This window comes from Kiloniella sp., from assembly GCF_965205715.1.
GTDB lineage: Bacteria > Pseudomonadota > Alphaproteobacteria > Kiloniellales > Kiloniellaceae > Kiloniella.
Window position 1 is genome coordinate 288358 of the sequence record NZ_CBDBHW010000013.1, and the last position, 57430, is coordinate 345787.

The 57430-nt window shown below is 46.9% G+C and carries 56 protein-coding genes, 1 tRNA gene and 1 pseudogene (2 of these 58 running past the window's edge); 20 read left to right on the forward strand and 38 right to left on the reverse strand.

Annotation, left to right across the window (positions count from 1 at the left end; translation table 11 throughout):
• The 8 genes from pyrF to ACOGW3_RS12580 all read right to left on the reverse strand — a co-directional run.
• Window positions 1-351: the 5' end (the start) of an orotidine-5'-phosphate decarboxylase gene (gene pyrF / locus ACOGW3_RS12545; RefSeq protein WP_419903283.1), read on the reverse strand. 360 nt of this gene lie to the left of the window's left edge; only the first 351 of its 711 coding nucleotides appear in the window; its start codon is at window positions 349-351; its stop codon lies off the left edge, out of view.
• Window positions 352-511: 160 nt separating this feature from the next.
• Window positions 512-1456: an ornithine cyclodeaminase family protein gene (locus tag ACOGW3_RS12550; RefSeq protein WP_419903284.1), complete on the reverse strand. Its 945-nt coding sequence runs from the start codon at window positions 1454-1456 to the stop codon at window positions 512-514.
• A gap of 152 nt (window positions 1457-1608) precedes the next feature.
• Window positions 1609-1941 (reverse strand): LapA family protein, encoded by a 333-nt coding sequence (locus tag ACOGW3_RS12555; protein WP_419903285.1) that lies wholly within the window; start codon window positions 1939-1941, stop codon window positions 1609-1611.
• Window positions 1942-1971: 30 nt separating this feature from the next.
• On the reverse strand, window positions 1972-2265 hold the full coding sequence (ihfB, locus tag ACOGW3_RS12560; protein ID WP_419903286.1) for an integration host factor subunit beta: 294 nt from the start codon (window positions 2263-2265) through the stop codon (window positions 1972-1974).
• 262 nt (window positions 2266-2527) lie between these two features.
• On the reverse strand, window positions 2528-4219 hold the full coding sequence (rpsA, locus tag ACOGW3_RS12565; RefSeq protein ID WP_419903287.1) for a 30S ribosomal protein S1: 1692 nt from the start codon (window positions 4217-4219) through the stop codon (window positions 2528-2530).
• 139 nt (window positions 4220-4358) lie between these two features.
• Window positions 4359-5000 (reverse strand): (d)CMP kinase, encoded by a 642-nt coding sequence (cmk, locus tag ACOGW3_RS12570; RefSeq protein WP_419903288.1) that lies wholly within the window; start codon window positions 4998-5000, stop codon window positions 4359-4361.
• Window positions 5001-5035: 35 nt separating this feature from the next.
• Window positions 5036-6361: a 3-phosphoshikimate 1-carboxyvinyltransferase gene (gene aroA / locus ACOGW3_RS12575; protein ID WP_419903289.1), complete on the reverse strand. Its 1326-nt coding sequence runs from the start codon at window positions 6359-6361 to the stop codon at window positions 5036-5038.
• A gap of 195 nt (window positions 6362-6556) precedes the next feature.
• Window positions 6557-6694 carry a hypothetical protein gene (locus tag ACOGW3_RS12580; protein WP_419903290.1) on the reverse strand — a complete coding sequence of 46 codons (138 nt, stop codon included), beginning with the start codon at window positions 6692-6694 and terminating at the stop codon, window positions 6557-6559.
• Between ACOGW3_RS12580 and ACOGW3_RS12585 the strand changes: the two genes are divergently transcribed.
• The 4 genes from ACOGW3_RS12585 to ACOGW3_RS12600 all read left to right on the forward strand — a co-directional run bounded on the left by ACOGW3_RS12585 (window position 6681) and on the right by ACOGW3_RS12600 (window position 9078).
• Window positions 6681-7913: an ISL3 family transposase gene (locus tag ACOGW3_RS12585; protein WP_419901077.1), complete on the forward strand. Its 1233-nt coding sequence runs from the start codon at window positions 6681-6683 to the stop codon at window positions 7911-7913. The two genes, ACOGW3_RS12580 and ACOGW3_RS12585, sit on opposite strands and share 14 nt — an antisense overlap.
• Window positions 7914-8065: 152 nt before the next feature.
• Window positions 8066-8395 (forward strand): TIGR02300 family protein, encoded by a 330-nt coding sequence (locus ACOGW3_RS12590; protein WP_419903291.1) that lies wholly within the window; start codon window positions 8066-8068, stop codon window positions 8393-8395.
• A gap of 114 nt (window positions 8396-8509) precedes the next feature.
• Window positions 8510-8585: transfer RNA gene (locus tag ACOGW3_RS12595), tRNA-Ala, on the forward strand.
• A 187-nt stretch (window positions 8586-8772) separates the two neighbouring features.
• On the forward strand, window positions 8773-9078 hold the full coding sequence (locus tag ACOGW3_RS12600) for a YnfA family protein (RefSeq protein WP_419904051.1): 306 nt from the start codon (window positions 8773-8775) through the stop codon (window positions 9076-9078).
• A gap of 38 nt (window positions 9079-9116) precedes the next feature.
• On the opposite strand, the gene ACOGW3_RS12605 is transcribed toward ACOGW3_RS12600, so the two are convergent.
• Window positions 9117-10082 (reverse strand): LysR substrate-binding domain-containing protein, encoded by a 966-nt coding sequence (locus ACOGW3_RS12605; RefSeq protein ID WP_419903292.1) that lies wholly within the window; start codon window positions 10080-10082, stop codon window positions 9117-9119.
• Window positions 10083-10226: 144 nt separating this feature from the next.
• On the opposite strand from ACOGW3_RS12605, the gene ACOGW3_RS12610 reads away from it, so the two are divergent.
• Window positions 10227-11219, forward strand: coding sequence for an MBL fold metallo-hydrolase (locus ACOGW3_RS12610; protein ID WP_419903293.1), 993 nt, complete (start codon window positions 10227-10229; stop codon window positions 11217-11219).
• Between the two features lie 68 nt (window positions 11220-11287).
• Here the strand turns inward: ACOGW3_RS12610 and hutG are convergent, their stop codons facing one another.
• Complete coding sequence (hutG, locus tag ACOGW3_RS12615) at window positions 11288-12109, reverse strand: N-formylglutamate deformylase (RefSeq protein ID WP_419903294.1); 822 nt, start codon at window positions 12107-12109, stop codon at window positions 11288-11290.
• Window positions 12110-12203: 94 nt separating this feature from the next.
• Here hutG and ACOGW3_RS12620 point away from each other — a divergent pair, with 94 nt between their 5' ends.
• Together ACOGW3_RS12620 and ACOGW3_RS12625 are read left to right on the forward strand one after the other, a co-directional pair.
• Window positions 12204-13568: a formimidoylglutamate deiminase gene (locus ACOGW3_RS12620; protein WP_419903295.1), complete on the forward strand. Its 1365-nt coding sequence runs from the start codon at window positions 12204-12206 to the stop codon at window positions 13566-13568.
• Window positions 13565-14269 carry a GntR family transcriptional regulator gene (locus ACOGW3_RS12625; RefSeq protein WP_419903296.1) on the forward strand — a complete coding sequence of 235 codons (705 nt, stop codon included), beginning with the start codon at window positions 13565-13567 and terminating at the stop codon, window positions 14267-14269. Before ACOGW3_RS12620 ends, ACOGW3_RS12625 begins: the two co-directional genes overlap by 4 nt.
• A gap of 3 nt (window positions 14270-14272) precedes the next feature.
• Here the strand turns inward: ACOGW3_RS12625 and ACOGW3_RS12630 are convergent, their stop codons facing one another.
• The 5 genes from ACOGW3_RS12630 to ACOGW3_RS12650 form a co-directional block, all read right to left on the reverse strand.
• Complete coding sequence (locus ACOGW3_RS12630; protein WP_419903297.1) at window positions 14273-15394, reverse strand: extracellular solute-binding protein; 1122 nt, start codon at window positions 15392-15394, stop codon at window positions 14273-14275.
• A 142-nt stretch (window positions 15395-15536) separates the two neighbouring features.
• Window positions 15537-16076, reverse strand: coding sequence for a helix-turn-helix transcriptional regulator (locus tag ACOGW3_RS12635; protein ID WP_419903298.1), 540 nt, complete (start codon window positions 16074-16076; stop codon window positions 15537-15539).
• Between the two features lie 26 nt (window positions 16077-16102).
• Window positions 16103-16627, reverse strand: coding sequence for a cytochrome b/b6 domain-containing protein (locus ACOGW3_RS12640; protein ID WP_419903299.1), 525 nt, complete (start codon window positions 16625-16627; stop codon window positions 16103-16105).
• Window positions 16628-16807: 180 nt separating this feature from the next.
• Window positions 16808-17077: a PepSY domain-containing protein gene (locus ACOGW3_RS12645; protein WP_419903300.1), complete on the reverse strand. Its 270-nt coding sequence runs from the start codon at window positions 17075-17077 to the stop codon at window positions 16808-16810.
• A gap of 266 nt (window positions 17078-17343) precedes the next feature.
• Complete coding sequence (locus tag ACOGW3_RS12650) at window positions 17344-18570, reverse strand: aminotransferase class V-fold PLP-dependent enzyme (RefSeq protein WP_419903301.1); 1227 nt, start codon at window positions 18568-18570, stop codon at window positions 17344-17346.
• A 247-nt stretch (window positions 18571-18817) separates the two neighbouring features.
• On the opposite strand from ACOGW3_RS12650, the gene ACOGW3_RS12655 reads away from it, so the two are divergent.
• A complete protein-coding gene (locus ACOGW3_RS12655) occupies window positions 18818-20515 on the forward strand; it encodes a PAS-domain containing protein (RefSeq protein ID WP_419903302.1) in 1698 nt (565 codons plus the stop codon).
• Between the two features lie 8 nt (window positions 20516-20523).
• On the opposite strand, the gene ACOGW3_RS12660 is transcribed toward ACOGW3_RS12655, so the two are convergent.
• The gene (locus ACOGW3_RS12660) at window positions 20524-21486 is read right to left on the reverse strand and encodes a carbon-nitrogen hydrolase family protein (RefSeq protein WP_419903303.1); all 963 of its coding nucleotides are present in this window, start codon (window positions 21484-21486) and stop codon (window positions 20524-20526) included.
• Window positions 21487-21905: 419 nt separating this feature from the next.
• Complete coding sequence (locus tag ACOGW3_RS12665) at window positions 21906-23138, reverse strand: ISL3 family transposase (protein WP_419901077.1); 1233 nt, start codon at window positions 23136-23138, stop codon at window positions 21906-21908.
• On the opposite strand from ACOGW3_RS12665, the gene ACOGW3_RS12670 reads away from it, so the two are divergent.
• A complete protein-coding gene (locus ACOGW3_RS12670; protein WP_419903304.1) occupies window positions 23125-23322 on the forward strand; it encodes a hypothetical protein in 198 nt (65 codons plus the stop codon). The two genes, ACOGW3_RS12665 and ACOGW3_RS12670, sit on opposite strands and share 14 nt — an antisense overlap.
• On the opposite strand, the pseudogene ACOGW3_RS12675 reads toward ACOGW3_RS12670, so the two are convergent.
• A pseudogene (locus ACOGW3_RS12675) lies at window positions 23233-24183 on the reverse strand (ISL3 family transposase); the annotation flags it as partial. The gene ACOGW3_RS12670 and the pseudogene ACOGW3_RS12675 sit on opposite strands and share 90 nt — an antisense overlap.
• 26 nt (window positions 24184-24209) lie before the next feature.
• A complete protein-coding gene (locus tag ACOGW3_RS12680; protein WP_419901077.1) occupies window positions 24210-25442 on the reverse strand; it encodes an ISL3 family transposase in 1233 nt (410 codons plus the stop codon).
• Here ACOGW3_RS12680 and ACOGW3_RS12685 point away from each other — a divergent pair.
• A complete protein-coding gene (locus tag ACOGW3_RS12685) occupies window positions 25429-25569 on the forward strand; it encodes a hypothetical protein (protein WP_419903305.1) in 141 nt (46 codons plus the stop codon). The two genes, ACOGW3_RS12680 and ACOGW3_RS12685, sit on opposite strands and share 14 nt — an antisense overlap.
• Here ACOGW3_RS12685 and ACOGW3_RS12690 read toward each other — a convergent pair.
• Together ACOGW3_RS12690 and ACOGW3_RS12695 are read right to left on the reverse strand one after the other, a co-directional pair.
• Window positions 25517-25723 (reverse strand): hypothetical protein, encoded by a 207-nt coding sequence (locus ACOGW3_RS12690; protein WP_419903306.1) that lies wholly within the window; start codon window positions 25721-25723, stop codon window positions 25517-25519. The genes ACOGW3_RS12685 and ACOGW3_RS12690 overlap by 53 nt on opposite strands.
• 9 nt (window positions 25724-25732) lie before the next feature.
• On the reverse strand, window positions 25733-26800 hold the full coding sequence (locus ACOGW3_RS12695) for a putative transporter (RefSeq protein WP_419903307.1): 1068 nt from the start codon (window positions 26798-26800) through the stop codon (window positions 25733-25735).
• A 147-nt stretch (window positions 26801-26947) separates the two neighbouring features.
• Between ACOGW3_RS12695 and ACOGW3_RS12700 the strand changes: the two genes are divergently transcribed.
• Window positions 26948-27748: a GNAT family N-acetyltransferase gene (locus ACOGW3_RS12700; protein WP_419903308.1), complete on the forward strand. Its 801-nt coding sequence runs from the start codon at window positions 26948-26950 to the stop codon at window positions 27746-27748.
• 59 nt (window positions 27749-27807) lie between these two features.
• Here the strand turns inward: ACOGW3_RS12700 and ACOGW3_RS12705 are convergent, their stop codons facing one another.
• From ACOGW3_RS12705 to ACOGW3_RS12765, 13 genes are all read right to left on the reverse strand, one after another.
• Window positions 27808-28731 carry an NAD(P)-dependent oxidoreductase gene (locus ACOGW3_RS12705; RefSeq protein WP_419904052.1) on the reverse strand — a complete coding sequence of 308 codons (924 nt, stop codon included), beginning with the start codon at window positions 28729-28731 and terminating at the stop codon, window positions 27808-27810.
• 186 nt (window positions 28732-28917) lie between these two features.
• A complete protein-coding gene (locus tag ACOGW3_RS12710; RefSeq protein ID WP_419903309.1) occupies window positions 28918-31329 on the reverse strand; it encodes an ATP-binding protein in 2412 nt (803 codons plus the stop codon).
• 101 nt (window positions 31330-31430) lie between these two features.
• Entirely contained in the window at window positions 31431-31850 is a 420-nt protein-coding gene (locus ACOGW3_RS12715) for an iron-sulfur cluster assembly scaffold protein (protein ID WP_419903310.1), read from the reverse strand.
• Complete coding sequence (locus ACOGW3_RS12720; RefSeq protein ID WP_419903311.1) at window positions 31840-33459, reverse strand: NTP transferase domain-containing protein; 1620 nt, start codon at window positions 33457-33459, stop codon at window positions 31840-31842. The genes ACOGW3_RS12715 and ACOGW3_RS12720 overlap by 11 nt, the downstream gene beginning before the upstream one ends.
• Complete coding sequence (locus ACOGW3_RS12725) at window positions 33456-34133, reverse strand: XdhC family protein (protein WP_419903312.1); 678 nt, start codon at window positions 34131-34133, stop codon at window positions 33456-33458. Before ACOGW3_RS12725 ends, ACOGW3_RS12720 begins: the two co-directional genes overlap by 4 nt.
• Window positions 34130-34477 (reverse strand): XdhC family protein, encoded by a 348-nt coding sequence (locus ACOGW3_RS12730; RefSeq protein ID WP_419903313.1) that lies wholly within the window; start codon window positions 34475-34477, stop codon window positions 34130-34132. Before ACOGW3_RS12730 ends, ACOGW3_RS12725 begins: the two co-directional genes overlap by 4 nt.
• Before the next feature lie 36 nt (window positions 34478-34513).
• The gene (locus ACOGW3_RS12735; protein ID WP_419903314.1) at window positions 34514-35740 is read right to left on the reverse strand and encodes a vWA domain-containing protein; all 1227 of its coding nucleotides are present in this window, start codon (window positions 35738-35740) and stop codon (window positions 34514-34516) included.
• Between the two features lie 4 nt (window positions 35741-35744).
• Complete coding sequence (locus ACOGW3_RS12740) at window positions 35745-36674, reverse strand: AAA family ATPase (RefSeq protein ID WP_419903315.1); 930 nt, start codon at window positions 36672-36674, stop codon at window positions 35745-35747.
• A gap of 68 nt (window positions 36675-36742) precedes the next feature.
• Window positions 36743-37522, reverse strand: coding sequence for an FAD binding domain-containing protein (locus ACOGW3_RS12745; RefSeq protein ID WP_419903316.1), 780 nt, complete (start codon window positions 37520-37522; stop codon window positions 36743-36745).
• A gap of 14 nt (window positions 37523-37536) precedes the next feature.
• Complete coding sequence (locus ACOGW3_RS12750; RefSeq protein WP_419903317.1) at window positions 37537-39888, reverse strand: xanthine dehydrogenase family protein molybdopterin-binding subunit; 2352 nt, start codon at window positions 39886-39888, stop codon at window positions 37537-37539.
• 2 nt (window positions 39889-39890) lie between these two features.
• A complete protein-coding gene (locus ACOGW3_RS12755; RefSeq protein ID WP_419903318.1) occupies window positions 39891-40358 on the reverse strand; it encodes a (2Fe-2S)-binding protein in 468 nt (155 codons plus the stop codon).
• 255 nt (window positions 40359-40613) lie between these two features.
• On the reverse strand, window positions 40614-41216 hold the full coding sequence (locus ACOGW3_RS12760; protein ID WP_419903319.1) for an SRPBCC family protein: 603 nt from the start codon (window positions 41214-41216) through the stop codon (window positions 40614-40616).
• 763 nt (window positions 41217-41979) lie between these two features.
• A complete protein-coding gene (locus ACOGW3_RS12765; RefSeq protein ID WP_419903320.1) occupies window positions 41980-42171 on the reverse strand; it encodes a hypothetical protein in 192 nt (63 codons plus the stop codon).
• A gap of 125 nt (window positions 42172-42296) precedes the next feature.
• Between ACOGW3_RS12765 and ACOGW3_RS12770 the strand changes: the two genes are divergently transcribed.
• A complete protein-coding gene (locus tag ACOGW3_RS12770; RefSeq protein ID WP_419903321.1) occupies window positions 42297-43205 on the forward strand; it encodes a LysR family transcriptional regulator in 909 nt (302 codons plus the stop codon).
• A gap of 8 nt (window positions 43206-43213) precedes the next feature.
• On the opposite strand, the gene ACOGW3_RS12775 is transcribed toward ACOGW3_RS12770, so the two are convergent.
• A complete protein-coding gene (locus ACOGW3_RS12775; protein WP_419903322.1) occupies window positions 43214-44308 on the reverse strand; it encodes a PQQ-dependent sugar dehydrogenase in 1095 nt (364 codons plus the stop codon).
• A gap of 310 nt (window positions 44309-44618) precedes the next feature.
• Here ACOGW3_RS12775 and ACOGW3_RS12780 point away from each other — a divergent pair, with 310 nt between their 5' ends.
• The 4 genes from ACOGW3_RS12780 to ACOGW3_RS12795 all read left to right on the forward strand — a co-directional run bounded on the left by ACOGW3_RS12780 (window position 44619) and on the right by ACOGW3_RS12795 (window position 48423).
• The gene (locus ACOGW3_RS12780; protein ID WP_419903323.1) at window positions 44619-45926 is read left to right on the forward strand and encodes an aspartate aminotransferase family protein; all 1308 of its coding nucleotides are present in this window, start codon (window positions 44619-44621) and stop codon (window positions 45924-45926) included.
• 308 nt (window positions 45927-46234) lie between these two features.
• The gene (locus ACOGW3_RS12785) at window positions 46235-46453 is read left to right on the forward strand and encodes a hypothetical protein (protein WP_419903324.1); all 219 of its coding nucleotides are present in this window, start codon (window positions 46235-46237) and stop codon (window positions 46451-46453) included.
• 282 nt (window positions 46454-46735) lie between these two features.
• Window positions 46736-47029, forward strand: a complete 294-nt coding sequence (locus ACOGW3_RS12790) for a hypothetical protein (RefSeq protein ID WP_419903325.1) — start codon at window positions 46736-46738, stop codon at window positions 47027-47029.
• A gap of 200 nt (window positions 47030-47229) precedes the next feature.
• Entirely contained in the window at window positions 47230-48423 is a 1194-nt protein-coding gene (locus ACOGW3_RS12795) for a glycosyltransferase family 87 protein (RefSeq protein WP_419903326.1), read from the forward strand.
• A gap of 28 nt (window positions 48424-48451) precedes the next feature.
• Here the strand turns inward: ACOGW3_RS12795 and ACOGW3_RS12800 are convergent, their stop codons facing one another.
• From ACOGW3_RS12800 to ACOGW3_RS12810, 3 genes are all read right to left on the reverse strand, one after another.
• A complete protein-coding gene (locus ACOGW3_RS12800; protein ID WP_419903327.1) occupies window positions 48452-49639 on the reverse strand; it encodes an NnrS family protein in 1188 nt (395 codons plus the stop codon).
• A gap of 152 nt (window positions 49640-49791) precedes the next feature.
• Entirely contained in the window at window positions 49792-51141 is a 1350-nt protein-coding gene (gene hemN / locus ACOGW3_RS12805; RefSeq protein ID WP_419903328.1) for an oxygen-independent coproporphyrinogen III oxidase, read from the reverse strand.
• 78 nt (window positions 51142-51219) lie between these two features.
• On the reverse strand, window positions 51220-51744 hold the full coding sequence (locus tag ACOGW3_RS12810) for a c-type cytochrome (RefSeq protein ID WP_419903329.1): 525 nt from the start codon (window positions 51742-51744) through the stop codon (window positions 51220-51222).
• A 244-nt stretch (window positions 51745-51988) separates the two neighbouring features.
• On the opposite strand from ACOGW3_RS12810, the gene acnA reads away from it, so the two are divergent.
• The 4 genes from acnA to ACOGW3_RS12830 all read left to right on the forward strand — a co-directional run.
• Window positions 51989-54718, forward strand: a complete 2730-nt coding sequence (gene acnA / locus ACOGW3_RS12815) for an aconitate hydratase AcnA (RefSeq protein WP_419903330.1) — start codon at window positions 51989-51991, stop codon at window positions 54716-54718.
• A 157-nt stretch (window positions 54719-54875) separates the two neighbouring features.
• Window positions 54876-56126, forward strand: coding sequence for an RNA polymerase sigma factor (locus tag ACOGW3_RS12820; protein WP_419903331.1), 1251 nt, complete (start codon window positions 54876-54878; stop codon window positions 56124-56126).
• Between the two features lie 112 nt (window positions 56127-56238).
• Complete coding sequence (locus tag ACOGW3_RS12825; RefSeq protein ID WP_419903332.1) at window positions 56239-56595, forward strand: YciI family protein; 357 nt, start codon at window positions 56239-56241, stop codon at window positions 56593-56595.
• A 95-nt stretch (window positions 56596-56690) separates the two neighbouring features.
• Window positions 56691-57430: the 5' portion of a DUF1223 domain-containing protein gene (locus ACOGW3_RS12830; RefSeq protein WP_419903333.1), read on the forward strand. Its footprint extends 103 nt past the window's final position; the window shows 740 of its 843 coding nt (coding positions 1-740); its start codon is at window positions 56691-56693; the stop codon falls past the right edge of the window.

The following is a 57430-nucleotide window of genomic DNA, read 5'->3' on the forward strand; positions in this document are numbered from 1 at the left end:
AACGATAGGGCGAGGAATGCCAAGATCCTCTGAAGTTTCCCGTGCCGCCTCAACTGCTGCTTGCATCATGGCCTTACCGCCAGAGGCGTGAACATTGACCATAAAGGGGCGCATGTGAAGGGATGAACGAATAGCACCAGCAACGGTGTTGGGGATATCATGAAACTTGAGGTCGACAAAGAGAGGTTCCCCACCAACGGCACCCCTGACGGCATGAGGACCTTGAGCTGTGAAAAGTTCTTTGCCGATTTTAATCCCGCCAACTTCGCCGGATAATAACTGAGCAAGTTCTGTTGCTCGATTAATGTCTGGGGTGTCGATAGGGACAAAAATGCGTTCTTTGGGGGTCATGGTGCCGATCTCCTAGTCAGAGTTGTATCGGAGCCCATTCCTAACAGAGGTGATCGCATTGGTCACCCCTGTTTGTTGAGTTTAATTGTAAACGAGCGAATTAATTATTCAGCTTATCAGAATAGCTGGATTGCTGGTGCTTTTAAACATCCGCAGCAGGTTATCCATTAACCCGCTGATCGACGAGCTGTGCTGCTGCGAGATCCTCGAGGGCGTGACCCACTGATTTAAAATAGGTGATTTCTTCTTCACTGGATCGCCCGATATGTTGTCCACTGGTCAAGTCAAACAAGTCGGCCTTGATATCAGCAAGATCCAGTACGCCTGTGGACAAGGGGATAACAATATCACCGCCTTCTTTGGTCGCGCCGGGACGAGTGTCGACGAATACACTGGAGTACCGGATTGCGTCATCGTCTGCTTCGCGCATATCCGGACGGTAGGCCCCGACAAGATCGAGGTGTTGTCCCGGCTGTAGCCATGCGCCTTTCACAAGGGGTTGTTGGCTCAGGGTTGCGCAGGAAATTATATCGGCCGATATAACAGCGGCTTCCAAGTTTTCTGTGGCTTGCGCAGGGGTGCCGGAAGCGGTGATCTCTTGAGCCAGGGCAATGGCTTTATCCAGGTCACGGCCCCAGATTGTGACTTCCTTTATGGGGCGAACGGCTGAGTGCGCTTGAATAAGGCTGGGAGCGAGGACACCCGTACCAACCATTGTTAGTTTTTGACTGTTGGATCTTGCCAGGTAGGAGGCCGCGAGAGCTGATGCCGCAGCTGTGCGGCGTGCCGTAAGGGCTTTTGCCTCTATAAAGGCTTTGGGTGTCCCGGTTTCACCGTCGAACAAGATATAGATGCCCTGGATTGCGGGGAGGTTCTTCTCACCATTTTCCGGACTCACAGTGACAAGTTTTACACCAACAGCTTTTCCTGATTCCCATGCCGGCATTAAAAGCAGGGTGGACTCTCGACGGCCTCCTGGCTGTTCCATGTCGTGATGGTGTCGCATGGGCACTGTGATGTTGCTTTTAAAGGCTTCTCTCAAAGCATCGACAAGAGAAGGGTAATCTAAAGCTTGAGCCACTTGCTCTGCGGTAATGTTTTGCACGTGAGAATCCTAAGATGAAAACTAAATTTGGATATTGTATACAATAGTAATCTTCAAAAGATGGGCTTGGCAAAAGAATTAATTATTTTGTTAGAATTGGGTTAATTTGATCCGTGGAATAGAAGTAATGCTTGTTATCTTCATTTGCCTGGTTATGCAGAAGTAACGTTTTGCCCACGGGATTGGCTCTTTTCCCGTTCCTTTTGGTTCTCTCCCCGCTCCCAGGCGAGTTCTCGTTGCAGATCGAGAGCCTGCCATTCCGCTTGTCGAGCCTTTTTACGGGTCTTCCCACTTGAGAGCCAGGCAATGAGAGCGCCAATAAAAACGCCCACACCAATAGAAATCAGGATAATAAGATAGAGTGGGTAGTCTAACTGGATACCAAATGGCCATACTTCCAACGTCACGTCATGACGGTTATTAACTGCCAAAACGAGTATGGCCAGCGTTATTGGTGCTGTAAGTACCCAGCTAAAACGTTTCAATTACTCAAACCATCTTTAGTTAAATCGGTGTTATTCAGTATCTACGCCGTTATTTAGGCGTTCCCGGAGCTGTTTACCAGTCTTGAAGAACGGAATGTGTTTCGAATCAACTTCTACAGATTCGCCGGTACGAGGGTTTCTGCCAACTCGGGCATCACGGTGCTTGACGGAAAAAGCTCCAAAGCCACGGAGTTCAACCCGATTGCCCTCTGCCAGCGCATTGGAGATTTCATCAAAGATCGTCGTAACGATTCTTTCGACATCTCGGTGATAGAGGTGTGGGTTTTGCTCTGCGATATGCTGTATGAGCTCTGACTTGGTCATGCCTTACGTCTCCCTGTAGCTGTTTTCCGAGATAATGAAATACCCCTTCAGTTCTCTCGGTGTCCCCGGCTTGTATTTGTAACTTTTTAGGTTTTGTTGCCGTAATTTAAGTCCTGTTCCCCTAAAGGGTGCCAGAGCCCGAAAAATCCGTCAAGTCTAACCCATTAAGAATAAAGCATTTCCGTGTGAAAAGTCGAATATAAAACAAAAAAAGGCCCGGGGAATGAACCCCGGGCCTTCTTTATTAACCGAAAAGATCGGTTTATTTTTTGTCTTCAGCAGCTTTGGAAAGAGCTTCGCCGAGAATATCGCCGAGGCTAGCACCGGAGTCTGTTGAACCGTAATCAGCCATCGCCTGTTTCTCTTCAGCAGCTTCATGCTGTTTAACAGAAAGAGTGATTCTGCGGGATTTTGCATCGATGTTCGTGATACGAGCATCGATTTTTTCGCCCACAGCGAAACGATCAGTACGCTGTTCACTGCGCTCACGAGAAAGCTCAGTTTTACGGATTGTGCCAGTAGCACCATCAGCGATCTGAACTTCAAGAGCGTTATCTGTAACAGAAGTAATAGTACAAGTTACAACAACACCTTTTTTCAGACCTTCAACAGAACCAGCGAATGGATCTGCGCTAAGCTGTTTGATGCCGAGGCTAATGCGTTCTTTATCAACGTCAACGTCGAGAACTTTAACCTTAACCATGTCACCTTTAGTGTATTCTTTAACAGCTTCGTCACCGGAAAGTTCCCAGTTCAGATCTGAAAGGTGAACCATGCCGTCGATTTCGCCTGGAAGACCAACAAACAGACCGAATTCGGTGATGTTTTTGATTTCGCCATCAAGCTCGGATTCGGCAGGGTGGTTAGCCTGGAATGACTCCCAAGGGTTGGAAGAACACTGTTTCAGGCCAAGGCTGATACGACGTTTGGATTCGTCAACATCCAGAACCATAACGGCAACTTCCTGGCTCGTAGAAACGATTTTGCCAGGGTGGATGTTTTTCTTAGTCCAAGACATTTCAGAAACGTGAACCAGACCTTCAATACCAGCTTCGAGCTCAACAAAGGCACCGTAGTCAGTGATATTGGTAACGCGGCCTTCAAGCTTGGCACCAACTGGGTATTTAGCAGCAACGCCATCCCATGGATCGGTTTCAAGCTGTTTCATGCCGAGGCTGATACGCTGTGTTTCTGCGTTGAAGCGGATAACCTGAACGTCGACCTGCTGGCCAATAGTCAGTTTTTCGCTTGGGTGGTTGATACGCTTCCAAGAGATATCGGTAACGTGCAACAGACCGTCAACGCCGCCGAGATCAACGAAGGCACCGTAATCAGTGATGTTTTTAACAACACCCTGAAGAACCTGACCTTCAGTAAGGTTCTGGATCAACTCTGAACGCTGTTCTGCACGTGTCTCTTCGAGAACGGCACGACGTGAAACAACGATGTTGCCACGTGCGCGATCCATTTTCAGGATCTGGAACGGTTGAGCGTTGCCCATCAATGGGGAAACGTCACGTACTGGGCGGATGTCAACCTGGCTGCCTGGCAAGAATGCCACGGCGCCGGAAAGATCAACAGTGAAACCACCTTTAACACGACCAAAGATAACGCCGTTAACGCGCTCGTTGTCGCCAAAGGATTTTTCGAGCTGTGTCCAAGCTTCTTCGCGCTTAGCTTTATCACGGGAGATCATTACGTCCCCGTTTTTGCTTTCCATGCGCTCAAGATAAACTTCAACAGTATCCCCGATTTTCATTTCGGGAGCCTGACCAGCGTCAGCAAATTCTCTAAGTGGAACTCGGCCTTCAGATTTGAGGCCTACATCAATAAGGGCAACGTCGCCTTCGATGGCAACGATTGTACCTTTAAGTACGTTACCTTCAAGACGATCGGATTGACCAAGGGACTCGTCTAGAAGATCGGCAAAGCTTTCAACAGCTGCTTCAGCCATGGTTAATATTTCCTTTCAAAAGGTTCGCACTATTCAGGCCGGCCGGTTTTTCCGGCGGTCTACCCGGGACCATCCCAGGCTAGTCTTGTATACTGTCAGAAAAGTCCAAATACGTGATTAAGAATACTCGTATAAAAGCTTATACAGAAAGACGCTCATCAATGAGTTTCTTTGCTAGTATAAACGCCTTATCAGCATCCATATCACTGGTATCAAGAACTACCGCATCATCAGCCGCTCGAAGAGGAGCTGTGTCACGGTTACGATCTCGCTCATCACGTTCACGCAAGTCTTCCAGTACGCGGGCGTATATAGACTGATCGCCGCGTCCTAGCAACTCTTTATGCCTGCGCTCGGCACGAACTTCCGGAGTTGCCGAAATGAAGAGCTTTATTTTGGCTTCCGGGCAAACAACGGTTCCGATGTCCCGCCCATCCAAAATGGCCCCTAAGTGATTGTTTGGTGGAGCTTTTGCAAAATTACGCTGAAACTCGAGGAGTGATTTGCGCACTTCCTGATTGGCGGCAACAACGGATGCAGCCTGGCCTACTTTTTCGTCGCGGAGATCGTCTCGATCAATATCCCCGGCAGAAAAGCCATCGGCTATCTTTGCCGCAAGTACGGAGTCGTTAGGGTCACTACCCCGTGCTAAAACGAGAGAAGCGACCGCCCGATACAGGGATCCTGTGTCGAGATAAGCAAAGTTAAGCGCCTTGGCCAGACGTCGGGCAAGGGTGCCTTTTCCAGATGCGACAGGGCCATCAATAGCGATTACGGGCAACGTATATTCCTTTAGTACTAATTAGAGCAGGTTGATTAACCAACCTTGGCACCAAGGCCGTTCATCAACTTGGCAAAATCAGGGAAGCTGGTATCAATTGCTTCTGCATCAAGCACCTTTACGGGTTCTTGAGAAGCCATACCCATTACCAGGAAACTCATGGCAATACGGTGATCAAAATGGGTGGTGATGGTGCCGCCGCCTTGTGGCGCAGTACTTGAACCTTCAACGATGAGATAATCATCACCTTCTTCGCATGTTACGCCACAGGCCTTCAGGCCATTGGCAACAGCAGAAAGACGGTCACTTTCTTTAACGCGTAGTTCACCGAGCCCTTCCATGATCGTCTTTCCTTCCGCAAACGAAGCGGCAATGGCGAGGATGGGGTATTCATCAATCATCGACGGTGCGCGATCAGCGGGAACGGTAATGCCTTTAAGGTTACTTGCCCGAACAATAAGGTCTGCAACGGGTTCACCAGCTTCTTCACGCTCATTGGTAAGGGTTATATCTGCACCCATTTCTTTCAGGGTAATATAGATACCATTGCGATGCGGATTCATACCAATGCCGGGAAGCGTTAGTTCTGATCCTGGCTTGATAAGAGCTGCCACAGTTGGAAATGCAGCGGATGAAGGATCTGATGGTACGTACACATCTGCAGCCTTTAGCTCAGGTTGGCCGACAATTGTTGTTTCCCGGCCTTCATCCGTTTGGACGACTCTGACTTCGGCGCCGAAGTGACGCAGCATGAGTTCTGTGTGATCCCTGGTGTGTTCAGTCTCGATAACGGTGGTTTCGCCTGGTGTGTTGAGACCTGCCAAGAGGACACAGGATTTTACCTGGGCGGATGCCATTGGAAGTTTGTATCGAATTGGCAACGGTGTCTCTGCACCTTGAACCAAAAGAGGTAATCTCTGTTCCGAGCGGCAGTGAACCTGAGCGCCCATTTCAGTGATGGGGTTCGCTACACGTCCCATAGGACGCTTGCGCAAGGAAGCATCGCCAGTCAGAAATGTCGTAATGGGGTGACTTCCCAGAATACCCATCAAAAGGCGGGCGGATGTACCTGAATTTCCCATATCCAGCACGTCTTCTGGTTCACACAATCCGCCAATGCCGCGGCCTTCGACATGCCAAACACCGTTTTCATCGCGCTCTACTTTTGCCCCTAGTGCGCGCATGGCCTTTGCGGTTGCGAGAACATCTTCACCTTCGAGCATCCCAAACACACTGGTTTTTCCAATGGCGAGCGCACCAAACATAAGTGAGCGGTGAGAGATAGATTTATCACCGGGAACTTTCACGGTTCCTTTGAGTGCCTCACTTGGGGCGGAGGACAAAGATGTGTCACTGGTCATTTTAAAATCCGTATTCTTGTTTATTCAGATTCGCTCTGTTTATGTACAGAGAATTGAATCCGACGCGCAACACTTTCTAATGTCGCCGCTATATTCCTGTAAGGGATGGTTACGGTTTCTTTTACATAGGAAAAATTGCTTTTACCAGAGTTTGATACAGAGAATAAAAACTAGAAAGGTGAGCGCTTGCACAGATCAATCTGATTTTTTTTGCACAAATTTAAGGCTCTTCTCCGCTTTGTTGAGTAGAAAAAGATGCCGACCGCCAAGTAACCTGTTGATATGTATGGTTTCTGATAACTTTACATAGAGCAGGTATATGACAATCAACATCTCGCAGCATATTTTAGGCCTCAAAGGGCAACGTGTAAATGAAATTAAACTGGATGACGGCGGTGTTAAGATTGTCATTCACTGCAGCCGAGACGCGCGTAGGAGGGCTATAGACCCTGCTACAGGCCAGAAGGGAAGCATCAACCAGCATGTCCGCCGACAAGTAAACGACATCCCCCTTTTTGGGTATCCTTGTGTGGTCGAGATTGAGCTGGCGCAGGTTTATATTAACAAGGGCGAACGCCGCATTGAGGGGTGTGATTTTGTTGATAAAGGGTGCCGTTTCACTCACCGATTTTGCCGACTGATCAGTGGATTATGTCGGCATATGTCTATTCAAGCGGTTTCCAGACATTTGGATATACGATGGGAAACGGTCAAGAATATCGACAGGGCATACCTTATTGAAACTCTCCCTACGCTTGATCCTGCAGAGCTAACTGGCTTGGAATATATTGGTGTAGATGAAGTTGCCCGGGCGAAAGGTCATGACTACATGACGGTGGTCTACGATATGGTTGGCGGTCATCTGATCTGGGTTGAAGCAGGCCGAACTGCCGAGGTTTTTTCAAGGTTTTTGAAACAACTGCAACCAGATACAGCCTGCAAAATAAAGGCCGTAGCGATGGATATGGGGCCTGCCTACCAAAAGGCTGTCAGAGAGTCCTTGCCGTTGGCCGACATAGTATTTGACCGTTTCCACGTCATGAAAAACTACAGCAAAGCTATCCATAATCAGCGTCGACTTGAGTTCAGAAAGGCCGATCCAAGTGGTAAAGAGTTGATGAAAGGGACACATTATCTGTTGCTCAAAAATGCGGATAAGTTGAGTGAAAAACAAAGTGACAAGCTGCAAAGGTTGCTGGAGAGCAATAGCAACCTGAATGCACTTTACGTCTTGAAAGAACAGCTTCAGCTGCTGTGGAGTGCCGCTTCATTTGAGGCGATGGCGGAGCAACTGGAACGTTGGTGCCTGATAGCAGATCAGTCACAGATGCTCTATCTAAAAAAGTTCGCGAAATCCCTACGGAAACATTGTGTGGGCATCTGCAACTACGCCAAACACAAGCTCACAAGCGCCAGGATAGAGGCTGGTAATGTCAGTATAGGAATGATCCGTAAGCGAGCCAGAGGCATCAAGGATACCGAATACTTCAAACTCAAAATTAGACAATCATCCATTCCAGATAATCAATCTATGCTCTATTTGAAATCCTAAATCTACTCAACAAAGCGGAGAAGTGCCAAATTTAAATTGTCATTCACCCTTTATTGACAGTCTGGAGCGATCATGGCATTTGCAGTTTTTTTCGTGATAGTATTCGAAACCATAATTGTATTTGATACAATTTCTGACTGGAGGAGCTGGCTGTGACTAAGCCGGAATGGGGTAGTAAACATACCTGTCAAAGCTGTAAGGCAAAGTATTATGATTTCCTGAAGTCACCTATTACCTGTCCAAAATGTGGCACGGTGTTTGATGCAGGTGCCGGCAAGGACGGTAAGAAAGTAGCCTCGGAATCTAACGTAGTTGAAATGAAAGCTACAGAAATAGATGACGCAGATGATCTTGATAATGTAGCCGAATTTCCGGATGAGGAAGAGTTGGTGCATATCGATGATGCGGACGATGTTGATAATGAAGACGACGAAGATCTTCAGACTGTCAACGCTGGCGCCGGTGGGATGCGCGACGAATAATTACCTTGCTCTAAGCTAAGATAATTTTTTCCTTTGGCGAGTAGATTTTTCTCTTGCCAAGATGGAAAAGACGACATACTTTCCGCCGCATCCGCTATTTTGCGGCGGAATATTGGGGCCATAGCTCAGCTGGGAGAGCGCTTCGCTGGCAGCGAAGAGGTCAGGAGTTCGATCCTCCTTGGCTCCACCATCAAAACCCACTGCCTAAAGCAGTGGGTTTTGTCTTTTCAGGACAAAATTTAAATAAGTGAATCAACTTTCCTCTGGAATGTTTGTGGATGTTTTGTGGTGCTGTTGGCTATTTTATCGCGTAGCATAGCCCCCAAGTGAACGCGATCTGGAGCAAAAATTTGCGATACCTAAGCTTCCCAATTTATATGTTAGCTGCAATTGCCGAAATTGGGGGCTGCTTTGCATTCTGGGCCTGGTTGCGGTTGGACAAGAGCCCCTATTGGCTCGTTCCGGGGATGGCCAGTCTCGCCCTTTTTGCTTTTCTGCTGACAAAAATTGATAGTGATTTCGCCGGACGGGCCTACGCAGCCTATGGCGGGGTTTATATCATGTCGTCTCTCGGTTGGATGTGGCTGGTTGAAGGCAATAAGCCTGACCGATGGGACATGATCGGTACTGCGATCTGTATCGTTGGTGCAATCATAATCCTCTTTGGCCCCAGATCGAATTAATAGGGATTTCGAACTAAAAAACAAGTTTGGGCTTAATTTCAAGCTACGCTGATAAGGCGTTCATTGGATTCATTAACAGTTGTCCGCCATTTACCGCCTCGTGCTGGCGTCACACCTTCAAGCGTTATAATGGTTGAAAGCAGATGTTCTATGAATACTTCGGCTCTTCTCGTGAGTGACTGGCGTGACGGATAGAGCAAATAAATTGGTTTTGATGGTACAGTATAACTTGGCAGAACTTGCTCTAGCTCTCCCTTTTTTAGCTGCTCTTTGACCAAAAGGTAGGGAAATTTTGTATAGCCAATTCCTCTTGCCAAGGCATTGAGAATAACGTCCGGATTGTCGAAAGTATAAGTAGCCTGAATGGCCGTAGTGCTCTCTTGGCCATCTTTAATCAAAACCTGTTCAGGTTTCTTTTTATCATCCCGGTATTGGATCATAGGGAGGCTCGAGAGATCTTCGGGAACTCTTGGGCGACCTTGTTTCTCTAAAAACTCGGGTGAAGCTATGAGAACAAGCTCTAGATCCCCAATTTTTCGGGCAAGCGCATCTGATTTCCCCAAAGACCCAACGCGCACCGCGAGATCAATACGGTCTTTGACCAGATCGGCGAGAAGATCACTAAGTTTGAGGGATATATCGAGCTCTGGATATCTGCTTTGCATATCAAAAACAATCGGCGCGATTAGGCTTTGCCCAATAGCGAGAGGAGCGGTTATGCGAAGCGATCCAGACAAACTGTGATCAAGATTATTCAAATCTTCTTCGAGAGAGTTCACTTGATCGAGTATTTTCTGAGCTCCTTGATAGACTAGGAGTCCTGCTTCTGTCGCCCGTACGCCTCTCGACGTTCGAAAGAGGAGTTCCTTGCGCAGGATGCTTTCCAAAAGTGTAATCTGTTGGCTCACGGCGGGCTGACTTATGCCAAGCTCTTTTGCAGCACCAGAAAGGGATCCCCGATCAATTGCGGTTATGAAAGATTGAAAGAGCTGAAGTCGATCCATCGAGATGCCCGGACATTAAAATCATGGTATAAGCATTGGTTATATCGAATATAGGCAAGAGCCCTCTGCCTTTCCAGCTTTTTATCCCGATATTGAGAGAACGCTTAAGGCATATGGTGATTTTTACATATCGGGATAAAAGACATGACACTTTCTAGACGGGAATTATTGCGCGGATCTCTTCTCACTGGGGGAGCGGGCGTTGTGGCTTCTTTGGCGGGGCTTCCATTTTCAGGGGCAGGTATGGCTGCAGCTCCCAAAGCACAGATACAAACTCCTGGAGCTTATCGTTTTTCAGTAGGGAACTTTGAAGTCACCGCTTTGCTGGATGGTTATATTGATGCAGATCCTACTTTGATACCCAGTTATGATGGGCAAGCAGCTACAAAGCTTTATCAGGATCAATTTCGCCCGCCGTTAGCCGATAAGATCAGAATTCCGATCAACTCATTTGTTATCAATACGGGTGAGAAGGTTGTTCTGATTGATTCTGGGACGGCAGATAATATGGGGCCAACACTGGGGCAATTCACAGATAACCTAAAGGCGGCAGGTGTTGACCCGGAATCAGTGGATGCGATCCTGCTTACCCATATGCATGTGGATCACATATCAGGAATAACCTCTAAAGAGGGAAAAGACCTGTTCCCGAATGCAGAGTTGATCGTTCACAAGGCGGATTGGGATTTTTGGCACGACGATGGCTTTATGTCTCAAGCCGATGATTTTATGAAGAGCAATTTTGTCAATGCGCGGGCAATGTCGGCCCCCTATGGCAAACGCCTCACCCTGGTCGAAGAAGATCAAGAAATCCTGCCGGGCATCGAAGCCGTTTGGATGCCGGGGCACACCCCTGGTCATACTGGCTTTATCTTGAGATCAGAGGGGCAGGAACTTATGATTTGGGGAGATGTAGTACACTTTACCGCTTTGCAGTTTGCGCATCCTGAATGGAGTATTGTGTTCGATTCAGATATGGCCTTGGCGGAAAAAACCCGTCGACGGATGTTGGATCGGGTCAGTGCAGACAAACTGGCAGTACTCGGAAGCCATCTGGATTTCCCGGGCCTTGGACACGTCGGACGCGACGGGGATCGTTACAGTTATCACCAGTCCAGTTGGCAGTATACGCTCTAGGTTTTTTTATGAGCTGCAAGGAGTACGTCTTGCAGCTCATTTTTGAGGAAACCTAACCTTAGATAAAGTTAGAGAGATCCGTTTAAAGCGAGGGTGCTGATGTCATCCAATAGGCTTTTCAAATGAACACGTAAGCCTGCAGCTTTTTCTGCGTCATAGGAGAACGGCAGCTCTTCTGTTTTGAGATAGACAGATTGGGTAAGCTCCATTTGAATGGCATGGATACCCGTTTGCGGTTGGCCATAATGTCGTGTCGTCCAGCCGCCTTTGAAGCGACCATTTAAGACCGTGCTATACCCATCGGCCGCAACACATACATCTTCGACAGCTTTTTCAATACTGGCAGCACACGTCTCCCCATTGTTGGTGCCGATGCTGAAATCGGGGAGCTTTCCTTCAAATAGGAAGGAAATGTGTGAGCGGATCGAATGGCAGTCATAGAGAATTGCAACACCATGAATTTTCCGAACCCGTTCTAATTCAGCTTTGAGGGCGGCGTGATAGGGTGCATGGAAAGCCAGGCGCCTCTGTTCTATTTCTGCTTCATCCGGCTCTTGGCCTTCACGGTAAATCGGAACATTGTCAAAATCGATAAGCGGACAGAGGCCTGTTGTGTTCTGGCCGGGGTATAAACTTACCCCCGACGGATCGCGGTTGGCGTCGATGGCATAGCGATGAAAGTTCGCTCTTACAATTGTAGCGTCGGGAAGCAGGCCTTCGTATAGCTGGTCTATATGCCAGTCGGTATCTGCGAGTTTCTGACCATTCTCATTAAGTTTTTCAAATATAGCAGCGGGCAGCCAGGTTCCTGTGTGCGTCATACCCAGAACAATAGGGCTGTTGCCAGGGGTGATTGTGACTGGTGATGCGTTTGAATTTGAGTTGGGCATGGCAGAATCGCTCTTTCATGGCTTGATTAGATCTGACTTTATTGTATTATGTCTGCACATAATATTTTGTCAAGCTATGGCTAGGAGAACAAAAGTGAGACATTTGTGGGCTGAACAGGCGCTGACGAGCACGGGTTGGCAAAAGGATGTACTTGTTACTATCGGTGATGATGGTCTGATTACAGGTGTTGAAGCAGGCAGTGCTGCACAGGGTGAAAAGCTTGGCGTATTGTTGCCGTCTCCGACGAACCTGCATAGCCATGCTTTCCAACGTGCCATGGCTGGGATGACAGAGACCCGGGGTGAAGACCCGCGCGATAGTTTCTGGACCTGGCGCAAATTGATGTACCGTTTCCTTGACCACCTCACACCTGATGACATCGAAGCCATAGCAGCATTTATGCAGATGGAAATGCTCGAGGCTGGGTATTCGGCCGTTTGTGAGTTCCATTATCTGCATCATCAACCCGGTGGAGCCAGCTATGATGACATTGCCGAGCTATCCAACCGTATTATTGCAGCCGCAAATGAAACCGGTATTGGCCTGACATTACTTCCGGTTCTTTACGAGCACGGTGGCTGTGACGGTAGAACACTCGGCCCGGGTCAAATTCGCTTTGGAAATACGCCTGATCGTTTTCAGAAACTGTTCGAAGCCGCAGATAAAGCGCTTAAAATCTTACCGGGGGATACAAGGCTTGGCGTCGCACCGCATTCTTTGCGTGCCGTCAGCCAGGAAGGCATGGTCTTCGCCACCAAACTTGCACCTGATGCTCCAATCCATTTGCACATTGCTGAACAGACAGCAGAGATCGAAGAGATCAAAGCTGCCTGGGGCAAACGCCCAATGGAATGGTTGCTTGAAAATCACACCGTTGATAGCCGCTGGTGCCTTATCCACTGTACCCATATGGAACCTCATGAAACCGAAGGCCTTGCTAAATCCGGTGCCGTTGCGGGCCTTTGCCCGATTACCGAATCAAGCCTCGGCGATGGTATCTTTGACGGTGTGCGCTATCTCAATGCAGGCGGGAAATTTGGTGTCGGTTCTGATTCAAACATCCGCATTACCCTTTCTGAAGAACTCCGTACCTTGGAATATTCTCAACGCTTGAGAGATCGCAGCCGTGCTGTTTTGGCAACCCGCGAAAAATCAACCGGGCGTGTCCTTATGGATGGTGTCGTTCAGGGCGGGGCACAAGCTGGGCAACGTAATGCCGGTGCCATTGAAGTCGGTAAAATGGCGGACCTCTTTGCTCTGGATTCCAACGCTGTCGACCTCTTGGGTAAAGAAGGCGATGCCGTATTGGATAGCTATATCTTTACCGGGGACGACAAAATGGTCACAGATGTCTGGTCTGCTGGCCGCCATCTGGTAAAAGGTGGTAAACACGCCAAGCACGAGGCGATCGTTTCCCGCTATAAAAAGACCATGATGTCGCTGAAGGACAGAGTTTGAAGGTAACAGCAGAGATCAATAGCTGGCAGTCAGTCAAAGCCGAAGTGATGCGACGCATTGTCGAGCGTATCTGGCTGCCAGGTGATCTCGTTCCCAACGAAGTCGATCTTGCGGAAGAATTTGGAGTTGCCCGGGCTACGGTAAATCGTGCCATGCGAGATCTCGCTGATGCAGGATTGTTGGAACGTCGCCGTAAGGCAGGGACCCGGGTGGCTCTTAATCCCACCCGAAAAGCCACCCTTGAAATACCGATCACCCGGCTTGAAGTCGAGCAACGCGGAGCGATCTGGCGGCATGCTGTTTTAGAACGCGAAGAGACCATTCCGCCAGTTGTGGTCGCCAGTAGACTTGGTCTGGCTGCTGATACGCCAATGTTACATGTCCGAAGCTTACATTACGCCAACAATCATCCCTTTTTGTACGAAGATCGTTGGGTCAATATCTCAGCCGTAAACGGTATTTGTGATGTCAGCTTTCAAAGCATTGATGCCAACGAATGGCTGGTGCAGAACGCGACCTTCACCCGCGGGGATATTTCCTTTTCAGCAGCCAACGCAACCAAGCAAGAAGCCGAGCTGTTAGAAACCACTGAAGGCGCCGCAATCTTCGTCATCGACCGCACCACCTGGAACGGTGAAATCCCGGTCACAATCGTGCGCTTAGCCTATGCGCCTGGTTATCGGATGCATACGGAACTTTAAGATTTAAAGCCACCAATTAAATAACCGATTCATTCTATCTCTATTTTCTTCCCACGATACAGGGTCTGGAACAAAAGCGTGGAGCATTCGCTCTGGTGATGTGGTCATATATGGACGCATGTTGTGGCCATTGTCGTAATTGTTTCCAACCAGAGGAAGGGACGATCGCCTGGCGGGACCATATGAAATGTAACTTGCTTGATCGGCCAGTTGAGAGGTGCTGGAGGAATAACGAACAAACTCCTTAGCGAGTTGAAGGTTCGGAGTGCCTTTAGGGATTGCCCATCCATCTACACCCAACGCTTGCCAGTCCCACATGAGAGAAATGTTTAAATTGTGCTTGAATTCGGCTTCGTAGCTTCTTCCATTATAAATAGAAGATATCGCAACATGATTGCCTTCAAGAAATTGTATAGGTTGAACGCCTGCTTCCCACCAGATAATGTTGTCTTTGATTGTATCAAGCTTGTTAAATGCTCGCTCTACCCCCTCGCCTGTAGAGAGGAGATCATAAACTTGATCCATCGGAACTCCATCGGCGAGTAAAGCCCATTCCATATTGTTGTATGGAGTTTTTTCTAATCCTCGTTTCCCAGGAAATTTTTTTAAATTGAATATGTCAGTAATACTTGCGGGCTGATTGTTACCCCATTGGTTTGTAGGGTAAGCAAAATGAACAGAGTAACTTATAAGAGGAGCAAAACAATTTTTACTCTTAACATCTGGAAATAGAATTTTATAAAAATCCTGATTTGCAGGAGTTCCGTCTGGAGCAGGGGCAATGTCTTTGTTTATATTAATTTCTTCTAAAAGGCCTTCATCACAGGCAATCTTGGCAGTGTTGTGGAGCATGTCGACAACATCCCATTTGATATTTTTTTGGCGAACCTGTTTCCGAATAGACTTCAGAGCATTTCGACTATCCTGAGTTATCTGAATATTGAGGCCAGGTTTTATTTCTTTGAAAGGCTCAACATAGGCTTTCTGCTGGCTTAGGCCATATGTTCCGCCCCATGAAACAACGACAAGCTCATTTGGATCTCTTTCAGTCGTAACGCATCCACTTACTGCCAGAATAGAAACACTTACTAATGCGACAGCTAGTTTGTTCTGAGCCTTGTTCATGTTCTGCCTCGATACCCATTATAATTTTATCATTTCAAACATAGGCTTTAAGGCCTGTTAAATCACAAGTATAGGCTTTATTTCCTGAAAAATATATTTTTCATAAGAGCTAAGTATTTTAATTGTCTGAAGTAAATAGGTTTCAGACATTCTTAATTTCAGGAATAAGTTCCTCGCTGAGCAGTTCTTCGATAAAGAAACTAAGTAGTTGGGCGCGGCCGGTGACGTCGGCTTTGTTGTAGATCGCGTTACACTGGGCTTTAACGGTACCTTCGCGGGTGTTGCGCATTTGCGCAATGTCGGAAAAAGACATGCCTTTGATGAGGAAGAGAGCAACGTCACGTTCAGCGGGGGTGAGTTTCCAGGTGTCGAAGTACTGATCCAACATGGTGACAAAGGCGCCTGAAGCAATTTTGATCTGGTCTTCCATACGACGCTGGCGTTGCAGCATGCGTCTGATCTGGGTGATGGTGAACACAATGCTCAAGGCCATGGCAACAACAACCATCGCTTCAAGAATGTCATGATTGAAGCCCGCGAGTATTTCATCTGCGAAGATGAAATCGCCCAGGGCGTCTGCGAGGAAAAATAACGTGCAGACAATTTGAATAACCAGCAGCCCCCACAGCATCGTGCTCTTGTTTTGCATCGGGCTTGAAGTGTCTCGAGGGGTGCTGGTCATCGGTTTTCTCGTTTAAGTGACGTGATTTAATTGAGAGGCATATTCTTTTTGCCTGTAATCATGGCTTTTACCAAGTTGATTTTTGAACGTTTGGTCTCAAAGGCAACGCCGAGAAGGTGTAATGCGACCGAAATCAGAACATAGTTTGCCAGAAATTCGTGAACATCTTCCATCCATTTCATACCCCAAAACATATCCGTTTCAGCGAGAATACCTGTGGTACATAGCAGTGCCAGTGAGCCCAGAAGGTTAAATACCATCAAAGCGCCGAGTGGGTTGTGACCGAGGTGGTCGTCCTTTTCGCCAAAGAACATCGCGCTGATGTGCTCTTTAACCCCAGCTACCGTCGGCATGAAGTTCTTAAAGCGTGCGTGATATCCCCCAATGAAACCCCAGATAACACGTAAACCCAACAGGGCAAGCAGGCCATAACCGAGATAGCTGTGAAGGGCACTGCCGTCCTCTGTGACAAAATAATTGAGCAGGAAGACAAGGGCGGTACTGGCGTGAAATAGGCGGACAAATAAGTCCCATACTTTGACATCTTGCATGGGGTTTCTCCTTAAGGGGGATGGAAAAGATGGGTGGCATCGCAGCCACCCTTTTTGTCGCATCGCACTTTAACTTTTCACTTCGTCGCTACATCGCTTGTGTAGGGGGTCTACACGATGCTCTTTGCTTCTTGTGAAAAAAAATAAATTGAGATGCGACATGAGTTAATCAAAATTCGATTAGTCGTCTTCTTCGACTTTCACGATCTTGCCAGTGTTGGGGTCGACATAGATCTCAAATCGCACGCCGTCTTTCATCGCGTAGGCTTCCAGAAGGTCGTCTTCAACTTCTATGTCGCGAACTTCATAACCCTGCTCTTGCAATAGGGATGTGATTTCGGTTTCTGATTTACCGGCGTAGGTTCCATCAAGGTTGCTCGCAAAGGCAACGCCAGCGAGTGTGAAGATGCCGATAGAAGAAAGTACGATTGTTTGTTTTAGAGCTTTCATGTGTTCATCCATTCTTTTGGTTGTTTCGGGTTGATCGATGAAACAAACTTGGAGAGGAACAGATGATTAATCTATTGAACTTTGGCTTATAAACCGGGGTTTATACCTAAAGTTTATAGCCTGATCACGCAGGGTTTATGGTGGGTTTATGGCTGGGTTATAAGGGTTTACGTACAACAGAGCCCTGTCATCCGGTATGAATCACAGGGCTCTGTTATTTGTCTTGTTTTACTTTGTTAGGTACAGAAAAATTTCTGATTGCCGTATTAGAGGACGGCATCCATCGCTTTGAGCAGCTTCTCGATGTCGTCCGGGCTGGTGTAGTGCACAAAAGATACCCGAAGAGCACCTGCCTCAGGGTCAAGATTCAAACCCTGGAACAAACGGTAGGAATAAAAATGTCCGCCTGCGGCCATGATACCGTGCTTGGATAGATCGGCAGCAACCGAGCGTCCGTCCCGGTTCGTGATCATTGAAATCGTCGGGGCTCTTTCTTCAGGATTTTCCGGGCCGAGCAACCTGACATCATTACGGCTTCGAATGTATTCCAACAACGGTGCCATCAAAGCCTGTTCCTGAGCTTGGAAGAGGTCGTGAATATCGTGACCACGTTTGCTGGTATCAGCCTGTGCACCGAAATGATGCGCGTGCACGGCATCGAAATATTCAGTAATGCCGCTGGAAGCTGCTACCTGAGCATGATCGGGCCCGGCTGGAACCAATCTTTTATGGGCGAGATCCTTATTGAAAAAATGTCCCTGATAACCCAACGCGTCACGGGTGTCTTTGCGGATAACCATCAGACCCTGATGGGGGCCATAGGTTTTGTAGAGAGAAAACAGATAAATATCTGCGCCAAGTGCATCAACGTTAGGAAATCCATGACCCGCATAGGAAACGCCATCGACAACCACTCTGGCGCCAACAGCATGAGCCTTGGCAGATATTTCTGCCACCGGGTTCACATGGGCGATGATGTTAGAGCAATGGGGAAAGGTCACCAGCTGAGTTTTGTCATTGAGAAGGTTGTCGAGTTCAGCAAGGTCGAGATAACCCGTTTCAGGATCAACGGCCCACTCGCGAACAATAATTCCGTCCTCTGCCAGTCGCCGCCAGGCACCGGAATTGGCCTCATGATCCTGATTGGTGACAATGATCTCATCACCCGCTTGCATGATAGAGCGAAAAGCCTGAGCAAGAACATAGGTGTTTTGGCTGGTGGATGGGCCAAGATCGATCTCGTCCTCGCCAACATTCAGATAGGCCGCAAGGTTAACCATAGCATCGTCCATCTCCTGACCGGCCTGTTCAGAAGCAGGGAAAGGGTGGTAGGGCTGTAGCTTGGTTTTGCGATAATAGTTGCTTAGACGATCAATGACCTGATTACAGGCGTAGGACCCCCCAGCATTTTCAAAAAAGGACCAACCTTTGAGAGAGGGTTCCTCAAAAGCAGAAAATTGAGAACGCACGAAGTCGAGATCAAGTGTTGTCATACTGTTGTCTTACCTATTTGTAGCTTCCGTGCCATTTTATAGTTCTGATTTGATTGGCAAGGATTGAACGGGAGAGAAGAGCCGGGTTGTAAAGCTATTTAGTGTTAAATATCTAACGGCCTTTAGGGGGAGGAGGTCAAGGGTTGTATTTTGGTGCAACCAATTTTTAAGGAATTGCCCCGTACTCTTTTCGACCAAGGCTGGTAAACAAGCCGAAAACACATCTGAGGTCGAATGAATGGGGAAGATGAAGCATAAAAAAGCGGTGGAAAGTGACCATCATACAAGCCCGCTTTATTTGCCAAATCAAGCGGTTGCTTATTTAGATGCAGCTCACAATCTAATAGCCTGTGATAATGATTTTCAAACTTTACTCGGTTTGACGAATGATTTGGTAAAGCCAAGGACATCGCTGTCTCAGATTCTGTTGTTTTGTGTCAGAGAAGATCAGCAAGGAAAAATTGACGAGATTGACGAGCACATATTGGATGAATGGCTCTATTTTCTTGGCCTTGATCAGCCTGTTGTTTTTCAAAGATCAAATCAAATACTACTTCAGCTGAGAACATCTCCGATGACAAATGGGGGGCTGTCGCTCATAGCAAGTGATGCCTCTTCTTGTTTAACAGGGGGGCTGACGGCAATTGCAGGACAGTTACAAACTGTCGTCGAAAGCATTACCCAAGGCATTACCCTGTTCGATCGCAATTGTAATCTGGTTCTCTGTAATGACCGTTTCCTGGAACTTATGGATTTTCCACAAGAATTGGGTAAACCCGGAACGCCACTCTCTGCTCTGTTTAAACATAATGCGGAAAAAGGGGAGTATGGTCCGGGAAATGTTGATGAACAGGTCAGCCAAAGAATGGCCCTGTCCTATAAATTTGAGGCCCATTATCTAGAGCGAACCCGGAAGAATGGAAACGTTGTGGCCGTTAATGGCAACCCGGTGCAAGATGGATTTGTCACCACCTATACAGATATTACTGCGCGAAAAAAAGCAGCCGAAACCCTTGAAGAAGCAAATAAGAATCTCGAAAGGCGGGTTGGTTTACGTACCGTAGAATTACAGGCGGAATTACTTCACAGGATAAAAACGGAAGAACGTCTAAACGATGCCATCGAGAAGGAGCAAGTTGCCGGCCGGGCTAAAACGGATTTTCTTGCCAATATGAGCCATGAATTACGTACACCGCTAAACTGTATTATTGGCTTTTCAGAACTGTTGAGAAATGAGGCCTTCGGGCCTCTTGGGCAAGAGCGTTATCGCGATTATTCCGTTGATATAAATGAAGCAGGTGTTCATTTACTCGAAGTTCTCAATGATGTCCTGGATGTATCAAAGTTGGAAACCGGAGAGATAGATCTAAGAGAATGTGAGATTGATCTGATTGATCTCATGAATTCAAGTTACAAAATGATTGTCTATCGGGCTGAGAGGCAAAAGATATCTTTCGACTTGGACTTACCGGAAAATTTACCCTACCTCTATGGTGATCCTCGCCGGATTAAACAGATACTGGTGAACGTCCTTTCGAATGCGGTGAAATTCTCAACTGAAGGCGGAGAGGTCTCCGTATCCATATTTATATCTGATGATGGCGATATGTGCTTCGATGTTATTGACCGGGGTATTGGCATAAGCCCCGAAGATCTCGCTCTGGTTATGGAACCATTCCATCAGGCCGGAGATGCACTAACACGAAGCCATGATGGAACCGGGCTTGGGCTTCACATTGTAAATTCTCTGGTCGAACTTCACGGTGGAAGTACCGAGATAGAGAGCAAGCTCGATGAGGGCACAACCGTACATCTACGGTTTCCCAAAACACGGGTAATCAACAAGAAGGCATTTCTTGATAAGTCAGGGAATAACACTGCCCCAGAAAGGACCAGAAAAACAGGGAAAGCAGGAACCAAACCTAATGGTCAGCCCCTGCATTAAATTAAGTTCTAGTCTTTTAAAACCACTGTCGATTGGCGGGCTCTGTTAACACTGAGCTGTGTTACATCTGGTCGGGAGTAGTGGCCAGCGGGGTCAAAGTTTTGCCGTTCGCGTCGAACTAGTTTGTGGTCGATGGTCGCTACCGCAAGACGTTCTTCGCCGATTATGGGTTCAATCACCCACTTACCGTCAGGCCCCATCAGGCAAGATCCTCCATTGGCAAGAAAGCCCGAGGTTTCCCCTGCTCTGATCAAATCTGCGTGCGGAATGTCATTGGGAATATCCTCTATGCGCATTAAACCGCAAACGAACATGGTATAAGAGCGGGATTCCTTGGCGATAAAACCCGGGAGGTCATGTGTGTTGTGATCACCTCCGGGCCAGCAGGAAAAGTGCAGATCTTCGCCTTGAGCATAGAGCGAAGCCCGCGCCAATGGCATCCAGTTTTCCCAGCAATTCAGACCGCCGACGGTAAATTCACCAATTGGGTGGGTACGAAGGCCGTGGCCATCGCCGGGTGCCCAGGCGAGGCGTTCTTCATAGGTTGGCATCAGCTTGCGGTGGACAGAGCCGATTTCACCCTGCTTGTCGATATACACCAGTGTGCAATAAAGACTGTGCCCCGCGCGATCGGGCGGCCGCTCCATAATGCCGACATAAACCGCAATTGAACGCGCCTTTGCCAACTCACAGATACCTTTGAGATCACCACGTTCGATGCAGACACCTTCGTCGAGATATTTGGCGTGGATTTCTTTTTGAATGTCGTTGTTAAAGCGGGCACCATCGGTGCGATCAAGCCAGAAGGGATAACCCGGAGCCAGAGCCTCACCAAAGCCAACGAGATCACAGCCTTGATCTGCGGCCTGATTTATATAGTCGGCGATCTTGGCAAGTGTCGCCTCACGGTTGAGCCACACAGGGGTGATTTGGGCCAACCCAACGGTCAGGAGATCTTTGTTAGTGCTCATGTCTTGCTCCGGTATTTATCTGGATAAGATGGATTTACCGGGAGTTAAACATGGGAGTTTAGAGGGGGCAAAGCCAGATAGCCGATGGCGAGGCCTTTACCGCAAGAATGTGAAAAAGCAGCAGGTTCCCCTACTGCTTTTTCTCTTTGTCACCAATTATCTACTCACCGGGAGCAGGGATAGCTGAGCTGGGTTGAGGTTTTTCATAACGTCTTAGATTGTGTTCAAACTCATGAATACGACGATATATAGGCACTTCTCCGCTTTGTTGAGTAGATTTAGGATTTCAAATAGAGCATAGATTGATTATCTGGAATGGATGATTGTCTAATTTTGAGTTTGAAGTATTCGGTATCCTTGATGCCTCTGGCTCGCTTACGGATCATTCCTATGGCACTTCTCCGCTTTGTTGAGTAGATTTAGGATTTCAAATAGAGCATAGATTGATTATCTGGAATGGATGATTGTCTAATTTTGAGTTTGAAGTATTCGGTATCCTTGATGCCTCTGGCTCGCTTACGGATCATTCCTATACTGACATTACCAGCCTCTATCCTGGCGCTTGTGAGCTTGTGTTTGGCGTAGTTGCAGATGCCCACACAATGTTTCCGTAGGGATTTCGCGAACTTTTTTAGATAGAGCATCTGTGACTGATCTGCTATCAGGCACCAACGTTCCAGTTGCTCCGCCATCGCCTCAAATGAAGCGGCACTCCACAGCAGCTGAAGCTGTTCTTTCAAGACGTAAAGTGCATTCAGGTTGCTATTGCTCTCCAGCAACCTTTGCAGCTTGTCACTTTGTTTTTCACTCAACTTATCCGCATTTTTGAGCAACAGATAATGTGTCCCTTTCATCAACTCTTTACCACTTGGATCGGCCTTTCTGAACTCAAGTCGACGCTGATTATGGATAGCTTTGCTGTAGTTTTTCATGACGTGGAAACGGTCAAATACTATGTCGGCCAACGGCAAGGACTCTCTGACAGCCTTTTGGTAGGCAGGCCCCATATCCATCGCTACGGCCTTTATTTTGCAGGCTGTATCTGGTTGCAGTTGTTTCAAAAACCTTGAAAAAACCTCGGCAGTTCGGCCTGCTTCAACCCAGATCAGATGACCGCCAACCATATCGTAGACCACCGTCATGTAGTCATGACCTTTCGCCCGGGCAACTTCATCTACACCAATATATTCCAAGCCAGTTAGCTCTGCAGGATCAAGCGTAGGGAGAGTTTCAATAAGGTATGCCCTGTCGATATTCTTGACCGTTTCCCATCGTATATCCAAATGTCTGGAAACCGCTTGAATAGACATATGCCGACATAATCCACTGATCAGTCGGCAAAATCGGTGAGTGAAACGGCACCCTTTATCAACAAAATCACACCCCTCAATGCGGCGTTCGCCCTTGTTAATATAAACCTGCGCCAGCTCAATCTCGACCACACAAGGATACCCAAAAAGGGGGATGTCGTTTACTTGTCGGCGGACATGCTGGTTGATGCTTCCCTTCTGGCCTGTAGCAGGGTCTATAGCCCTCCTACGCGCGTCTCGGCTGCAGTGAATGACAATCTTAACACCGCCGTCATCCAGTTTAATTTCATTTACACGTTGCCCTTTGAGGCCTAAAATATGCTGCGAGATGTTGATTGTCATATACCTGCTCTATGTAAAGTTATCAGAAACCATACATATCAACAGGTTACTTGGCGGTCGGCATCTTTTTCTACTCAACAAAGCGGAGAAGAGCCATTCCTATACTGACATTACCAGCCTCTATCCTGGCGCTTGTGAGCTTGTGTTTGGCGTAGTTGCAGATGCCCACACAATGTTTCCGTAGGGATTTCGCGAACTTTTTTAGATAGAGCATCTGTGACTGATCTGCTATCAGGCACCAACGTTCCAGTTGCTCCGCCATCGCCTCAAATGAAGCGGCACTCCACAGCAGATGAAGCTGTTCTTTCAAGACGTAAAGTGCATTCAGGTTGCTATTGCTCTCCAGCAACCTTTGCAGCTTGTCACTTTGTTTTTCACTCAACTTATCCGCATTTTTGAGCAACAGATAATGTGTCCCTTTCATCAACTCTTTACCACTTGGATCGGCCTTTCTGAACTCAAGTCGACGCTGATTATGGATAGCTTTGCTGTAGTTTTTCATGACGTGGAAACGGTCAAATACTATGTCGGCCAACGGCAAGGACTCTCTGACAGCCTTTTGGTAGGCAGGCCCCATATCCATCGCTACGGCCTTTATTTTGCAGGCTGTATCTGGTTGCAGTTGTTTCAAAAACCTTGAAAAAACCTCGGCAGTTCGGCCTGCTTCAACCCAGATCAGATGACCGCCAACCATATCGTAGACCACCGTCATGTAGTCATGACCTTTCGCCCGGGCAACTTCATCTACACCAATATATTCCAAGCCAGTTAGCTCTGCAGGATCAAGCGTAGGGAGAGTTTCAATAAGGTATGCCCTGTCGATATTCTTGACCGTTTCCCATCGTATATCCAAATGTCTGGAAACCGCTTGAATAGACATATGCCGACATAATCCACTGATCAGTCGGCAAAATCGGTGAGTGAAACGGCACCCTTTATCAACAAAATCACACCCCTCAATGCGGCGTTCGCCCTTGTTAATATAAACCTGCGCCAGCTCAATCTCGACCACACAAGGATACCCAAAAAGGGGGATGTCGTTTAGGCACTTCTCCGCTTTGTTGAGTAGATTTAGGATTTCAAATAGAGCATAGATTGATTATCTGGAATGGATGATTGTCTAATTTTGAGTTTGAAGTATTCGGTATCCTTGATGCCTCTGGCTCGCTTACGGATCATTCCTATACTGACATTACCAGCCTCTATCCTGGCGCTTGTGAGCTTGTGTTTGGCGTAGTTGCAGATGCCCACACAATGTTTCCGTAGGGATTTCGCGAACTTTTTTAGATAGAGCATCTGTGACTGATCTGCTATCAGGCACCAACGTTCCAGTTGCTCCGCCATCGCCTCAAATGAAGCGGCACTCCACAGCAGCTGAAGCTGTTCTTTCAAGACGTAAAGTGCATTCAGGTTGCTATTGCTCTCCAGCAACCTTTGCAGCTTGTCACTTTGTTTTTCACTCAACTTATCCGCATTTTTGAGCAACAGATAATGTGTCCCTTTCATCAACTCTTTACCACTTGGATCGGCCTTTCTGAACTCAAGTCGACGCTGATTATGGATAGCTTTGCTGTAGTTTTTCATGACGTGGAAACGGTCAAATACTATGTCGGCCAACGGCAAGGACTCTCTGACAGCCTTTTGGTAGGCAGGCCCCATATCCATCGCTACGGCCTTTATTTTGCAGGCTGTATCTGGTTGCAGTTGTTTCAAAAACCTTGAAAAAACCTCGGCAGTTCGGCCTGCTTCAACCCAGATCAGATGACCGCCAACCATATCGTAGACCACCGTCATGTAGTCATGACCTTTCGCCCGGGCAACTTCATCTACACCAATATATTCCAAGCCAGTTAGCTCTGCAGGATCAAGCGTAGGGAGAGTTTCAATAAGGTATGCCCTGTCGATATTCTTGACCGTTTCCCATCGTATATCCAAATGTCTGGAAACCGCTTGAATAGACATATGCCGACATAATCCACTGATCAGTCGGCAAAATCGGTGAGTGAAACGGCACCCTTTATCAACAAAATCACACCCCTCAATGCGGCGTTCGCCCTTGTTAATATAAACCTGCGCCAGCTCAATCTCGACCACACAAGGATACCCAAAAAGGGGGATGTCGTTTACTTGTCGGCGGACATGCTGGTTGATGCTTCCCTTCTGGCCTGTAGCAGGGTCTATAGCCCTCCTACGCGCGTCTCGGCTGCAGTGAATGACAATCTTAACACCGCCGTCATCCAGTTTAATTTCATTTACACGTTGCCCTTTGAGGCCTAAAATATGCTGCGAGATGTTGATTGTCATATACCTGCTCTATGTAAAGTTATCAGAAACCATACATATCAACAGGTTACTTGGCGGTCGGCATCTTTTTCTACTCAACAAAGCGGAGAAGAGCCGTCGTTTACTTGTCGGCGGACATGCTGGTTGATGCTTCCCTTCTGGCCTGTAGCAGGGTCTATAGCCCTCCTACGCGCGTCTCGGCTGCAGTGAATGACAATCTTAACACCGCCGTCATCCAGTTTAATTTCATTTACACGTTGCCCTTTGAGGCCTAAAATATGCTGCGAGATGTTGATTGTCATATACCTGCTCTATGTAAAGTTATCAGAAACCATACATATCAACAGGTTACTTGGCGGTCGGCATCTTTTTCTACTCAACAAAGCGGAGAAGAGCCGATATATAGACCTTAATTCTGTAATTCGTGTCCAATTATGCAAAAAGAGTGAAAAGCTTCCGTGAACTTTACCAAAAGCATTTGAAACTTGAATCATTATCCCAAGTAAAATTTTCCCAGTGAATAGGCTTGGCCCCATTATCAGGTAAGGGGCGATAGACATAAATTGGTCGTAAAAATGAGCCCATAAATCAAAATAACCATAATGCCAGAATAGGCGTCGATAATTGAATCGAATGCCTGTGAAGAGTTCAAATAGCGTTTCGGGTTGTGCATATTGAGTTTTATTGTCTTCCCCCAATACAAGGTCTTTTCTAAAAGCAGCCTCTACTTTTTGATTATTGTATTCCAAGCCAGGTAGTTTTATGCCAACGAACCACGAAACAACTAAGCCACCTAAAGATACGCATAGTGCTAACCAGACAAGAGAGCCTTCAATATCTCTTAGGATTGGAATGTCAACTTTTTCACTTAAGGTCCAGAGTATGGGAACAAAAGCAATAAGCGTCATAAAAGCTCGAACAATTTGTAAACCAAGACTTTGTACGATATCAGCAAACTTGTAGCAATCTTCCTGAATTCGCTGTGAAGCCCCTTCAATTTCTTCTTCAACAGAACGCCATCTTGGAATGAAGTCAAAGGTTATCGCTTCACGCCATTGCAAAGTATAAACTCTTGTGAACCAGCCTGTAGCTGTAGCAAGAATTATATATGGTGTTGCAAGAACCAACCAAGAAGGCTCCCCTTCGAATGAGTTAAGGATGTAATCCACGCTAACTAGTTTGTCGTAAAAGAGGGTTATGCCTTCATCTGATTTATCGTAATAATCTTTTGCATTTTGCAGTAAATCATAAAAACCTTTGTACCAAACATTAATGGCAACGGTGAATTGAACCTGTATCCATAGCGATGTGATTAGTAGCAAGCCGCCGCCATAGGCCCAGAGCGCCCATTTTTTGGATTTATAAAAGCTATGAAACATGGGGAACTTTCTCTAATTGGCTGCGAGTTTTGATTTGTGCCATCATGGCGGTAGCTTATGGCAGGATCAAGGCTGGATTAGATATTTGCAGGGTACCAAGACTTCCTTCACAATCTATTGATAAGATATTCATCGAATAGGGGTGTTATGGAACAATATTTCGGCACGGACACTCAGGTGCGGTTACAGCGCAGAGCAGATGAGTACACTAACTGGATGTATTCGACGGCGGGCGCTTGTCATCCCGGACGATGTCTTGGCTGTGATGATCCTGATGCCCTTGGGTGGGATGTGATCTTTGAACACCTAAAACGAGATGGCCGGTTTGGTTTTCGCATGATCCCGGCTCATAGAATGGAAAGCGTAAGGGACAAACTTGCAGCAGAGGGTTATGCAATCAATTTTTGGAATGTGTTCACGGGAAGCTCGGGCGATATTCTGAAAGCTACCGAGCCTCTCATTCGTAATTCCTTACCCGGTGAACTGTCCTTTATTTCTATTGAAGAGTTACACAATCCGGAACTGATCAAGGAAATTCAAATTTTCCTGTCTGACAATGGTATCCCTCCGGTATCAGGTTTGATGCTTTCCGGGCAGTCTGTCGATGCCTGTACCAAGGTTGTGCGAAGTGTTGATGGGGATATTGTCGCCATGGCCTATGGGTATTTTGCCCACAATGACCATAGTGAGCATAGTGATACAGGCTGGGGCGGGTTGGTCGCGGTCGATGCCAATCATCGTGGGAACGGTCTTGGCGGACTGGTTAATGCTGCAATGATACGGAGTTGCATTACCAAACTTGGTGCAAAAAGTTTTTACGAACAGGTATCAACTGAAAATAAAATATCGCAGCGCATGGTCGAAAAATGCGGGCTCAAACTGGATACCTCAGTCCTCTGCGGTATTGCGACTTCTACAGAAGCTGGTTTTGAGCTCTGGGGCCAATAGGATTAAAAAAATCAGCAGCACAGCCCTTAAGTCATACTGCTGATCTCTTATCTGTTTAGTTAGTCGTTTTGGAGCAGGTGAACCAGGCTGGATGTATCCCAACGCTGACCACCACGCCCTTGAACCTGGGCATAAAATTGATCGACCAAATGAGTAACAGGCAAACGGGCGCCATTGCGTTTTGATTCGTCAAAGCAAATGCCAAGATCCTTGCGCATCCAATCCACAGCAAAACCGAATTCAAATTCACCTTTACACATGGTTGAACCTCGATTTTCCATCTGCCAGGAACCGGCGGCTCCCTTGGAGATCACATCGATGACTTTTTCCATGTCAAGATTGGCTTTTTGACCAAAGTTCATAGCTTCACTTAAACCTTGAACCAGACCTGCAATGGCGATCTGGTTGACCATTTTGGTCAACTGGCCGGAACCAATTGGACCCATAAGGGTAACCGCACGAGAAAAACAGTCTGCCACGGGTTGGATACGGTCAAAAGCGGCCTGCTCTCCGCCACACATGACTGTCAGAACCCCATTTTCAGCACCGGCTTGGCCACCGGAAACGGGCGCATCGATAAAGTGCAGGCCCTTTTCATTGGCAATGGCCCCGAGCTCGCGGGCGACATCCGCAGAAGCGGTGGTGTGATCAACAAGAACTGTATCAGCTGACATGCCGGCAAAGATACCGTTGTCACCTAGAACTACGGATCTAAGGTCATCATCGTTACCTACGCAACAAAATACGATATCGGCACCTTCGGATGCTGCACGTGGGGTATCACCTTTGCTGCCACTATGCTCTTTTACCCAGGCATCGGCTTTGGCTCCTGTACGGTTATAAACCGCAACGTCGTGCCCATTAGCAGCCAAATGACCTGCCATTGGATAGCCCATAACTCCCAAACCAATAAACGCAACTTTTGCCATTTCCTGCTCCTCAGTTACCCGTAATATTTCGGATGTCGTTTGGCGATAATAGATAGGGTTATTAAATCGCCTCATAAAATAGAATGGTGCAGAGCTTAGAAACTTGGGGCAAATCGTGCAAGAGGCCCATGAGATTGTCCCCTGAAATTGGGGGACAATCCCTTGCGTGAGAGTGATATTGGAATCGTGAAAAAATTAAGTTTTGGTATTGTAGAGTTACTGCATAGAAAGCGATCTGTTTTAAGGATTTCCTGAAATCTCAGGTGAATTCTCTGGTTCATCCGAGCTCTTTTCAGGTTCTGTAGAGTCTGTATAAGTGTTGATCACGTCCATCAGCTTTTTAAAGTCTACAGGTTTTGCAACATAGTCGTTCATTCCTGCAGCGATATAACTATCCCTATCGCCTTTCATTGCATTCGCGGTTACAGCGATAATCGGAACCTCGGCTTTGTCACCTCCCAGGGAACGAATAGCTCTGGTTGCTTCAATGCCGTCCATTTCCGGCATTTGAATATCCATCAGAATGATGTCTGGCGTGTTGGTTTTAACGATATCCAGGGCTTCAGCACCATTAACGGCAATTTCTGTATTATGCCCTCGTTTACTGAGGAATTTTAACAGGAGCATTTGGTTGATCTTATTGTCTTCGGCAACCAAAATTTGCAACGGATTTTCGGGAGGGGTGGCAATGAAATTTTTGGTATCATTCTGATTGGCTGATTCTGGTATTGTACTGGGAATTCCGGCAGATTTTGCGACTTCGAGCGGGATGGTGAACCAGAATATACTTCCTTTTCCAAAACTACTTTCAAGCCCGATTTCTCCATCCAACTGCTTGCAAAGTCTTTTGGCAATGGAAAGCCCCAAACCTACCCCGCCATGTCTGCGGGAGGCAGTTCCATCAGCCTGGGTAAATCTCTCAAAAATTCGATTTTGATCATCTTCACTGATGCCAATACCTGTATCTTCCACCGTGCATCTGATCCATTGTGTCGTGCCTTCGCGTGGCATGAGGGGGCCAACGGATATTTTTATATGGCCGGTATCGGTGAATTTGACAGCATTCCCGACCAAATTGAAAAGAACTTGGCGGAGCCTCGTCGGATCACATCGCACCCATTCCGGCAGTTGCGGGTCAATTTCTGTCGTGAGTTCCAGACCTTTGGCTTTGACCTTGGATTGTTGCGCACTGGTAACGGAAGCGAACAATTCGGGTAGATTAAAGCTGCTGATTTCAAGTTCACTAACGCCTGCTTCTAATCGGGAAATGTCGAGAATGTCATTGATTAATAGAAGCAGGTGATCAGCAGAGTTCCGAATGGACTGGGTATATTCAAGTTGTTCCCCATCCAGGGAGCTTTCCAGCAAGAGGTTTGTCATCCCAACCACACCGTTCATGGGGGTGCGGATTTCATGGCTGACGGTTGCTAGAAACTCTGATTTACTCCGGCTCGATTGCTCGGCTTCAACCTTGGCGGCCAAAAGATTCCCTTCTGTACGCTGTCTTTCTTCAATTTCATTTTCTAGCCGCTCGTTGGTTTCCTGAAGCCAATGTGTTCTGTCACGGACTTTGTCTTCAAGCACGTTTTGATGCTGGCGGATTTCTTCTTCCATGACATCGAAGCTCTCAAGAGCCAGCAGAAGTTCATTTGATTGGCTTTGGGTAATTTTATCGGCAGGAAGGGTGTCCTTTGAGGCCAGGGAAGTGATTTTGTTCCTCAAGGTGGCAAGGGGTGTAACGACAATACGATGCAAAGACATGACAATAAAGAAAAGGGCGATGGCAAAGAAAGCTGCAAACAACTGAAGTGCCGTTGATATTGCAAATTGTCCTTTCTCAAGGATTTCCATCGGGTGCGGGTGCACTAACCTCATCAGAGTTACATCGTTCATGGCGATGATATCAATATAGGAATACATGATATCAGCGTTTGGATCGTTAAAAAGTCCAATGCCTTCTGCGGGTACTTTGTTTTTGATTACCGGTGTGGGAATGCTGGCGAGTTGTTCTGTCGTCAGCGCTCCACTTAGCAGGGTTTCAAACTCTGCATTAAGATCCTCTGCGATCTGCCCCATACGGTTCTCGTCCATATAGCGGCCAGTCAGTGCGATACCTCTTGCAGGGCCTTCTTGATTACTCTTTAAAATCGGATAGGCGGCAATAAGCATGGGGCCGCGACTGGTTTGAACAAATCCAGATATCGAACCCTTGGCAACCACTTCTTGGGGAGCAAGTAAGGAAATCGTTTTGTCATCGACAAATGAGAGGCTGAGGTCACTATAACCTTCTGCCTCTTTGTCGAGCCACCGTCCCCAAACCATTTCCTGATCCATGTTCAGGAAGGCCATAAGATGGATATCGGTTATCTCGAAGGTATCATCAGGTGCGCTAGATGATATGAATTCAGGATCTCGACTTTCCATATATTCATAGGTGTCATCCCAAATTCCCCAATCGCTTGAATAGACAACGAGATCTTCAAGTTCATCGTGAAGGGTGTTTTGGATTTGCTGGGAACGGTGAATTGTGTTTTCACGATCCAGATTTTCAAATTCAGGTATCACAATTGAATATAGAATTCCGGCACTGAATATAATCAGAATTAGGAATAACCCAGCAACGAGTGAGCCAATTTTTCCTTGAATGGACATCCTGTTGGAAAACCCCTCTAGCACAAAACAATTTTAATAATCTTGCCGTTAAGCCTGTGAAACTGCAATGACTGATCAGAAAGATTATACAATCAATTGTTTTAATTTTTTCTTTCTATTTTGGCGAGTGCTTCAAAGGGTAAAAGGACACAGGTGTGACGGTTTTTTATACCTGTAACAGGTTGAAATATATTAAAGTCTTTTGATTCGTTTGAAAACTTCAGAGGAAGATTTTCTTTTAAGTGCGTTTTTAATTTTCCGTGAAAATCTTGTAAAAAGGCTAAATCGTGTCCGGGAGCCATTTGTTTTAGGAGTTGAGCTGAAGCTTTGCATAACGCACAGGATCGAGCTTTGTAGCCGATATTTTTGATCACTGTTTTATCCATGGTGAGGTCAATCGTGATGCGATCGCCACAAAGAGGATTATCGTGAGTAACCGAAAGATCGGGTTGTTCGAGGCTGCAATCCCCTTCACTGGCAAGTTTCAGGAGTTTTTTGTTATATAGATCATCACTTTGCATTTGGGGCTTCGTCTCTAAGTGCTTGAAGGGCTTCTGGAGTATCAATATCAGATAGTATGGCAATATCTGACATTGGGATTTCACAAACATCCTCGGTATAGGTCCCAAGTAGATGTCTGGCTCCGCTGTCACCTTTTAAATTCATCATCTCGGGAATAAAATTCCTACTCCAGAGGACCGGATTCCCCTTTTTACCTTCAAAGGTCGGGACGCAAATTGCGGCAGCATTTTCAGGGTCGAAGGAACCAATTAGAGTATTGAGCTGGTCTTTGGAAATCGTTGGCATATCACCTAGGCAAATGAGTACGGCGTCGCTATCAGCCGATACAGACATTAAACCCTTGATCAAGGAGGTGCTTAGGCCATCATCGAAGTTGGGGTTATAGACAAATTCAAGGTCCAGGCCTGCCAGGCAATCACGAACCCGATCGGCTTCGTGTCCGGTAACAACAATAGTATGATCAATAGAGCTAGCTTCAAGATTGTCGGCGACCCATTTTACCAGAGGTTTCCCGTTCCATTCCTGCAACAGTTTGTTTTTGTGCCCCATTCGGCGAGATTGTCCCGCTGCGAGGAGTAGAGCCGTAATTTTTGGCTTATGTGGCATGGCCTCAGTGATCTCTTTTTCTCTCGGTTGAGGACGGGTCGAGATCTCGGACAATAGACCGCCACATCCCATTGCTGTCAGGTCTTTTTTTGTCACATCTATCTTGGCCAATATTCGTTGTAGCACCCAATCAAAACCATTGAGCTTTGGTGATCTGGCGCAACCGGGTAGTCCGATAACTGTTGCGCCGGAATGTTCGCCGAGTAATAGCAGGTTTCCAGGGTCAACGGGCATGCCAAAGTGTTCAATCGTTCCACCAGCGAGAACAAGCCCTGCGGGCAGAGAATCCTGTCGATCGACAATGGCTGAGGCGCCAAAAATCATGATAAGATCATGGTTCTCGGATCTTAGTCTTTCAACCGCCTGGGCAATTTCCAAATCTTCATGGGCAACTGTCAGGGTTGTGTTCAGTTCATTATCGCAGGTTTTTAGGCGTTGATTTACAACGGTTTGTGTTTTTTCCAGGACGGAGGTTTTGGTTTGTGGTAGGCGGGTAAGGATCAAACCCACTTTATGCTTTTGGTATGCTTTCACCTGGAGTTGGGTTTTGCCCTCAGCCCTAGAAAGGGCCTGCTCGGGCGCCGCCAAGGGTATTATTTTTACCGTGCCGATCAATTGACCAGGGTAAACGGTACTAAAGGGGGGGAGCGTGGCGAGCGTAATTGCTTCATCCACACTATTCAGGGCATCGATTTCACTTGGGGATACGCACAATACCCCGTGGGTGGTGCTATGAATATTACACCGGCCTGTAAAAGCGGTACTGGGCGAACTGCCCGCGCCTGAAACAGCTTCGCCCAACCGTGCTGCAGCATTGTCTTCATGGATATCACCACTTTCCATGCGGATAGAGACGATTTGTTTGAGGCCCTCAGCGAGAAGATCATCGATGTCCCGCGCGGTTATTTTATGACCTTTTCCCAATCGGCCAGACCGGCTTTTAAGGGAGTGGGCAAGGTATGTACCTTCTGCCTTTAGGGTATCGACTTTTTCATAAATCACTTCATCGACCCATTTCTCAAGGCATTGGTAATCGCCGCAAGTATAGATACGGCAATCTCGGCAGGGTTCTTGGACCCGATAGCAAGGCCAATTGGTCCCTCGATACGATCTAATCCTTCAAGGTGATTAAGTCTTTCCATCCTTTTTGCATGGGTGCGTTTACTGCCCAAAGCACCGATGTAAAAGGCGTCAGATTTGAGGGTCGCCTCAATAGCGGGATCATCAAGTTTGGGGTCGTGGGTCAGGATAACCACGGCTGTTCTGTGATCGAGGCTGAGTTCCTGCATTGCATCATCGGGCCATTCATTACTTATGGCGCAATCTGGAAAACGGGCGGGGTTGCCAAAGGCACTGCGAGGGTCAACGAGAATAACCTCGTATCCCGCAAGCTGCGCCATAGGAACGAGAAACTGGGAAATATGAACCGCGCCAACGATGATCAAACGCAAGGGTGGATTGAACACCTGAATGAAAGTTTTAGATCCGTTTTCCTCGTGTACGTAAGATCGATCATCCCGTACTGCTTTTTTCATATCAGCGAGTAAGGCGTGTTCAGCCGTAGTGCTGAGGGGATAGATTAATTCTTGTGAGCCACTGTTCAAATCTGTGAGTAGAACCGTGGTTGTTTTCTCACTTCGCGCTTGGTTGAGCTGGTCCAGCAAATGGCGTTTCATGCTGCTTCCAATCTCTCGACATAAACTTGAATAGTCCCACCACAAGCAAGACCAACATCCCAGGCCTGTTCGTCCCCGACCCCAAACTCCAATATTTTGGCCTCGCCATGATCCATAATTTCAAGTGCTTCTTGAATGACGGCACCTTCGATACATCCACCGCTAACAGATCCAAGCATGGTCATATCTTCATCAATGATCATGAGACTACCGGCCTGGCGGGGAGATGATCCCCAGGTCTGGATCACGGTAGCCAAGGCAACCTTTTTGCCGCTGTCGTGCCAGTTGCCGGCTGTCATTAGCAAGTCGTGTGACGATAGATCTTGATTGCTGAGTGTAGTCACTGCGCTGTTCTCTCCCTCGCCCTTGTCGGCTCTTTTTTAAATCTTGTTATGTTTAATGAGGGGATTGGCTTGTAAGCTTTCAACCAGTCCTTCCAAACTTTCCAGATTATGGGCACTTCGAAATTCATCAACATGCGGCAACATTAATTTAATTCCCCGTGCCTTTGCTTCGAAAGCATCGTAGCGAAGTAACGGATTAAGCCAAATTAATTTTCGACAGGATCTGTGTAATCTATCCATTTCCAAGGAGAGATCTTGATCGCTTTCGCGTTCCAGCCCATCGGTAATAAGAAGGACATTTGCGCCTTGGCCAAGGACCCGTCTCGACCACTGTTGGTTAAAATCGTGAAGAGCTGTGGCTATCCTGGTGCCGCCTGACCAGTCGTCCACCTGCCTGCCAACGGCACCCAAAGCTTCATCAACATCCGTATTCAGCATATGCCGGGTAATATTGTGTAATCGGGTCCCAAAAACAAAACTGTGTATTCTGTCTCTGGCGCCACTTAAGGTGTGGATGAAATGGAGCAGCATTCGACTGTAATGGCTCATGGATCCCGAGATATCACACAGGATTACAAGCGGCGCCCTTTTGTGCTGAGGGGATTTATGCCGCAGTTCAATAATATCGCCACCACTTCGCATGGACGCTTGCATGCTCCGCCTCATATCAACCCTGTGCCTTCGGAGCGTTGGCGAGAACCGCCTGGTGACAATATCTTCAGCGGGAAGTTTTAGACGCTTAATGAGGCGAAGCGCATTTTGTTGCTCTTGAGAACTCATTTGTTCGAAATCTTTGTTTCGAAGAACCTCTTCATCAGAGATGGTCATACGGGCGTCGAACTCTACTTCGTTCTTATCTTCCTCTTCTGGAGGGAGGGGCTTTTCTTGTTCAGGAGAAAAGGCTTCGCTAACGCGTTTTAACGCCTTATCTTTTTCATCTTTAGGCGCATTTTCTAAAAAGGTCGTTGGCAGGAGCATGGACATGGCGCGTTCCAACAGCTCTGGATTGCGCCAGAAGATATAGAAACATTGATCAAATATCTCTTGTTGATCCCGGGAAGTGACGAAAAGACAGCCAAGAGTCGCGTGGAGTTCATCTCTGCGGGCCAGACCGGTTATCTCAATGGCTTCAATGGCATCCAGCACACGAGAAGAGGGGACCTTAAGACCTGCTTTTCTCAGGGTTCTGGCAAAATGAAGAAGGTTCTGTGCAAGAAAGCCTTCGTTCTGAGACCTGTCGTTGTTAGGTGAAGAGGAGTTCAACAGACTAAACTCCAGCCTGATCCATTTCACTTTGAATATTATTTAGCATCTGTGAGGCTTCACTGCCTTGGATGCGGCCGATATCATCCTGATATTTCAATAACACGCCCAAAGTATCACTAACGGCCTCTGGTGCGAGAGAGACACAATCAAGCTGGGTCAACGCATTGGTCCAGTCGATGGTCTCAGCAATACCCGGTTGTTTGAATATTTCCGGATTTTTTCGTAGTTCCTGAACAAAGAAAACAACTTCCTTGCTCAATTGTTCGGCGGCATTTGGTGCCTTGATTTTGAGTATTTCCAATTCTCTCAAGGCATCGGGGTAATCGACCCAGTGGTAAAGGCATCGACGTTTCAAAGCATCGTGAATTTCCCGGGTCCGGTTGGATGTAATGATCACAATTGGTGGTTCTTCGGCTTTGATCGTGCCGAGCTCGGGGATGGTGATTTGATAATCGGAAAGGACTTCAAGCAAATAGGCTTCAAAGGCTTCATCTGCACGATCGAGCTCGTCGATTAACAAGACGGGGCTCTTGCCCTTCGTTCCTTCGAGAGCTTCCAGAAGGGGCCGCTTGATCAGAAAGTCGGGGGTGAAAATGTCCTTTGTCAGGCGACTTCGATCAGTTTCCCCCGAAGCTTCTGCAATTCGAATTTCAACCATTTGCCGAGTGTAATTCCACTCATAGACGGCCGTGTTTACATCCAGTCCTTCATAACACTGAAGGCGGACGAGTGGCCGATCCAAAGTTTCGGATAAAACCTTGGCAATCTCAGTTTTCCCAACACCCGCTTCTCCTTCTAAGAAAAGAGGTCGTTGCATTTTTAAGGCAAGAAAAATCACTGTTGCAAGCGATCTGTCCGCTACGTATTTGCCTTTAGAAAGATATTGAAGGACGTCATCAACAGACTGCGGAATTTGAGGGTGATTGGACATGACGTACTCCGGTAAACAGAAACTCTGAAATGGCCGCCTCCGGATTTCTCCGAAAGCGGCCAGATATATTAGCCGTTGATTTGGGCAACAGCCCGCTTGGCCAGAACCTTGATCAGGTTTGCACGATACTCGGCTGAAGCGTGAATATCTGCATTGAGCCCATCAGCTGAAACAGTGATGTTCTCAAGTGCTTGCGGCGTAAAGTTACTTGAAAGAGCAGCTTCCATCTCAGATTGCCTGAAGACGCAAGGACCAGCTCCTGTCACAGCTACTCTGACACCAGCAGAAGTTTTCGCGACCATGACACCAACAATGGCGTAACGAGAGGCCGGATTGTCAAACTTCATGTAAGCCGCAGCATCAGGTGTTGGGAAGGTGACATTGGTGATGATCTCTCCCTCATCCAATGCCGTTTCAAATAGATCTACGAAAAAATCATCTGCCGATATGACTCGCTTGTTGGTGTTTACCACTGCGTTTAAACCAACTACAGCTGCTGGATAATCAGCGGCGGGATCGTTGTTTGCAATGGAACCCCCGATGGTTCCACGGTTTCTCACCTGTGGATCTCCAATGTCACCAGCAAGTGCGGCAAGCGCTGGAATGGTTGCCTCACGTGCAACTTCCGCATGGGTGGTCATGGCACCTATGGCCAATTGATCCCCGTCGGGACAAACCCCGCGCAATGAATCAATGGCACTGAGATCAACCAGGGCTTCAGGTTGGGCGAGACGCTGCTTAAGTGTTGGTAGCAAAGTCTGACCACCAGCCAATAATACAGTGTCCTCATTCAAGAGGGACGCTGCTTCGTCGAGAGTACCCGGACGTTTGTAATCAAATTCATACATGATGCATTCCTCCCTTAAAGACCCTGTGCCGCACGCCATACCTTTTCAGGTGTGGCTGGCATGTCAATTTCCTTGCCCAGGGCGTTGGTGATGGCGTTCATCAATGCTGCAGGAGCAGAGATGGCACCGGCTTCACCGCAACCTTTCACGCCCAGTGGATTGGTTGTGCAAGGCGTGTTGATGGTTTCGACCCTAAAGTTAGGCAAGTCATCTGCACGTGGCATACAATAATCCATGTAAGAGCCTGTCAGAAGTTGTCCGCTTTCCTTGTCGTACACACAATTTTCTAGGAGCGCTTGTCCAATACCCTGTGCAAGTCCTCCGTGCACTTGTCCTTCGACAATCATCGGATTGATGACATTTCCGAAATCATCCACGGCAACCCAATCGAGGATCTCTGTGGTTCCAGTTTCTGGATCAATTTCAACTTCGGCAATGTGAGTGCCTGCCGGGAAGGTAAAGTTGAGAGGATCATAGAACGCCGTTTCATCCATGCCAGGCTCAACATCAGCAGGATAATTGTGCGGGACATAGGCTGAGAAAGCAATTTCAGCCATCGTCATTTTCTTGTCTGTTCCCGCAACAGAGAACACGCCACCGGAATGTTCGATGTCTTCAACTGATGCCTCTAGGGTATGTGCCGCAATCTTCTTGCTTTTTTCAACAATTTTATCGACAGCTTTAATTATTGCAGATCCGCCAACGGCAAGTGAACGAGAACCGTAAGTTCCCATGCCAAAAGGTACTTTCCCTGTATCACCGTGAGATATTTCTACCTGATCAAGGGGAACACCGAGTTGGTCTGAAATGATTTGAGCAAAAGTGGTCTCATGACCCTGCCCGTGAGAATGGCTACCGGTAAAGACAGTTACGCTGCCTGTCGGATTGAAACGAACCTGAGCTGATTCCCAAAGACCAACACCTGCGCCAAGAGAACCAACCGCTGCGGAAGGAGCAATGCCACACGCTTCGATAAAGGCAGAATAGCCTATGCCCCGTAATTTGCCGCGTTGTGCAGATTCTGCTTTGCGAGCGTCAAAGCCTTGATAGTCGATGGCATCCTGTGCTTTGTCCATGGCAAGGGCATAGTTCCCACTGTCATAGGTCATAATCACAGGCGTTTCATATGGATAAGCATCCGGTGCGATGAAATTACGCTTGCGGATTTCTCCAGGATCGATACCCATTTCACGGGCGCCGATCTCGATCATGCGCTCAACGACATATGTTGCTTCTGGCCGACCAGCCCCACGATAGGCATCCACTGGGGCCGTATTGGTAAATCCGGCCTGAACCTCAACATAAATTGCCGGCATGGTGTACTGACCATTAAGCAATGTACCGTAAAGATAGGTCGGGACAGCCGAAGCAAAAGTGGAGAGATAACAGCCGACATTGGCTTTTGTTGCCACTTTTAAACCAAGAATTTTACCATTTGAATCAAAAGCCATTTCCGCATGGGTTTCATGGTCGCGACCATGAGCATCACTAAGGAAAGCTTCGGAACGTTCAGCGGTCCATTTAATTGGACGATTTAGTTTTTTAGTTGCCCAAGCACAGACGGTTTCTTCGGAATAAATGAAAATTTTAGACCCAAACCCACCGCCAACATCTGGAGCAATGACCCTCAATTTGTGTTCCGGAGCCACGCCATTAAAAGCTGATAGAACCAGTCTGTGAACATGAGGGTTTTGACTTGTTGTGTAGAGCGTTATCTCATCCGTACCCGTGTCGTACTCACTAAGGGCAGCACGAGGCTCCATCGCGTTGGGAATAACTCGATTATTGCGAAGATCCATCCGCGTGACATGGTGAGCGTTTGATATTGCTTGATCAGTTGCAGCCTTATCACCGAGTTCCCAATCGAAAGATAGATTACCAGGCACATCGGCATGAATCTGTGGAGCACCTTCTGCGAGTGCATCGCCGACTTCAACAACGTGAGGAAGTTCTTCGTAGTCGACTTCAACCAGTTCAGCTGCGTTTTTAGCTTCTTGCAAGGTCTCGGCAACAACCAGTGCCACTTGATGACCAACGTAGCGAACATGGCCAATCGCGAGAGCAGGGTGAGCCGGAGCTTTATGAGGTGTGCCATCTTTTGAAGTAATGCCCCAACCGCAAATAATGGGACCAATGCCGTCAGCTTCCATGTCTGGGCCAGTTAAGACCGCGACGACACCGGGTGCATTTAAGGCTTCAGTTGCATCAAAGTTGTTGATTTTTGCATGAGCATGAGGAGAACGCACAAAGTATCCATAGGTTTGCCCCGGTTTGGTAATGTCGTCGAGATAGCGACCTTTACCGATGATAAAGCGTTTATCTTCTTTACGGCGAACGGATGCGCCAATTCCAGTTTCAGTGGTCATGATCAGCCCTCCATTTCTTTTGCAGCCGCTTTTACCGACTTGACGATGTTTTGATATCCTGTGCACCGACAGATATTGCCTTCCAAGCCTTTGCGAATGGAGGCATCATCCATATCGTCTTGCTTGTTGACCATATCAACGGCAGTCATAATCATTCCAGTGGTACAAAAGCCGCATTGAAGTCCGTGATTTTCTTGAAAGGATTTTTGCATTGGGTGTAGTTCTCCACCGCTTGCAAGTCCTTCAATTGTCGTGATTTCAGCACCTTCTGCCTGAACCGCAAGCATGGTACATGACTTGGCGCTATTTCCATCAACATGGACAACGCAGGCGCCACATTGGCTTGTGTCACAGCCGACATGTGTTCCCGTTAGTCTCAAATTTTCTCGGATAAATGTTACAAGCAAGGTATTCGGCGCCACATCGGCCGATACTTGTTTGCCATTTACTGTCATAGATACCGTTGGCATCGGTTTTCTCCTGTTCGTGGTGTCGCAGCCCTTTTATTTTTGTGTGTATTACTACTTTTGGGTCTGCTTGCCCGGGAGGGCGAAATAACATTGCTTCGGTAATGAATTGTCGAGCAACGCTGTTTAAAATCTACTCATTCTTTTTATAAGAATGTTGATAGGTTTTTGTTATATTTAAGCAGGAACTTTATACGTTCCTGCTCGTTCAACCCTGGGAATGCCAGAGTTTGATTAATGACTGGCCGTTAAATCCCATTAATTCAGGGCATAAACAGCGAGTAGGACAAGAATGCATGCGCCGCCTATATAAAGAAGGCGGTTTTTTGATGGTTCTTGGACAGGCGTCGGTGCGTTTAAATCAGTTGAAGCAGGTGCATCGGTTTCAGAAAGGGTTTCTTCTGAAGGTGCATCTTGATCCGTTGGAGCCACGTTTTCTGAAAAAGCTTTAAAAAAGTCGTCAGCCATTTTCTTTGCTGCTGAATCGACGAGCCTTGAGCCTATCTGGGCAAGCTTTCCACCAACTTTTGCATTAACAGAATAAGTTAAAAGAGTTTGCCCGGCTTGCTCTTCAAGTGAAACTTTTGCTTCACCTTTTCCAAAGCCAGCGGCTCCACCTTTACCCTCACCTGTTAGAGTGTATCCATTTGGTGGATCGAGATCAGATAATGTGACATGCCCTTTGAACTTGGCTTTAACAGGGCCAAATTTTGCCGTCAGACTCGCTTGAAATTCTGTGTCAGAACTCTTTTCAACAGTTTCGCAGCCAGGGATGGATTGTTTCAAAATTTCAGGATCATTTAACGCTTCCCATACTTTCTCTTGAGAGGCGGGGATAAGTTGCTGGCCTTCCATCTGCATAGTTGCCTACCTGTCTAATAGCTAAATATCTTCAAATTTCTTCCAGAGATTGTTTTCTTCACGGACTCTAAAAGGGGACATGGAAGTATTGAAGAGGGAAGGTTTCTTTGTCACCCAGGCAAAAACAATTCGATACTGAAAGTGTTGCAACTTTGCGACACAATTGGAAGTTATATGCCAAGTGTCGGACGCGGCTGTGATTAGTGATATTTTCCTATCAAGTATGCGTAAGAGCCTAAATAATAGCAAGTTCATATGTGTGTACACGTATGGGTCGCGTTTGTGGGGAGGTAAAAAAATTGCCAACCGGAGGGGGGATCCGGTTGGCAAGTAGGGTGCGGAGACCTAGGGGGAAGATGCTAAGGTCAAATAGACAATGTCTCGGCACCAATGAGCATCGGGGTAAGATGCGCTTTGATGAAGGTTAGTATCTTGCGTCCGAACCTCTTGATAAACTGGTGGCGCTAAATACGACTTCAAATTCCTCTACATAAAACAGTGTATCTGGTGAGCTAATTGACGTTCGCGAAAGGTGTACCTTTCTCATTTTGAAGGATCTAATCGTATGTTTGTAAAAACGATAATTTCAATCAGAATGTATCTTTAAAAGCTCACTAATCAATTTATGATTGTATTAGAGCGTGATTCGCTTAAAGAAAGATTAATTTCACACGCGTTACCAGTAGAGTGTTCAATTTTTGCCGTATTATTTAAATAGAGGATACCAAATTTATATCTTCTATCTATCTGAAAATAATATATTTTAGGCTGTTCTGCTGAGCGCCAAAAAATAACGGGATTTAAAATCACCGAAAGGTGAGAACAGGCGACGAATGAGATTGCCAAATAGTTTATGGGCTTTAGCTGATCTAAGTTGGCGAGCTGTTTGGAAGTGATAATCAACATCTGCAACTTGTATGTCAAAAGCAGTTGCGGTGGCGTTGTAGCGTTCCATGAGATTGTTCCTCTAGCTTTGTATTCTTGTATCTAATATGCGCTCTTTTTCGAAAATGATAATAGGGCTTGTTGTATAATGATTGTTTCGTTTATTTTGATAATACTATGGATGTAATCAGTGATATGACAGTTTTTGTTGAGGTCGCCACTGCGGGAGGAATGACCGCAGCAGGGCGTGAACTCAACCTATCAGCGGCGGTTGTCAGTAAACGAATTGCCAACCTTGAAGAACGTCTTGACGTTCGGCTACTTAATCGAACAACGAGAAGATTGAGCCTGACTGATGATGGTGCAGGCTACTTTATTCGCTGTAAGTCGATACTTGAAGATATCGCAGATGCTGAAGCTGCACTTTCTGGCCTGACAGGACACGTAAAAGGAACGCTTAAGATAACCGCGCCCTCTTCTTTTGGACGTAAACATATCTCACGTCTTCTTCCGGAATTCCTCAAGCAATATCCTGATGTTTCTATTCAGGTCAGTCTGACGGATCAGATCGTTGATATGATCCAAGCGGGTTTTGATTTGGCAATCCGTACCGGAGAGCTACAAGACAGCAGTCTTATAGCAAGAAAGCTCAGTCCTGCGCGAAGAGTAATATGTGCCTCTCGAGAATACCTTGCTAAAGAAGGGATTCCCGAACATCCAAGTGACCTTTTGCACCATAACTGCATGGTACTTGGCTATCCAGGAGGTGTTCATGATCATTGGCACTTTAAGGGACCGGAAGGGCAAATCGATGTAAAGGTGAAGGGAAACCTTGAAACCAATAATGGTGAAATATTACGCGATGCAGCCAAAGCTGGGATCGGGATTGCCATAAAGTCGACATGGGATATCGCTGATGAACTCAAGGCCGGGGAGTTGATTCCTATTCTTAGGGAGTTTGAACTCCCGAGTGCAGCCGTTTATGCCCTTTATCCCAACCGAGAGCATCTACCTGCCAAAACAAGATCCTTTATTGAGTTTCTCGAAAGCAAATTTGGTCGAGAGCCCTATTGGGATAAGGGAATCAGCCTCAAAGATATTTAACGGGGAAATTATTTGGGCTGGAGCCTATAAAGCGCACCGTCATATTCATCTGTAAGCAAGTAAATCAAGTCATCAGTACCTTGGGTTACGGCCCTGATTCTCCCGACTTCTTCTTCAATAAGGCGCTCTTCATGGACGATTTTGTTATTAATAAGTTCGTGACGTACTAAAAGCTCATACTTCAGAGCTGTGGTGAAGAGGTTCCCCTGCCACGAAGGAAACGCCTTGCCCGAGTAAAAGAAGATCCCAGAAGGGGCAATGGAGGGGGTCCATTGGTATATGGGTTGGGCCATGTCGGGGTGATGCGTACCCTCACCGATTGATCCCCCAATATATTCTTTTCCATAGGTAATAATGGGCCAGCCATAATTCACTCCCGGTTTTATAAGATTGATTTCGTCTCCCCCTCGTGGGCCGTGCTCACTTAGCCACATTTCTCCTGTTTCAGGGTGGCGTGAAAGGCCCTGAGGATTTCTGTGACCATAAGAATATATTTCAGGAAGAGCGCCAGCAGTGTTGATAAAGGGATTTCCACTTGCTGGTTTCCCATTGTCAGTGAGGCGTAAAACTTTTCCCGCGTGGAGATCAAGGCGCTGGGCAGTATGGCGCTGACCGCGATCACCGATTGTCATATAGATAAGGCCGTTGTTATCAAAGCGAATACGAGACCCATAGTGGTGGCTGGTTGTCGAATCAGTCTTGGCAATGAACAGGGTTTCTATCTCGGTTAATTGATCCTGTTGGAGGTTGGCGCGGGCAAGAGCTGTGGTTGATCCTCTTGGGAGAACGTGGCTATAGGTGAAATAGATGAGCCCGGTATTTGTAAAGTTTGGATGAGGGGTTACATCTAGAAGGCCCCCTTGGCCCTTGTTATGTATTTCAGGAAAACCTGATAATGAGATGGATTTGACCTTTCCTTTTTCATAGAGCTTCAGGCGTCCATCGCGCTCGGTAATTATAAGGCGGTCATCAGGAAGGAAAGCCATGCCCCAGGGATGGTCGAGATCATCTGCAAGCAGGACCAAGTCAAAGCTGGATTTTTCACTGTTGAATTGATCGACGACCTCACTGGATACGGCCAAACCTGGGAAGCTAATTAGCAAAAATGTCAGAGTCAGAAATAACGAGGATAAAAGGTACCTGAGTATTTGAGCACACATTGGTATCTATCTCTTAATAGTTAGCAGGTTGGTCGGCATTAAGCAGCGCTATCCATCAATGATAGGGTAAAACCCTCTATTCCAAAGCTTTTTACGTTCAGATTGTTGTGAAGATAATTTTTCTTGGAACAAATACTAAGATTATTAAATTGTTCAATTTCCCGTCAGATCTTAAACCGATAAAGCGGTTTAGCCTAGTACGAAGCGGATTATCGTACCTTGGTGACATGATGTTTAAGAGAGGGAAATCAATATGACAAAGACAAGTAGTGAAGCTGTAAATCAAGTCCAGAAAAGGGCTTTGAGTGTATTTACTGCGGGCATTTCAAACGGAGAATTTGGTTTTCCTCCTGAAACTCTTATTGCCTTAGACAGGGGTAAGGGCGCACGCCTTTGGGATACGGAGGGTAAAGAATATCTCGATTTTTCTATTGGTTGGGGGTCGTGTCTCGTGGGGCACGCCAGAGAAGAGGTCGTCGAAGCTGTAACCAAACAGGCGGAAAAAGGATCAAACTTCTCTTATCTCAATACCCATGCTTTAGCCCTTGGTGAAGAAATTCAACGAGTTTCTCCGGCCGTTGACCGTTTGCGTTTTTGTGCTTCTGGGACCGAGGCAACGATGTACTGTCAACGGCTTGCAAGGGCCTTCACAGGCAAGACAAAAATATTGAAATTTGAAGGGGCTTATCACGGGGCGAACGAAGCTGGTGTTACTTCATTGTTTCCAAGTCAAAACCTGGAATTTCCAACACCGGAGCTGACCTCAGCAGGAACGCCGATGGCACGAGAGAATTTGCTCGTGGCGCCTTATAACGAATTGGAGAAAACCGCCGAGATCATTGCCGAAAATAAAGACGATATTGCCGGAGTTCTTATGGAGCCCTTACAGCGTTGTACGCCGCCCATTCCCGGCTTTCTTGATGGCGTGCGTGCTCTTTGTGACAGCTATGGCATTCCGCTTATCTTTGATGAAGTTGTCACAGGGTTCCGGCTTGCTTATGGAGGCGCGCAGGAAAAGTACGGGGTAATCCCGGATTTGGTTGCCTATGGTAAAGCCTTGGGCGGCGGTTATCCTATTGGCGCATTCGGGGGGCGTGCCGATATTATGGATCATGTGAGCGAGCATTATATCGGCCAGGATAATTATGTCTGGATGGCTTCGACCTTGGGGGGGAATCCAATATCGACCTGTGCGGCCAATGCTGCGTTATCTGTTTATCGGCAAGAGGGAGTGTACGAGAACCTCTATGAATTGGGAGAGTATTTGCGTAACGGTTTACGGAAAATTGTCGACGACGCTGGAGAGGTTGCCCAGGTGATCGGGGATGGGCCTTTGGCGCAGATCGTCTTCACGGACCAACCCGTTTTCAATTACCGCTCTTCAGCTCAGGGAAATAAAAAGAAGGGCCGTGCGATGATGCTTGAATTGTTCAAAAGAGGTGTTTTCTTGAACCCAATGGGAACCAAGCTGTACCTGTCTGTAGCTCATGATCGCGCCATTTGTGATGAGTTTCTCACACGGTTCGAAGATAGTTTGAAAAGCGTCAGAGAAATAATTTAGGGTATAGCTCGGCTGTGTGAGTTTTTGTGCTTATGCAGCCGATCTCGATAATAAAAGGAGGTATTTAAAGAAATACTCTTAATAGCTTGAAGGGAGGCGTGGGTGCATTAGCAATCGCGCCGGATAGATTATTTGCCTGATTGAGCGCAAAGATTGTTAACCCTTTTTCACACAATTTTAGAGTTTTTGATGATTTCGGAAGATTGATTGCTATTTTTTTAGACAAATATGATCTAATAGATTGATTGAAAGCGGTCCTCGGAGTATCAAATCGCTAGAGGTCCTGAGAGCTATATCGAGAGTGATTAATGAAAGAGTCAGAACGCATGCCTGAGATTGGTGATATTTTTTCTAAAAGGCACGCTTCTTATCAGGATTGGGTCGTTGTTGAGGTCTATAAATCGACAATCGACGGTATTCAATACACCCGACTCCGGAATAAGGATATTGGCGATAAGTCTGTCAGTGCTGTTGAGTTGACGAGGCGTGGGTCCGATTGGTTACGTAAAACCCCTGCTCAAAGTTAAGCTCTTCTATATAAGAGATGTATGAATAAACCCGTAGTTATGCTGCGGGTTTTATTTTTGTCGATACCCCATAAATGTCCAATTTTTATACCTAAACATTCCTCCTCTGATTATGGGGAGGCTATCTTGTATCTACTGTTTGTCGGGGCGGTTTTGTGTCAGGCAGGTGATAAAAAAATGTTAAGCAACGTAGTGCCTTTAGCGAGCCTTGATGTGGTCTTCGTGACTCCATAATTTCTGATCAACTTAATATTTTATTTATTGAAATCAGAGGCGAATTTTATGAAAGAAAGCAACACTGACAAATTACCTGTTGTCGGAGAGGTTTATTCCAAGCGAACACGATTCCTACAGGACTGGGTGGTTACAGACGTTTATAAGTCTCATGTGGATGGTGTAACTTATGTGCGCTTACAGAACCCTCTGATGGGAGAAAAAAATGTCGGTGCTGCTGAACTTGTACGCCGCCGTTCAGATTGGTCAAAAAAAACTGTAGAGAAACCTCAAGGTGATTCTCTTCTCGACCTTTCAATGGATAGTCAAAATGGAATTTCTACGCCTGCAAATAAAAGCTAGGTGATGTAGGTATTGGTTCGACTTCTTTTGGTCTGGTTTCCAAAATTGGTTGGGGCATGGGAATAATATGGGAACAATTAAGAGTCTTTTTTATTTTTATCTGTGCGTTAAGTATTGATTTTGTTTTGGTAATATAAACTCTTCAGCAGTTTTGGGGGCGGTGATCGCTTCTTTTATTGTTTCTGTCTGAGAGCCTATAGATGTCCAGAGATACACCTGCAATTTTTGAGGCAAGCCGATTGCGTTTATATGCATTGGGAATCCTTGGGATTTGCCTTGTCAGAATCTATTGGTTGATTTCTCCGTCCAGTAACCTGGTTGACCTTCAGGGTAAACCAATTGGAAACGATTTTATTACTTTTTGGTCTGCAGGGCATCTGGCCCTGGAGGGGCGTCCGGAAGCTGCATTTGTTCGAGAGCTGATTTTTGAAGCACAGCGCATTGCAGTTCCCGGCAGTGACTCGTTATTTTTGTGGCATTATCCGCCAACCTTCATGCTGCTGGCTGCCTTATTGGCAAGTGTTCCCTACCTGGTTTCCTATCTTTTATTTATCGGTGGAAGCCTGGTTTTATATGCTGCATCAGTGCGGAAATTTTTAGAACAACCCTATGCCATTTTATTGATTGTTGCCTACCCAGGGACATTTTTATCGATTACCCATGGGCAAAATTCAATGCTGAGTACGGGGCTTCTTGCCTGCGCTTTTCTCTTTTGGCGCCCCCGACCAATTTTGGCAGGTATATTCATTGGCCTGCTGGCTTTCAAACCCCAACTCGGTTTGCTTATCCCATTGATTTTAATTGCAAGTAGGCAGTGGCAGGTATTTCTTTCTGCAACGGTTACAACAGTACTTTTTGTTGGGCTTTCGATTGCAGCCTTTGGTCTCGATTTGTGGGGTACATTTTTTGAAAATGCTGCTTTGGTAAATGATGTCATGGGGCGGGGATTACTACATTGGGAAAAGATGCCAAGCGCCTATATTACGCTAAGGATGTTGGGTGCATCGGAAGCCCTTTCTTATGCTGTCCATTGGCTTATCGCAGCGGCCGTGGTTGGTGTGTTGTTAAGGCTTTGGTATCGTTGTGGTCCAACTAAGTTGTCCTTTGCTGCGCTCGTTCCTGCGATCCTTTTAATTCTCCCCTACGTTTTTGATTATGAAATGACATTCCTCGCGATCCCAATTGCGATCCTTGCCACAGATATTGCCAAAAAGGGCGGCGCCTTATGGCAAAAGATCGTATTGATTATTGCTTTTGTTGCCCCGCTATTCTTGGCTGGGATTGGGCAGAACCTGCATGTCCAAATCGGGTTCCCCGTTATTCTCGCCCTATTTGTCGTGGCCGTACTGCGTGGCTTTACGGAACTTCGTTTGTTGAAGACAGAAGAGCTTTAAGGTCTTTCATAATGGGCCGGGACGTTTGTTAGCCCGGCTTTCCATCCAATCGTGGTTTAAGCATTATGGGAAGAAAATGAATAACATAGAACCCGAATGCAATGGTCCACAGCAGTCCAGACGTGTGGAGAATCGGGATGGATAACGGCCCTTCATAAACACTTTGTGCGACCCGGAAAATTGCTGCAAGTGTGATGGCGATGAGGGCTGATGTAAGCAGAGGCCTCGTTTGTAGGGGGCTTCCTGAATGCCCCAGTCCAGCCCTGATCATAACAACCAATACCATCGTGGCGATGGCTCCTGTGGTTAGAGCGTGTAAGGCTCCTTCCCAAAAGTATCCATACTCATATAGGCCATATGATTTTAGAAGGAGGCCAGCTGGAATACAGAGATATCCGATATGCATTGACCACAACAATGGATCATTTAGCGTCAGCCACCCCTTCCAGTAATAAAGTCGGACAAGGTGGATTAAAGCAAGCAAGAGGCAAAACCCGGCAAAGACTTCGGGTGAGTTGGCCGATACGAACAAATCGCCCAGTACCATAAGAAAAGTTCCGATGATGCAGGCCATACTCAGTTTGGCTGGTGCAGATACCTCAACCATAATCCCTTGTCGATGTAAGGCGTTTCTGGTGAAGGCGGGAACAATCCGCCCCCCGATTATTGTGATCAGCAAAATTAAAATTGAAATGGCCGCTTCGAGAATAGTCCGTGATGAAACCTCAATAACAGACATTTCGGACAGGTAAAAAGCCAGGTTACCGAGAGCCAGGACCATGAATATACCTGGCAGCATGAGGTTTTTTTTATTCCCGGCTTTATAGAGAACGCGCGCTGTCATGAGGGCAAGAGCCGGAAGGAAGAGAAGGTCAATTGCAGCAAGCAAGACAAAGGGAAGGGATGTGCCAGCCCAAAGTGATATACGCCCAAGCAGCCAAAGCGAATAGAGACCGGCAAGGGGAAGGCCCGAAAGCGGAGGGGTGTTGGTCCAGTTCGGCATGGCCGTGAGAATAAAACCAGCAATGGCGGCAACGCCAAAACCGTATAACATCTCGTGGCCATGGATGAGTGAGGGAGCAATATAGCTATTGTATTCAAGATATCCCGTGAGGCTGAGGATCCACAGGCATAGCACCAGCAGGGCATAAAAGGCACCAGATAAGAAAAAGGGCCTGAATCCTGCGCGCCAGAAAGCGGGAATATCCGAACTCATTGTTGCTTCCTTGTGATATGTTCTTCGTCTCAATTACCATTAAGATATATATAAATTGCATCTTAATGGTAATGCGTCAGTAAAGCGCAGTTTAAAAATGGATCAAAGGTATGTCTCCCTTTGGCGGCAGACATACCTAATTAGATCAGGTGTTATACGGCTTGTGAATAAACCAGTTCGCGTTTTCCGTGATATTGATCGAAGAGCGCACATACTGCCCTGACCAGTGCTCTGGCCTCGTAAGGTATTGTAATCACCCCGTTCTCATGGGTGGCGATCTCATCCTTGGCGAAGGGCTTTATGGCTTCGAGTTCGTATTCAAAATCACCGAGCGTCGCGCCGTATTCCTTGCAAATCACATTGAGATCTACTTCGTGATAACACATAAGTTGCTCAATGATGGCGGCGCGCAGCTTATCTTGCCCTTGGAAAGGGATTGATTTTGCCACTGCAAATTTGCCACTTTCTATGGCTGCGCGATAGTTCCGGATGGGAACAATGTTCTGGACGTGCCCATTGGGTAGGGAGCCGATAGAAGAAGCGCCAAACCCGATCATGGCTTCGGCCTTGTCAGTAGTATAGCCCTGGAAATTTCTACGCAGGTTTCCATTTTTGAAGGCTATGGCCATGGGATCGTCTTGCTTGGCGAAGTGATCAAGGCCTATACGAACAAAACCGTAAGTGCCCAGAAGTTCTGCAGCAGCTTCTTGTTGCTCAAACCTCTCGTTGAAATCAGGGAGTATTTCTTCGGGTAAGAGTCTCTGGTGCGGTTTTAGTGTTGGGATGTGGGCGTAACCAAAAAGAGCGATTCTTTCCGGGGCCATTTCCATTACCCGGTGTATGGTCTCCAGCACGGATTCAACGGTTTGATAGGGCAGGCCATACATAAGGTCCATATTGATACCATGGACGCCGCTCTCATGAAGCCAATTGGCAACCTGAGAAGTTTGCTCGATTGTTTGAATACGATTGATCGCGCGTTGAACTTTTTCCTGAACGTCCTGAACACCAAGACTTGCTCTGTTAACACCGCCTTCCGCCCAGGCTTGAATGGCCTTTTGGCTCATATCTCTCGGATCAATTTCTACCGCGATTTCCGCATCACTGGTAAAGTTAAAGGCTTCGTTGAAAGTCTTGAATAGGTCACGCACATCATCCGGTATGAGAATGGTTGGGCTTCCGCCACCAAAATGCATATGGCTGACGGGGCGACCTCTCCCCATGACATCGGCTGTCATGGCGATTTCTTTTCGAAGTGAGCCGAGATACTCGTGAATTGGTTTATATTTCTGGGTGATTTTGGTGTGACATCCACAGAACCAACAGAGACTATCGCAATAAGGTATATGCGAATAAAGCGACAAAGGCATATCTTCGGGTACGGCTTTTAACCAGTCACAATACAGTTCTTGTGTGAAGCCTGGCTTGAAAAGGTGCGCAGTAGGATAGCTCGTATAACGAGGAACCCCTTTGTCATATTTTTGTATAGTCTCTGTTTTCATAATCCCTGAATACCCGAGTGAAACAGTCAGGGCCTTGATTTATGTCAAGTGAGGTCAGATTCAGAGACGCATATTTGCCTAATTTTGATCAGCCTTTGTCGTAATTAATTGTTGCCGCATGCGAATTTCTTGTGGCCATTGGCTTTTAATAAAGGCGAGTGTTGCGGATATTTCTTCGTTACTCAAACTTTCACCAAAAGCAGGCATCCGACTGATAAAACCCTCAGGGGCAACCGAAGCACCACCATGTTTCGTTATTTGAAGTAGAACACCATCAGGGTGATGCCATGTATGGCCGCTCTCGTCGTGGGGAGGTGCAGGTAATCCACCGTCCTGAAGAGGTGAGCGCCAATTGGGTTCACCTTCCAAATTTGCACCGTGACAAGAAGCGCACTCATGGGCGTAAAGTTGTCGGCCCAGTGCGACAAGCTGTTCATTGCCAGGATCTGGATCGGGAAAGGTTAATTCGGAATTATTACGGCTCTCTTTCTCGACATTTGATCCATTGTAATCAATTATAAAGTAAGTTGCAGCTAAGGTTGCGACTCCTGTTATGAGGAGTCCGGTCAACACTGATTTCCGGGCCCATTTTGTCTGTGCCATATCGTTCTTACCTACTTGAGTGTTAAGCTACTTATTGGCGAGACCATAACTCTTCCAGTAGGAGGAAGCTCAAGAAGTAAATACGAATACTAAAATAAGTGATTGCTAATTCTAATGTTTAATGAATCTTATTTTTGCAATGCAGCATATATTGATTTTTCTTATTAAAAGGGTATTTTAAGCCCAAGAATTAGAGAGATGAGAAGGTCCAAACGCCGCTGAAATCGACAAAGATTTTTGCTTTATGCGGGAAGGATCCATCTGGAGAGAAGCATACCAGTCAAAGGAGACTAAATTGGCTCTTGGTAAGGATACATTGAATACCCGCCGCCAGCTCACCGCGAATGGCAAAACTTACGACTATTACAGTCTGGAAGAAGCCTCTAAAACGCTTGGCGATATTTCGCGTTTACCGTTTTCCTTAAAAGTACTTTTGGAAAACCTTTTGCGTTATGAAGATGACCGCAGCGTTAAGGTTGACGATATCAAAGCGATGGCTGGCTGGTTGAAAGACCGTAAGTCTGACAGCGAAATTGCCTATCGTCCCGCACGTGTTCTTATGCAGGATTTCACAGGCGTTCCAGCTGTTGTTGATCTCGCGGCAATGCGTGAAGCCATGGTTGAAATGGGTGGTGATCCCAAAAAGATTAATCCACTTTCGCCTGTTGATCTCGTGATTGATCACTCTGTAATGGTCGATTCCTACGGTGGTCCAGATTCTTTCCAGAAGAACGTTGATCTAGAGTTCGAACGCAATGGCGAACGTTATTCTTTCTTGCGCTGGGGACAGACGGCCTTTGATAACTTCCGTGTTGTTCCTCCTGGAACCGGCATCTGTCACCAGGTGAACGTTGAAAACTTGGCACAGGTTGTCTGGACCAAGGAAGAAGACGGCGTAACTACTGCCTATCCAGATACACTTGTCGGTACGGATTCACACACAACCATGGTAAACGGTCTTTCCGTTCTTGGTTGGGGTGTTGGTGGTATCGAAGCTGAAGCGGCAATGTTGGGTCAACCAGTTTCCATGGTGATCCCGGAAGTTGTCGGTATGAAGCTGACAGGTAAGATGAAAGAAGGCACAACCGCGACGGATTTGGTTCTAACCATTACTGAAATCCTTCGTGCACATGGTGTTGTTGGTAAATTTGTAGAGTTCTTTGGCGCTGGTTTGGATAACCTTACCCTTGCTGACCAAGCGACAATCGCCAACATGGCTCCAGAATATGGTGCGACATGTGGCTTCTTCCCAATCGACGCCGAAACTATTCGCTATTTAACCTTTACCAGCCGTGATGCTGACCGTGTAGCGCTTGTAGAAGCCTATGCTAAAGCACAGGGCATGTGGCGTGATACCGATACGCCTGATCCCGTATTTACTTCTTCACTCGAGCTTGATCTCTCCACTGTTGAGCCAAGCCTTGCTGGTCCTAAACGTCCTCAGGACCGTATTTCTCTCAGTAATCTTGCTCCTAAATCTGTCGAGCTTATTAAAGAAGCTGTTGGCGATAAGGCGGGTGCAAGTGCTGCGGTTGAAGGCAAGGATTATGATCTAAACCACGGTGATGTGATGATTGCAGCGATAACCAGCTGTACCAACACGTCGAACCCTTCCGTTCTTATCGGTGCTGGTTTGGTTGCGAAAAAAGCTGTTGAACTTGGTCTCCAGGTTAAGCCTTGGGTGAAAACATCTTTGGCACCTGGCTCACAGGTTGTAACTGATTATCTCGAAAAAGCAGGTCTTCAAGATCACCTTAATACGCTTGGTTTTGATCTCGTGGGTTACGGTTGTACCACTTGTATCGGTAACTCAGGACCGCTTTCAGATGAACATATTGCGGCAATTGATAACGAAGAGCTTCAGGTTGCAGCGGTTCTCTCTGGAAATCGTAACTTTGAAGGACGTGTGAGCCCACAGACACGTCTCAACTATCTGGCTTCACCTCCACTTGTTGTTGCTTATGCTCTTGCGGGTAACGTGACGATCGATCTTCTGAACGATCCTATTGGTCAGGGTAAAGATGGGCAGGACGTTTATCTTAAAGATATCTGGCCTTCTTCACATGAAATCGAAGAAATCTCCGGTTTTGCCGTGACACCTCAGATGTTCAAAGAACGTTATGAAAACGTGTTCGAAGGCCCAGAAGAGTGGCGCAAAATTGAGACTGCGACTGGTTTGACATATGATTGGAATGACCAGAGTACGTATGTTCAGTACCCGCCGTTCTTCCAGGGAATGAGCAAAGAAGCCGGTGAGCTTAGTGATGTTTCAGGAGCGCGGCCTCTGCTCGTTCTCGCTGATAACATTACCACTGACCATATCTCACCTGCTGGTGCGATTAAAGCTGATAGCCCAGGTGGTGAATATCTTACGGGTCACCAGGTTCGTCCTGTTGACTTTAACTCTTACGGCTCACGTCGTGGAAACCACGAAGTCATGATGCGCGGCACCTTTGCCAATATTCGTATCAAAAACGAAATGGTTCCAGGCACCGAGGGTGGCCTCTCCAAATACAAAGGGGAAGTGATGCCGGTCTATGACGCTGCGATGAAGTACGTAGACGACGGAACACCATTGGTCGTTTTCGGCGGTAAAGAGTACGGCATGGGGTCTTCTCGTGACTGGGCTGCTAAGGGAACCCGTCTTCTCGGCGTTAAAGCTGTTATCGTTGAGAGCTTTGAGCGTATTCACAGATCAAACCTCGTGTTCATGGGTGTTCTACCTCTTGTTCTCAAAGATGGTGCCACACGCGAATCTCTGGGGATTACGGGTGATGAGACCATTGATATCTCTGGTATTGAGAACGGGATTACTCCTGGAATGGACGTGGATTGTCGTATCAGTCGTCCAGACGGATCAGTTGAAGAAATTAAACTGATGTGCCGTATCGATACTGCAGACGAAGTAGAGTACTTCCGTCACGGTGGTATCTTGCACTACGTCCTACGTAACCTTATGAACGACGCTGCATAAAGCTGAACTTCACGATTGCGAAAAGGCAGCCCGTCTGGGCTGCCTTTTTTGTTTTGGGAGTAAGAACGATCCCTTTCCAGCTTTCTAATCCTTATGAAATTCCCTTAAAGTACATCTGACCGTTTTATATCCGGGTTCTGACTTTATTCAGGTGCAAATGACACAAGAAATTGAACAGATCTTCAAGACGGAATCTAGCCGCGTGTTAGCCAGCTTGATGCGGATTCTTGGCGATCTTGATTTGGCTGAAGAGGCTTTGCAGGAAGCAGTTCTCCTCGCGTTGTCAAAATGGCCAGATGAAGGCGTGCCAGAAAACGCATACTCCTGGCTGGTGTCTGCGGGTAAGTTCAGGGCGATTGATGTTATTCGTAGAGCCAAGAGGGGCAAAGAGCTTCTGTCGGATGGTTTGGGCTTAGTTGTTCCAGAAATCACACCAGAAATCACTCTAGAGAAGATCGAAGAGCAGTATCTGGAAAAGAGTTCTGTTGACGACGATGTGCTGCGACTAATCTTTTACTGTTGTCATCCTCAAGTATCTCTTGAATCGCGCATAGCCCTTTCCCTGCGTGAATTATGTGGCCTTTCGGTTAAAGAGATTGCCCGTGCCTTTCTTACTTCTGACGAAAATATCAAGAAACGAATTACACGTGCAAAAAGAGTTTTCAGGAAAGAGGATGTTCTTTTTGAAATGCCAAGGGGGGATCGCTTACATCAGCGTCTGGATGCCGTAAGGAATGTCATTTATCTGATCTTTAATGAGGGGTATTCCCCTGGCGAAAGTGAGCTAAAGCAAAAAGAGCTGACCCTTGAGGCAATACATCTTTGTCGGCAATTGGTTGGCCTTTTGCCTGACTCTGAAAGTTGTGGATTGCTGGCGCTTCTTCTTATTCAGGAATCGCGAAAAAAAGCGCGGCTAAGCCCACAAGGGGATATCATTCCCCTCGAAGATCAGGATCGCGCTCTTTGGAATCAAGAGCTTATCAATGAGGGCCTAGAGCTCCTTCATCAGGCAATGATGTCAGGGCGTATGGGAAGCTACGGGCTGCAGGCGGCAATAGCATCGGTTCATGCCGTGTCAGATTCAGTAGAAAATACTCAATGGGATCTGATCATCGGATACTATGATATGCTTTTATCGATTAACCCGTCCCCTGTCATAGAGCTAAACAGGGCAGCGGCAGTCGGTATGATGGAGGGGCCACAAGCTGCTTTGGATATAATACAAAGTTTAGAACAGGACCCGAAGCTGTCGCGCTTTTATATTCTCTATTCCCTTAAGGCAGAATTTTTAAAAAGATTAGGGCTAAAAGAAGAGGCCATTATCGCCTATGAGCGGTCTATCGAATTCGTTTCCAGTGAGCCTGAAAGAAAATATTTAAGACAGCAGGTGAAAAATATTTCAAAATAATTGTCCTACCAGTGTCCCCATTGGGCGTTCCCATTCGACTATATGCAGATGAACTGAAGCTTGATGCGCTTTGTTGAGATAATTGTTCATCACATATGAAGGAGAAATTTGAATGCAGTTTTTTGTTTATTTCACGATGATTGAAGGTAAACGTATGAACCCACCAACCCCGGAGGGTATGGCGAAACTTGGGAAGTTCATGGAGAAATCCTTTGAATCCGATACCATTGTTTCCACGGGTAAATTGCCCCAGAAGGTTACTCAGATTGAATTGAGCAAAGGGGAGATTTCAATTTCTGACGGTCCATTCGTCGAGGGAAAAGAGTTGATACCGGGTTTTACTGTTATTCGTACCGATACCAAAGAAGAGGCGATTGAATGGGCTCGGGAACTTCGAGAGTGTATGGGGGATGGTGTAATCAAGCTCGCTCAACTGTCAGGAACCAGTCAGGATGATATGAAAATGTAATTTTGGGTAACTGGATAACCCATGATTACTTTGCTCGCGCAAACTTGAAGGCGACGTGACTGGAGATTTTGAAGGAGGAGGAATAGTCTCTAGCTATGAGAAAATTTTTTAAATTCCTCCGACTTCCTGTCGTGAAGATTGCAGCTGTCATTCTCGGCCTTTCATCTGGCTGGGCTTACATGGCAATAAGTGGTCCTGCTTCTGAAGTTGTCGAGGCCGCAGAGAAAAGGCTGGCGCAAGGCCAGCTTGTCGCTGGAGCTGCAGAGCTGGCCGGCTTGTCAAAAACGGCCCCAGTTGTGCTAGAACTTTTCACTTCTCAAGGGTGTAGTTCTTGCCCGCCAGCGGATGAGCTGTTGAGTGAATTGGCCGATCAACCCGGTGTTATTGCTCTGTCTTATCATGTTGACTATTGGGATTATATTGGCTGGAAAGACCCCTTCTCAAGTGCGGCATCAACCACAAGACAACGTGCTTATGGTAAGGAATTGGCTCTTCGTTATGTCTATACACCCCAGATAGTTATCGATGGACGTCGAGAACTAGTGGGCTCTCGCCGAGGGGAAGTTCTTGTCGAAATTGAAGAGGCTGCAAAAGCTGGCAAAGCCGTGACAATGGAGATCTCAGGCGATGTAGAAAATGCGCCGACAATAGATTTTAGTGGTGCTTTGCCGCTTGGGGGAACTGCAACGCTTTGGGTCGCCGTTTTTGATGAGAAACATGAAACAGAAATTCAACGTGGTGAAAACCAAGGTTTGTTTATGGTGAATAAACACGTGGTTCGTGAGTTCGAACAGGCCGCACTTTGGAATGGTGTTGATGCTTCTTTGTCTTTTGA

Excerpts from the sequence above, each read along its gene's own strand:
- ihfB (WP_419903286.1), bottom strand. The coding sequence starts at position 2,265 with ATGACCAAGTCAGAGCTCATACAGCATATCGCAGAGCAAAACCCACAC.
- rpsA (WP_419903287.1), bottom strand. The coding sequence starts at position 4,219 with ATGGCTGAAGCAGCTGTTGAAAGCTTTGCCGATCTTCTAGACGAGTCC.
- aroA (WP_419903289.1), bottom strand. The coding sequence starts at position 6,361 with ATGACCAGTGACACATCTTTGTCCTCCGCCCCAAGTGAGGCACTCAAA.
- ACOGW3_RS12585 (WP_419901077.1), top strand. The coding sequence starts at position 6,681 with ATGACAATCAACATCTCGCAGCATATTTTAGGCCTCAAAGGGCAACGT.
- ACOGW3_RS12580 (WP_419903290.1), bottom strand. The coding sequence starts at position 6,694 with ATGTTGATTGTCATATACCTGCTCTATGTAAAGTTATCAGAAACCATA.
- ACOGW3_RS12600 (WP_419904051.1), top strand. The coding sequence starts at position 8,773 with ATGTTAGCTGCAATTGCCGAAATTGGGGGCTGCTTTGCATTCTGGGCC.
- ACOGW3_RS12605 (WP_419903292.1), bottom strand. The coding sequence starts at position 10,082 with ATGGATCGACTTCAGCTCTTTCAATCTTTCATAACCGCAATTGATCGG.
- ACOGW3_RS12610 (WP_419903293.1), top strand. The coding sequence starts at position 10,227 with ATGACACTTTCTAGACGGGAATTATTGCGCGGATCTCTTCTCACTGGG.
- hutG (WP_419903294.1), bottom strand. The coding sequence starts at position 12,109 with ATGCCCAACTCAAATTCAAACGCATCACCAGTCACAATCACCCCTGGC.
- ACOGW3_RS12630 (WP_419903297.1), bottom strand. The coding sequence starts at position 15,394 with ATGAACAAGGCTCAGAACAAACTAGCTGTCGCATTAGTAAGTGTTTCT.
- ACOGW3_RS12635 (WP_419903298.1), bottom strand. The coding sequence starts at position 16,076 with ATGACCAGCACCCCTCGAGACACTTCAAGCCCGATGCAAAACAAGAGC.
- ACOGW3_RS12640 (WP_419903299.1), bottom strand. The coding sequence starts at position 16,627 with ATGCAAGATGTCAAAGTATGGGACTTATTTGTCCGCCTATTTCACGCC.
- ACOGW3_RS12645 (WP_419903300.1), bottom strand. The coding sequence starts at position 17,077 with ATGAAAGCTCTAAAACAAACAATCGTACTTTCTTCTATCGGCATCTTC.
- ACOGW3_RS12650 (WP_419903301.1), bottom strand. The coding sequence starts at position 18,570 with ATGACAACACTTGATCTCGACTTCGTGCGTTCTCAATTTTCTGCTTTT.
- ACOGW3_RS12655 (WP_419903302.1), top strand. The coding sequence starts at position 18,818 with ATGAAGCATAAAAAAGCGGTGGAAAGTGACCATCATACAAGCCCGCTT.
- ACOGW3_RS12660 (WP_419903303.1), bottom strand. The coding sequence starts at position 21,486 with ATGAGCACTAACAAAGATCTCCTGACCGTTGGGTTGGCCCAAATCACC.
- ACOGW3_RS12670 (WP_419903304.1), top strand. The coding sequence starts at position 23,125 with ATGTTGATTGTCATATACCTGCTCTATGTAAAGTTATCAGAAACCATA.
- ACOGW3_RS12665 (WP_419901077.1), bottom strand. The coding sequence starts at position 23,138 with ATGACAATCAACATCTCGCAGCATATTTTAGGCCTCAAAGGGCAACGT.
- ACOGW3_RS12685 (WP_419903305.1), top strand. The coding sequence starts at position 25,429 with ATGTTGATTGTCATATACCTGCTCTATGTAAAGTTATCAGAAACCATA.
- ACOGW3_RS12680 (WP_419901077.1), bottom strand. The coding sequence starts at position 25,442 with ATGACAATCAACATCTCGCAGCATATTTTAGGCCTCAAAGGGCAACGT.
- ACOGW3_RS12690 (WP_419903306.1), bottom strand. The coding sequence starts at position 25,723 with ATGACAATCAACATCTCGCAGCATATTTTAGGCCTCAAAGGGCAACGT.
- ACOGW3_RS12695 (WP_419903307.1), bottom strand. The coding sequence starts at position 26,800 with ATGTTTCATAGCTTTTATAAATCCAAAAAATGGGCGCTCTGGGCCTAT.
- ACOGW3_RS12700 (WP_419903308.1), top strand. The coding sequence starts at position 26,948 with ATGGAACAATATTTCGGCACGGACACTCAGGTGCGGTTACAGCGCAGA.
- ACOGW3_RS12710 (WP_419903309.1), bottom strand. The coding sequence starts at position 31,329 with ATGTCCATTCAAGGAAAAATTGGCTCACTCGTTGCTGGGTTATTCCTA.
- ACOGW3_RS12715 (WP_419903310.1), bottom strand. The coding sequence starts at position 31,850 with ATGCAAAGTGATGATCTATATAACAAAAAACTCCTGAAACTTGCCAGT.
- ACOGW3_RS12725 (WP_419903312.1), bottom strand. The coding sequence starts at position 34,133 with ATGAAACGCCATTTGCTGGACCAGCTCAACCAAGCGCGAAGTGAGAAA.
- ACOGW3_RS12740 (WP_419903315.1), bottom strand. The coding sequence starts at position 36,674 with ATGTCCAATCACCCTCAAATTCCGCAGTCTGTTGATGACGTCCTTCAA.
- ACOGW3_RS12745 (WP_419903316.1), bottom strand. The coding sequence starts at position 37,522 with ATGTATGAATTTGATTACAAACGTCCGGGTACTCTCGACGAAGCAGCG.
- ACOGW3_RS12750 (WP_419903317.1), bottom strand. The coding sequence starts at position 39,888 with ATGACCACTGAAACTGGAATTGGCGCATCCGTTCGCCGTAAAGAAGAT.
- ACOGW3_RS12755 (WP_419903318.1), bottom strand. The coding sequence starts at position 40,358 with ATGCCAACGGTATCTATGACAGTAAATGGCAAACAAGTATCGGCCGAT.
- ACOGW3_RS12760 (WP_419903319.1), bottom strand. The coding sequence starts at position 41,216 with ATGCAGATGGAAGGCCAGCAACTTATCCCCGCCTCTCAAGAGAAAGTA.
- ACOGW3_RS12765 (WP_419903320.1), bottom strand. The coding sequence starts at position 42,171 with ATGGAACGCTACAACGCCACCGCAACTGCTTTTGACATACAAGTTGCA.
- ACOGW3_RS12770 (WP_419903321.1), top strand. The coding sequence starts at position 42,297 with ATGACAGTTTTTGTTGAGGTCGCCACTGCGGGAGGAATGACCGCAGCA.
- ACOGW3_RS12780 (WP_419903323.1), top strand. The coding sequence starts at position 44,619 with ATGACAAAGACAAGTAGTGAAGCTGTAAATCAAGTCCAGAAAAGGGCT.
- ACOGW3_RS12785 (WP_419903324.1), top strand. The coding sequence starts at position 46,235 with ATGAAAGAGTCAGAACGCATGCCTGAGATTGGTGATATTTTTTCTAAA.
- ACOGW3_RS12790 (WP_419903325.1), top strand. The coding sequence starts at position 46,736 with ATGAAAGAAAGCAACACTGACAAATTACCTGTTGTCGGAGAGGTTTAT.
- ACOGW3_RS12795 (WP_419903326.1), top strand. The coding sequence starts at position 47,230 with ATGTCCAGAGATACACCTGCAATTTTTGAGGCAAGCCGATTGCGTTTA.
- ACOGW3_RS12800 (WP_419903327.1), bottom strand. The coding sequence starts at position 49,639 with ATGAGTTCGGATATTCCCGCTTTCTGGCGCGCAGGATTCAGGCCCTTT.
- hemN (WP_419903328.1), bottom strand. The coding sequence starts at position 51,141 with ATGAAAACAGAGACTATACAAAAATATGACAAAGGGGTTCCTCGTTAT.
- ACOGW3_RS12810 (WP_419903329.1), bottom strand. The coding sequence starts at position 51,744 with ATGGCACAGACAAAATGGGCCCGGAAATCAGTGTTGACCGGACTCCTC.
- acnA (WP_419903330.1), top strand. The coding sequence starts at position 51,989 with ATGCGGGAAGGATCCATCTGGAGAGAAGCATACCAGTCAAAGGAGACT.
- ACOGW3_RS12820 (WP_419903331.1), top strand. The coding sequence starts at position 54,876 with ATGACACAAGAAATTGAACAGATCTTCAAGACGGAATCTAGCCGCGTG.
- ACOGW3_RS12825 (WP_419903332.1), top strand. The coding sequence starts at position 56,239 with ATGCAGTTTTTTGTTTATTTCACGATGATTGAAGGTAAACGTATGAAC.